The 54,952-nt window shown below is 67.3% G+C and carries 56 protein-coding genes, 1 tRNA gene and 1 pseudogene (2 of these 58 running past the window's edge); 27 read left to right on the forward strand and 31 right to left on the reverse strand.

The features are described 5' to 3' along the window. The 7 genes from RNZ50_02655 to RNZ50_02685 all read right to left on the reverse strand — a co-directional run. Positions 1 to 736, reverse strand: partial view of a DUF3772 domain-containing protein gene (locus tag RNZ50_02655; GenBank protein MDT8853947.1) — the beginning only. 1,733 nt of this gene lie to the left of the window's left edge; 736 of the gene's 2,469 nt are visible here — the first part of the coding sequence; the start codon lies at positions 734 to 736; the stop codon falls past the left edge of the window. A gap of 14 nt (positions 737 to 750) precedes the next feature. Continuing rightward, entirely contained in the window at positions 751 to 1,785 is a 1,035-nt protein-coding gene (locus RNZ50_02660) for a cysteine synthase A (GenBank protein ID MDT8853948.1), read from the reverse strand. Between the two features lie 163 nt (positions 1,786 to 1,948). After that, entirely contained in the window at positions 1,949 to 3,067 is a 1,119-nt protein-coding gene (locus tag RNZ50_02665) for a gamma-glutamylcyclotransferase (protein MDT8853949.1), read from the reverse strand. Between the two features lie 4 nt (positions 3,068 to 3,071). Then, positions 3,072 to 3,512, reverse strand: a complete 441-nt coding sequence (locus tag RNZ50_02670) for a TrgA family protein (GenBank protein ID MDT8853950.1) — start codon at positions 3,510 to 3,512, stop codon at positions 3,072 to 3,074. A 32-nt stretch (positions 3,513 to 3,544) separates the two neighbouring features. Next, positions 3,545 to 4,762 carry a cyclopropane-fatty-acyl-phospholipid synthase family protein gene (locus RNZ50_02675; protein MDT8853951.1) on the reverse strand — a complete coding sequence of 406 codons (1,218 nt, stop codon included), beginning with the start codon at positions 4,760 to 4,762 and terminating at the stop codon, positions 3,545 to 3,547. 50 nt (positions 4,763 to 4,812) lie between these two features. Next, a complete protein-coding gene (locus RNZ50_02680) occupies positions 4,813 to 6,225 on the reverse strand; it encodes a deoxyribodipyrimidine photo-lyase (GenBank protein ID MDT8853952.1) in 1,413 nt (470 codons plus the stop codon). A 216-nt stretch (positions 6,226 to 6,441) separates the two neighbouring features. Next, positions 6,442 to 7,113 (reverse strand): GntR family transcriptional regulator, encoded by a 672-nt coding sequence (locus tag RNZ50_02685; GenBank protein MDT8853953.1) that lies wholly within the window; start codon positions 7,111 to 7,113, stop codon positions 6,442 to 6,444. A 226-nt stretch (positions 7,114 to 7,339) separates the two neighbouring features. Between RNZ50_02685 and RNZ50_02690 the strand changes: the two genes are divergently transcribed. From RNZ50_02690 to RNZ50_02710, 5 genes are read left to right on the forward strand one after another with little or no spacing between them, the layout of a single operon-like run. Continuing rightward, positions 7,340 to 8,143 carry an ABC transporter substrate-binding protein gene (locus RNZ50_02690; GenBank protein MDT8853954.1) on the forward strand — a complete coding sequence of 268 codons (804 nt, stop codon included), beginning with the start codon at positions 7,340 to 7,342 and terminating at the stop codon, positions 8,141 to 8,143. A gap of 49 nt (positions 8,144 to 8,192) precedes the next feature. Next, positions 8,193 to 8,624, forward strand: coding sequence for a hypothetical protein (locus RNZ50_02695; GenBank protein ID MDT8853955.1), 432 nt, complete (start codon positions 8,193 to 8,195; stop codon positions 8,622 to 8,624). Further along, the gene (locus RNZ50_02700) at positions 8,621 to 9,406 is read left to right on the forward strand and encodes a DUF1445 domain-containing protein (GenBank protein ID MDT8853956.1); all 786 of its coding nucleotides are present in this window, start codon (positions 8,621 to 8,623) and stop codon (positions 9,404 to 9,406) included. Before RNZ50_02695 ends, RNZ50_02700 begins: the two co-directional genes overlap by 4 nt. Further along, positions 9,393 to 10,067, forward strand: a complete 675-nt coding sequence (locus RNZ50_02705) for an amino acid ABC transporter permease (protein MDT8853957.1) — start codon at positions 9,393 to 9,395, stop codon at positions 10,065 to 10,067. The genes RNZ50_02700 and RNZ50_02705 overlap by 14 nt, the downstream gene beginning before the upstream one ends. A gap of 23 nt (positions 10,068 to 10,090) precedes the next feature. Continuing rightward, on the forward strand, positions 10,091 to 11,236 hold the full coding sequence (locus RNZ50_02710; GenBank protein MDT8853958.1) for an aminotransferase class V-fold PLP-dependent enzyme: 1,146 nt from the start codon (positions 10,091 to 10,093) through the stop codon (positions 11,234 to 11,236). A gap of 17 nt (positions 11,237 to 11,253) precedes the next feature. Here the strand turns inward: RNZ50_02710 and RNZ50_02715 are convergent, their stop codons facing one another. Together RNZ50_02715 and RNZ50_02720 are read right to left on the reverse strand one after the other, a co-directional pair. Beyond that, positions 11,254 to 12,105, reverse strand: a complete 852-nt coding sequence (locus RNZ50_02715) for a transglutaminase family protein (GenBank protein ID MDT8853959.1) — start codon at positions 12,103 to 12,105, stop codon at positions 11,254 to 11,256. Positions 12,106 to 12,261: 156 nt separating this feature from the next. Continuing rightward, positions 12,262 to 12,678 (reverse strand): transcriptional repressor, encoded by a 417-nt coding sequence (locus RNZ50_02720; GenBank protein ID MDT8853960.1) that lies wholly within the window; start codon positions 12,676 to 12,678, stop codon positions 12,262 to 12,264. 90 nt (positions 12,679 to 12,768) lie between these two features. Between RNZ50_02720 and RNZ50_02725 the strand changes: the two are divergent. The 5 genes and pseudogenes from RNZ50_02725 (at position 12,769) to RNZ50_02745 (ending at position 17,264) form a co-directional block, all read left to right on the forward strand. Next, positions 12,769 to 13,813: pseudogene (locus tag RNZ50_02725) on the forward strand (IS5 family transposase). Between the two features lie 394 nt (positions 13,814 to 14,207). After that, the gene (gene fabA, locus RNZ50_02730) at positions 14,208 to 14,723 is read left to right on the forward strand and encodes a bifunctional 3-hydroxydecanoyl-ACP dehydratase/trans-2-decenoyl-ACP isomerase (protein MDT8853961.1); all 516 of its coding nucleotides are present in this window, start codon (positions 14,208 to 14,210) and stop codon (positions 14,721 to 14,723) included. Between the two features lie 21 nt (positions 14,724 to 14,744). Further along, a complete protein-coding gene (gene fabB, locus RNZ50_02735) occupies positions 14,745 to 15,974 on the forward strand; it encodes a beta-ketoacyl-ACP synthase I (GenBank protein MDT8853962.1) in 1,230 nt (409 codons plus the stop codon). A 10-nt stretch (positions 15,975 to 15,984) separates the two neighbouring features. Beyond that, on the forward strand, positions 15,985 to 16,773 hold the full coding sequence (locus RNZ50_02740) for an SDR family oxidoreductase (GenBank protein ID MDT8853963.1): 789 nt from the start codon (positions 15,985 to 15,987) through the stop codon (positions 16,771 to 16,773). A 65-nt stretch (positions 16,774 to 16,838) separates the two neighbouring features. Then, positions 16,839 to 17,264, forward strand: a complete 426-nt coding sequence (locus tag RNZ50_02745; GenBank protein MDT8853964.1) for a lactoylglutathione lyase — start codon at positions 16,839 to 16,841, stop codon at positions 17,262 to 17,264. A 5-nt stretch (positions 17,265 to 17,269) separates the two neighbouring features. Here RNZ50_02745 and RNZ50_02750 read toward each other — a convergent pair whose 3' ends face one another. Then, the gene (locus tag RNZ50_02750) at positions 17,270 to 17,656 is read right to left on the reverse strand and encodes a VOC family protein (GenBank protein MDT8853965.1); all 387 of its coding nucleotides are present in this window, start codon (positions 17,654 to 17,656) and stop codon (positions 17,270 to 17,272) included. Between the two features lie 240 nt (positions 17,657 to 17,896). Between RNZ50_02750 and RNZ50_02755 the strand changes: the two genes are divergently transcribed. Next, positions 17,897 to 19,756, forward strand: a complete 1,860-nt coding sequence (locus tag RNZ50_02755; protein ID MDT8853966.1) for an ABC transporter ATP-binding protein — start codon at positions 17,897 to 17,899, stop codon at positions 19,754 to 19,756. 5 nt (positions 19,757 to 19,761) lie between these two features. On the opposite strand, the gene RNZ50_02760 is transcribed toward RNZ50_02755, so the two are convergent. From RNZ50_02760 to RNZ50_02770, 3 genes are all read right to left on the reverse strand, one after another. Further along, positions 19,762 to 19,835: transfer RNA gene (locus RNZ50_02760), tRNA-Gly, on the reverse strand. A 41-nt stretch (positions 19,836 to 19,876) separates the two neighbouring features. Continuing rightward, positions 19,877 to 20,539 (reverse strand): SOS response-associated peptidase, encoded by a 663-nt coding sequence (locus RNZ50_02765; protein MDT8853967.1) that lies wholly within the window; start codon positions 20,537 to 20,539, stop codon positions 19,877 to 19,879. Positions 20,540 to 20,545: 6 nt separating this feature from the next. Next, on the reverse strand, positions 20,546 to 21,169 hold the full coding sequence (locus RNZ50_02770) for a class I SAM-dependent methyltransferase (GenBank protein MDT8853968.1): 624 nt from the start codon (positions 21,167 to 21,169) through the stop codon (positions 20,546 to 20,548). A gap of 98 nt (positions 21,170 to 21,267) precedes the next feature. On the opposite strand from RNZ50_02770, the gene RNZ50_02775 reads away from it, so the two are divergent. Beyond that, complete coding sequence (locus RNZ50_02775; protein ID MDT8853969.1) at positions 21,268 to 22,170, forward strand: phosphotransferase family protein; 903 nt, start codon at positions 21,268 to 21,270, stop codon at positions 22,168 to 22,170. Positions 22,171 to 22,205: 35 nt separating this feature from the next. On the opposite strand, the gene RNZ50_02780 is transcribed toward RNZ50_02775, so the two are convergent. Then, a complete protein-coding gene (locus tag RNZ50_02780; GenBank protein ID MDT8853970.1) occupies positions 22,206 to 23,726 on the reverse strand; it encodes a 5'-nucleotidase C-terminal domain-containing protein in 1,521 nt (506 codons plus the stop codon). Between the two features lie 167 nt (positions 23,727 to 23,893). Here RNZ50_02780 and RNZ50_02785 point away from each other — a divergent pair, with 167 nt between their 5' ends. Together RNZ50_02785 and RNZ50_02790 are read left to right on the forward strand one after the other, a co-directional pair. Continuing rightward, complete coding sequence (locus RNZ50_02785; protein MDT8853971.1) at positions 23,894 to 24,232, forward strand: DUF952 domain-containing protein; 339 nt, start codon at positions 23,894 to 23,896, stop codon at positions 24,230 to 24,232. Further along, on the forward strand, positions 24,229 to 25,290 hold the full coding sequence (locus RNZ50_02790) for a quinone-dependent dihydroorotate dehydrogenase (GenBank protein ID MDT8853972.1): 1,062 nt from the start codon (positions 24,229 to 24,231) through the stop codon (positions 25,288 to 25,290). Before RNZ50_02785 ends, RNZ50_02790 begins: the two co-directional genes overlap by 4 nt. A 76-nt stretch (positions 25,291 to 25,366) precedes the next feature. Here RNZ50_02790 and RNZ50_02795 read toward each other — a convergent pair whose 3' ends face one another. The 5 genes from RNZ50_02795 to RNZ50_02815 all read right to left on the reverse strand — a co-directional run bounded on the left by RNZ50_02795 (position 25,367) and on the right by RNZ50_02815 (position 30,418). Further along, positions 25,367 to 25,603 carry an Lrp/AsnC ligand binding domain-containing protein gene (locus RNZ50_02795; GenBank protein MDT8853973.1) on the reverse strand — a complete coding sequence of 79 codons (237 nt, stop codon included), beginning with the start codon at positions 25,601 to 25,603 and terminating at the stop codon, positions 25,367 to 25,369. 60 nt (positions 25,604 to 25,663) lie between these two features. After that, complete coding sequence (locus RNZ50_02800) at positions 25,664 to 27,196, reverse strand: AAA family ATPase (GenBank protein ID MDT8853974.1); 1,533 nt, start codon at positions 27,194 to 27,196, stop codon at positions 25,664 to 25,666. Positions 27,197 to 27,280: 84 nt separating this feature from the next. Next, complete coding sequence (locus RNZ50_02805) at positions 27,281 to 27,472, reverse strand: hypothetical protein (GenBank protein ID MDT8853975.1); 192 nt, start codon at positions 27,470 to 27,472, stop codon at positions 27,281 to 27,283. A 179-nt stretch (positions 27,473 to 27,651) separates the two neighbouring features. After that, positions 27,652 to 28,944: a crotonyl-CoA carboxylase/reductase gene (gene ccrA / locus RNZ50_02810; protein MDT8853976.1), complete on the reverse strand. Its 1,293-nt coding sequence runs from the start codon at positions 28,942 to 28,944 to the stop codon at positions 27,652 to 27,654. Positions 28,945 to 29,053: 109 nt separating this feature from the next. Beyond that, positions 29,054 to 30,418 (reverse strand): 1-acyl-sn-glycerol-3-phosphate acyltransferase, encoded by a 1,365-nt coding sequence (locus RNZ50_02815; protein ID MDT8853977.1) that lies wholly within the window; start codon positions 30,416 to 30,418, stop codon positions 29,054 to 29,056. 135 nt (positions 30,419 to 30,553) lie between these two features. Here RNZ50_02815 and RNZ50_02820 point away from each other — a divergent pair, with 135 nt between their 5' ends. Continuing rightward, entirely contained in the window at positions 30,554 to 32,545 is a 1,992-nt protein-coding gene (locus tag RNZ50_02820) for a protein meaA (protein MDT8853978.1), read from the forward strand. Between the two features lie 59 nt (positions 32,546 to 32,604). Here RNZ50_02820 and lpdA read toward each other — a convergent pair whose 3' ends face one another. The 10 genes from lpdA to mdh form a co-directional block, all read right to left on the reverse strand. Next, on the reverse strand, positions 32,605 to 33,993 hold the full coding sequence (gene lpdA, locus RNZ50_02825; GenBank protein ID MDT8853979.1) for a dihydrolipoyl dehydrogenase: 1,389 nt from the start codon (positions 33,991 to 33,993) through the stop codon (positions 32,605 to 32,607). Between the two features lie 87 nt (positions 33,994 to 34,080). Continuing rightward, positions 34,081 to 34,476: an MAPEG family protein gene (locus RNZ50_02830; protein ID MDT8853980.1), complete on the reverse strand. Its 396-nt coding sequence runs from the start codon at positions 34,474 to 34,476 to the stop codon at positions 34,081 to 34,083. Further along, on the reverse strand, positions 34,473 to 35,459 hold the full coding sequence (locus tag RNZ50_02835; GenBank protein MDT8853981.1) for a glycosyltransferase family 2 protein: 987 nt from the start codon (positions 35,457 to 35,459) through the stop codon (positions 34,473 to 34,475). The genes RNZ50_02830 and RNZ50_02835 overlap by 4 nt, the downstream gene beginning before the upstream one ends. A gap of 61 nt (positions 35,460 to 35,520) precedes the next feature. Beyond that, the gene (gene odhB / locus RNZ50_02840; protein ID MDT8853982.1) at positions 35,521 to 37,062 is read right to left on the reverse strand and encodes a 2-oxoglutarate dehydrogenase complex dihydrolipoyllysine-residue succinyltransferase; all 1,542 of its coding nucleotides are present in this window, start codon (positions 37,060 to 37,062) and stop codon (positions 35,521 to 35,523) included. 3 nt (positions 37,063 to 37,065) lie between these two features. Continuing rightward, positions 37,066 to 40,026, reverse strand: coding sequence for a 2-oxoglutarate dehydrogenase E1 component (locus tag RNZ50_02845; protein MDT8853983.1), 2,961 nt, complete (start codon positions 40,024 to 40,026; stop codon positions 37,066 to 37,068). Positions 40,027 to 40,086: 60 nt separating this feature from the next. Continuing rightward, positions 40,087 to 40,971: a succinate--CoA ligase subunit alpha gene (gene sucD / locus RNZ50_02850; protein ID MDT8853984.1), complete on the reverse strand. Its 885-nt coding sequence runs from the start codon at positions 40,969 to 40,971 to the stop codon at positions 40,087 to 40,089. A gap of 51 nt (positions 40,972 to 41,022) precedes the next feature. Next, positions 41,023 to 41,517 (reverse strand): hypothetical protein, encoded by a 495-nt coding sequence (locus tag RNZ50_02855; protein MDT8853985.1) that lies wholly within the window; start codon positions 41,515 to 41,517, stop codon positions 41,023 to 41,025. A gap of 2 nt (positions 41,518 to 41,519) precedes the next feature. Further along, complete coding sequence (gene sucC, locus RNZ50_02860) at positions 41,520 to 42,713, reverse strand: ADP-forming succinate--CoA ligase subunit beta (protein ID MDT8853986.1); 1,194 nt, start codon at positions 42,711 to 42,713, stop codon at positions 41,520 to 41,522. Between the two features lie 204 nt (positions 42,714 to 42,917). Then, the gene (locus RNZ50_02865) at positions 42,918 to 44,144 is read right to left on the reverse strand and encodes a hypothetical protein (GenBank protein MDT8853987.1); all 1,227 of its coding nucleotides are present in this window, start codon (positions 44,142 to 44,144) and stop codon (positions 42,918 to 42,920) included. Positions 44,145 to 44,237: 93 nt separating this feature from the next. Then, the gene (gene mdh / locus RNZ50_02870) at positions 44,238 to 45,200 is read right to left on the reverse strand and encodes a malate dehydrogenase (GenBank protein MDT8853988.1); all 963 of its coding nucleotides are present in this window, start codon (positions 45,198 to 45,200) and stop codon (positions 44,238 to 44,240) included. Positions 45,201 to 45,436: 236 nt separating this feature from the next. Here mdh and RNZ50_02875 point away from each other — a divergent pair, with 236 nt between their 5' ends. Then, positions 45,437 to 46,177, forward strand: a complete 741-nt coding sequence (locus RNZ50_02875) for a sulfite exporter TauE/SafE family protein (GenBank protein ID MDT8853989.1) — start codon at positions 45,437 to 45,439, stop codon at positions 46,175 to 46,177. A 33-nt stretch (positions 46,178 to 46,210) separates the two neighbouring features. Here the strand turns inward: RNZ50_02875 and RNZ50_02880 are convergent, their stop codons facing one another. Next, positions 46,211 to 46,522, reverse strand: coding sequence for a hypothetical protein (locus RNZ50_02880; protein MDT8853990.1), 312 nt, complete (start codon positions 46,520 to 46,522; stop codon positions 46,211 to 46,213). 250 nt (positions 46,523 to 46,772) lie between these two features. On the opposite strand from RNZ50_02880, the gene RNZ50_02885 reads away from it, so the two are divergent. From RNZ50_02885 to RNZ50_02930, 10 genes are all read left to right on the forward strand, one after another. After that, positions 46,773 to 47,645: a CoA ester lyase gene (locus tag RNZ50_02885; protein ID MDT8853991.1), complete on the forward strand. Its 873-nt coding sequence runs from the start codon at positions 46,773 to 46,775 to the stop codon at positions 47,643 to 47,645. A gap of 11 nt (positions 47,646 to 47,656) precedes the next feature. Next, positions 47,657 to 48,211 carry an NnrU family protein gene (locus tag RNZ50_02890; GenBank protein MDT8853992.1) on the forward strand — a complete coding sequence of 185 codons (555 nt, stop codon included), beginning with the start codon at positions 47,657 to 47,659 and terminating at the stop codon, positions 48,209 to 48,211. A gap of 1 nt (position 48,212) precedes the next feature. Continuing rightward, the gene (locus RNZ50_02895; protein ID MDT8853993.1) at positions 48,213 to 48,416 is read left to right on the forward strand and encodes a DUF1737 domain-containing protein; all 204 of its coding nucleotides are present in this window, start codon (positions 48,213 to 48,215) and stop codon (positions 48,414 to 48,416) included. Continuing rightward, a complete protein-coding gene (locus RNZ50_02900) occupies positions 48,416 to 49,447 on the forward strand; it encodes a MaoC family dehydratase (protein ID MDT8853994.1) in 1,032 nt (343 codons plus the stop codon). The genes RNZ50_02895 and RNZ50_02900 overlap by 1 nt, the downstream gene beginning before the upstream one ends. A 249-nt stretch (positions 49,448 to 49,696) precedes the next feature. After that, positions 49,697 to 50,080, forward strand: a complete 384-nt coding sequence (sdhC, locus tag RNZ50_02905) for a succinate dehydrogenase, cytochrome b556 subunit (GenBank protein ID MDT8853995.1) — start codon at positions 49,697 to 49,699, stop codon at positions 50,078 to 50,080. 10 nt (positions 50,081 to 50,090) lie between these two features. Continuing rightward, positions 50,091 to 50,462: a succinate dehydrogenase, hydrophobic membrane anchor protein gene (locus RNZ50_02910; protein MDT8853996.1), complete on the forward strand. Its 372-nt coding sequence runs from the start codon at positions 50,091 to 50,093 to the stop codon at positions 50,460 to 50,462. Positions 50,463 to 50,471: 9 nt separating this feature from the next. After that, complete coding sequence (gene sdhA / locus RNZ50_02915; protein MDT8853997.1) at positions 50,472 to 52,274, forward strand: succinate dehydrogenase flavoprotein subunit; 1,803 nt, start codon at positions 50,472 to 50,474, stop codon at positions 52,272 to 52,274. Then, the gene (locus RNZ50_02920) at positions 52,274 to 52,585 is read left to right on the forward strand and encodes a hypothetical protein (protein ID MDT8853998.1); all 312 of its coding nucleotides are present in this window, start codon (positions 52,274 to 52,276) and stop codon (positions 52,583 to 52,585) included. Before sdhA ends, RNZ50_02920 begins: the two co-directional genes overlap by 1 nt. Positions 52,586 to 52,589: 4 nt before the next feature. Then, positions 52,590 to 52,877 (forward strand): hypothetical protein, encoded by a 288-nt coding sequence (locus tag RNZ50_02925; GenBank protein ID MDT8853999.1) that lies wholly within the window; start codon positions 52,590 to 52,592, stop codon positions 52,875 to 52,877. Between the two features lie 3 nt (positions 52,878 to 52,880). Next, entirely contained in the window at positions 52,881 to 53,657 is a 777-nt protein-coding gene (locus RNZ50_02930; protein ID MDT8854000.1) for a succinate dehydrogenase iron-sulfur subunit, read from the forward strand. A 136-nt stretch (positions 53,658 to 53,793) separates the two neighbouring features. On the opposite strand, the gene RNZ50_02935 is transcribed toward RNZ50_02930, so the two are convergent. Further along, the gene (locus RNZ50_02935) at positions 53,794 to 54,522 is read right to left on the reverse strand and encodes a Crp/Fnr family transcriptional regulator (protein ID MDT8854001.1); all 729 of its coding nucleotides are present in this window, start codon (positions 54,520 to 54,522) and stop codon (positions 53,794 to 53,796) included. Between the two features lie 192 nt (positions 54,523 to 54,714). On the opposite strand from RNZ50_02935, the gene RNZ50_02940 reads away from it, so the two are divergent. Next, positions 54,715 to 54,952 carry the 5' portion of a hypothetical protein gene (locus RNZ50_02940; GenBank protein MDT8854002.1) on the forward strand. The gene runs 5 nt beyond the window's last position, so only the first 238 of its 243 coding nucleotides appear in the window; the start codon lies at positions 54,715 to 54,717; its stop codon lies beyond the right edge, outside the window.

Here is a 54,952-nt window from a genome sequence, read left to right on the forward strand (position 1 = left end):
GCACCGAGGCGCGCGACTGCAGCCGTTCGGTCAGCATTTCCATCCAGTGCCGCCCGCGCCAGATCAGCACCAGCGCGAACACCAGCAGCAGCAGGGTCAGCGGCAGGTTGTCGTAAAGTTCCTGCCGGGCATCCGCGCGATTCCATTGCGTCGCCGTTTCCGTCCACAGCCCCATCGCGCCATCCGACAGCGCCGAAAGCGCAGTCGGCCAGTTGGCCGGATTGATCGGCGCGGGCCATAGCCGCAGGAACTCGTCTGCCTGCCGTTCGCGCAGCACGCGGTCCACCTCGCGGATCAGCCCGTCGGCACGGCTGTAGGCCTCTTCGGCCGCGATGCCGGGGGCCTGGAGCTTGACCAGCTGATCGTTCAGCTCCTTGCGGCGGTCAGCGATCTCGCGCGCCTCGGTCACGCCTTCGGTGGGCGGCGGGCCAAGGGCCGCGATCTGGGTGCGCAGCGTGGCGATGCGGGTGGAATTCGCGCTCTGCGCCCCCAGCAGGGCCTCGCGCCACTCAACCAGCTGGGCACGCTGCTGTTCCAGCGCGACATTGGTGCTGTCCCTGTCGGTCAGCGCCTTTTCGGCGCGCGTCGCCTGCTTTTCCCAGGCGGCATAGTCCAGCGCCTGCGGTTCCGCAGTCTGCGCCAACCCGGCTCCGGTCAGCCACAGCGCCAGCAGCAGCAGCAGCAGCCCGCGCAGCACCAACCGCAACGGATCTGGCAACCGCCCGGATTGCGACATGCGGCCCGCCGCTCTCATGCTTCGCTGTAGACTTCAGGAATCGACAACGGCCCGCGGTCCAGCCAGGCGGGCACCGGCAGCCCCTTCTCCTTCAGGAAGACGGGATTGTAGAGCTTGGACTGGTAGCGGCTGCCGTAGTCGCACAGGATGGTGACGATGGTATGCCCCGGCCCCATCTCGCGCGCCATGCGGATCGCCCCGGCGATGTTGATCCCGGTCGATCCGCCCATGCACAGCCCCTCCTCGGCCAGAAGGTCGAACACGATCGGCAAAGCCTCGGCATCGGGGATGCGATAGCTGAAATCGGGCGTGAAGCCCTCAAGGTTGGCGGTGATGCGGCCCTGCCCGATGCCTTCGGTGATCGACGAGCCGGGCGCGTCGAGCCTGCCCGTGGTGTAGAAGGCATGGAGCGCCGCGCCCTCGGGGTCGGCCAGTCCGATCTTGACACCCCGGGGCTGCAACGCCATCGAGACGCCCGCCAGCGTGCCGCCGGACCCGACCGCGCAGATGAACCCGTCCACCCCGCCCTGCGTCTGGTCCCAGATTTCCGGACCGGTGGTCTCGACATGCGCCTGCCGGTTGGCGACGTTGTCGAACTGGTTGGCCCAGATCGCGCCATTGGGCTCGGTGCGCGCCAAAGCCTCGGCCAGCCGCCCGGAATAGCGCACATAGTTGTTGGGGTTCTTGTAGGGCGCGGCCGGGACCTGCACCAGTTCGGCGCCCGCCAGCCGCAGCATGTCCTTCTTTTCCTGGCTCTGGGTCTCGGGGATCACGATCACCGTGCGGAACCCCATCGACGCGCCCACCAGCGCCAGCCCGATGCCGGTGTTGCCCGCCGTGCCCTCGACGATCGTGCCGCCGGGTTTCAACTCACCGCGCGCCACCGCATCGCGGATGATGTAAAGGGCTGCGCGGTCCTTGACCGACTGGCCGGGGTTGAGGAACTCGGCCTTGCCCAGAATCTCGCATCCGGTCGCCTCGCTGGCCTTGTTCAGGCGGATGAGGGGAGTCTTGCCGACCGCTTCGGCCAGATCGCTGTAGATACGCATGGGCGGTTCCTTCCTGTCTGACCTCAAGTTTTACGGGCGCGGAACCCGGAACTCAAGCACCCGCCCCCCCGCCGCCCTGCGCGCGGGCAGAAATATCCGGCCACCGTCGGCGAAACCGCGCCGGGCAAGAACGGAATTTTCGTAGAAAATTCGTTGTCCGCCCTCAGCGGCGGCGCAGCCGGGGCCGCTCGCGCTGCAACCACAGCGCAGACAGGATCAGCGGCGCCACCGCCGCCTCCCCCGAGGCGACCAGCGCCATCAGCGCCTCGAAGCCGACCAGATGCCCGCGGATGTCCTCGGCCTCGCCCTCCACTCCGAAGATGCCCGCCGCCCCGTCCGGCAGATCGGTGAGCGCGACGTAGGAATACAGGAACTCGCTCTTCGCCCCCGGTGAAGGGTAGTAGCTTGCCACCAGTTCCAGTGCATCCAGCACCAGCCCGGCTTCTTCGCGGGCCTCGCGCCGCACCGCTTCCTCGGGCGTCTCGCCCGGGTCGATCCGCCCGGCGATCGCCTCCAGCATCCAGGGCTGCCGATCCCCGCGCGCCAGCGGTGCGGCACGGAACTGCTCGACCAGCAGCACGCGATCGCGCACCGGGTCATAGGGCAGCACCGTCACCGCATCGCCGGAAATGAACACCGCCCGGTTGACCTCCGGGCTCAGGCTGCCGTCGAAGCGGCGAAACCGCAGGTCGTATTCCTCGACCGCGAAGAACCTGGCATAGGGCTGGTGCTGCGCCGCGATCACCACATCGCCCGGCCGTGCCGAATGGCGCAGCAGCGTCGGCGCAGGCCGGGTCTCGGCCCGGACCCTGCTTGCCCCGCGCACCAGCATCTGGCCATAGCGCGCCAGCACCTCTTGCGGCGGGCGCCGCCCGTAAAGCGCCATGAAGGCGTCGGCGGTGGCCACCACCGTCTCGCCCCAGACCGCCTGCCAGTCCGCAAGAGACCATGGCGCGGCGGCGACCCAATGCCCCGGATCGGGAAAATACACCCGCGCCGACGTGGCCGCACCGCCCGCCTCCACCGCAAGATCGCGCGTGTGGTAGGCAAAGCCGCCCTCGTAGAAATCCAGCCGTGCCACATCCTCGGCCGTCATGCCGGTGACGAGCACGCCCTCGGCCCGCCCGCCCGCATCTTCCACGATCAGCGGAAAGGCCCCGCCGTCGGCCCAGTGCACCGCATGTCCGTCAAGCCGCGCAGGCCGGGCCGCGACATTCCGCCCCAGCACGACGCGCAGCAACGGCGCATGGCACAGCGTGCCGTAAAAGAAGAAATCCGCCATGATGTCAGCGCCAGCGCTTTCCGGCCCATTCGGCCATGGCGCCGCCCAGCGCGCCCCCCAGCAGCAGGCAGCCCACCACGGGCGGCGTCAGCATCAGCTGGCCATATTCCAGCATCAGCCCGAGACCGCCGGTCAGCGCCTCCATCGGCCCGTCATAGCGCATCCTGGTCGAGCGGTTCACCATCTCCAGCAGCGAAAAGCCCAGCAGCGCCCAGAACGCGATGGTGACCGAAGTCCGCACCCCGAAGCCCAGCGCCTGCCCGTAGCCCCGGCCCGTCAGCTTGCCCATCACCACCCAGCCGCAGATCGCCCCCAGCCCGGCGCAGATCAGGCTGAACGGGCCGAACCGGGTGCCTTCCGGCATGGCAGGCTTGAACAGTTCGGCCGCGAGAAAGGCCACCGCCGCAAAGGCGATGGCGGCGAAAAGCTTGGCGGCTGTCGGCATGGCGAACCTTCGTGGCGGGCCTTCGCGGCGGGTCAGACTTGCGGTCGGGTGACGGTGATCTGCGTCACGTCGCAGTTACCGCCCCGAAACGCGCCTGCGCAAGAGGTCAGGTAGAAATTCCACATGCGGCGGAACCTGTCGTCAAAGCCCATGCCCGCCACTTCATCCCAGCGGGCGTTGAAGGTGTCGTGCCAGCGCCGCAGGGTCTGGCTGTAGCTGTCGCCGAACTCGATCGAGCCGCGCAGCAGCAGGCCCGAGCGTTCGACCTCGGCGCGCAGCGCGGTCGGCGAGGGCAACATGCCGCCGGGGAAGATGTGCTTCTGGATGAAATCGACCCCGCGCCGGTAGATCTCGAACCGCTTGTCCTGCACGGTGATGATCTGCAGCGTTGCGTGCCGCCCCGGCTTCAGCCGTTCGCGCAGCGTGTCGAAATACACCGGCCAGTATTTTTCGCCCACCGCCTCGAACATCTCGATCGAGGCCACGCCATCATATTGCCCGCGCTCGTCGCGGTAGTCCTGCAGCTTTATCTCGACCAGATCGGACAGGCCGGCCTTCGCGATGCGCTCCACCGCGAAGTCGTGCTGCGCGTTGCTGATCGTCAGCCCGGTGATCCTCAGCCCGCGCTCCTTGGCGGCATATTCGGCAAACCCGCCCCAGCCGCAACCGATCTCCAGCACATGATCGCCGGGTTTGGCGCCCATCTGATCGACCATGCTGGCATATTTCAGGATCTGCGCATGTTCCAGGCTTTCCTGCCCGGTCTCGAACTTGGCCGAGGAATAGGTCATCGTCTCGTCCAGCCACAGCTGGTAGAAATCGTTGCCCAGATCGTAGTGGTGCGCGATGTTCCTGCGGGCCTGACGGCGCGAGTTGCCGCGCAGCCAATGGCGCGCATTCTCGAAGGCGCGCAGCAGCTTCATGCCGGGGAAGCCGTCGTAGATGCCGTCATTGTCGGCATGGACCAGATCCATGAAGGCCTGCAGGTCGGGGGTGGACCACCAGCCTTCCAGATAGGCGTCGCAAAAGCCCAGGTCGCCCTCGCGGATCAGCCGGGCAAAGATGTCGGGGTTGTGAATCTCCAGCACCGCGACCGGGCCGGGGGCACGGCCTTCGGCGCGGAAGGTGCGGCCGTCGTCAAGCACGAAGTCCAGCTGCCCGTGCTGCATGTCGCGCGCCACGTCGAACACGTTCGCGAAATAGCGCGGCAAACCGTGCTGGCCCTTTGTCGTTGTAAGCACTGTCTTCATCTTTCCCCCGGGATGTGGTCCCTGTTGTGTTGTCGTGGTGGCCCGCAGGCTCATTTGTGTCGTGCGGCATAGGCCGCAAGTGCCCGGTCCCGTCCTTCGGCAAGGCCGATGCGCGGGGCGGGATAGGGTGCAGCCGGGTCGAGGCCCCAGGCCAGCGGCACGGCGTCAAAATAGGAAAGCGCCTCCGGTCCGGGGTTGCGCGACGCTTCGGCGATGTAGCGGCGGCGATAGAGCGACTGCGGGTCGAACTTTTCCGCCTGCGTCGCCGGGTTGAAGATGCGGAAATAGGGCGAGGCATCGGGGCCGGACCCGGCCGCCCATTGCCAGCCCATCGCATTCGACGCCGGATCCCAGTCGGTCAGGCAATCGGCAAACCAGTCGAGACCCACCCGCCAGTCGGTCAGCAGGTGCTTGGTCAGGTAGCTGGCCACGATCATCCGGCCGCGGTTGTGCATCGTGCCGGTGACATACATCTCGCGCATCGCGGCATCGACGAAAGGCTCGCCGGTCATGCCGCGCCGCCAGGCCTCGGCATCGGCATTGTCGCCGCGCCAGGGAAAGGCGTCCCAGTCCTCGCGCCAGTTGCGCCGCGTGATGTGCGGCGTGTGGTGCAGCAGATGGTAGGCAAACTCACGCCAGACCAGTTCCTTGAGGAAGACCTCGGCCCCGGCCCGGCCCTCGTGCAGGGCGCGCAGTCCGCCATGCCAGACCCTCCGCGGCCCGATCTCGCCATAGGTCAGGTTCTCGGACAGGCGCGAGGTGCCCGCCACGCCCGGCAGATCGCGCGCCGCCGCGTAGTCCTGCACCGGCCCGTCGAGGAAGGCCGCAAGCCGCGCCTGCGCCGCAGCCTCGCCCACTGCGACATGGGCCGCCACAACCCCGGCGCCGCGCCGCATGGCCCTGCCCAGATGCCAGTCCTCCAGCCGGTCGGACGCGGGCCAGGCGTCGGGTGTCCGCAGCGTGGCGGGAACGCCGACCGGCACGGGCACGTCGCGCTGCTTCACCGCGTTCCAGAACGGCGTGTAGACCCGGTAGAAACCGCCCTGCCCCGTCGCCACGTCCCAGGGCTCGTGCAGCAGGTGGCCCGCATGGCTGACCGCCTCGCCGCCGTCCGCCCGAAGTGCTGCCTTCATCACCCGGTCGCGCGCGGTCGCCTGCGGGTCGTACAGCCGGTTCCAGTGCACCCCCGCGCCGCCCAGATCGGCACACAGCGCCTGAACCACCTCCAGCGCCGGGCCGCGCCGCAGGATCAGCCGCAGGCCCCGCGCCTCCAGCGACCTGGAAAAGACGGCAAGACCGAGCCCCAGCCGCCACAGCGCCGCAGCTCCCAGCGCCTCGGTTTCGGGATCGAGGATGAACAGCGGCAGCAAGGGACGCCCCGTCGCCGCGGCCTCAGCCAGCATCGGGTTGTCATCCAGCCGCAGGTCGCGCCGGAACCACAGGATCAGGGGAGTGTTCGTCATGCTTGCCGGGAAATCCACCATTGATCGTTCTACGCACGGCCCTTGCCGCCGGATCACTTTGCGGCGCAGCGATCCTCGAAAGCCGCATTGCCACGGATCGGGGCACGAATCCCGAATTTTCTACGAAAATTCGCCTGCCCTCAAACACTTTCCGGCATTGGCGGGCCAGCCGGTTCGCGAATTTTCGTAGAAAATTCGGGCGCGCGGGCGGCGGGGTCATGCGCCAGCCTCGGGCGCCAGCAACGCGAGGAACCGCGTCTCGCCCTCGACCACAAAACGCAGCATCCGGTCGGCCGCCGCGAGGGCGTCGCCCTGCCGGAAGCAGGCCAGCAGGTCCTGCTGCCCGCGCAGGATCACCGCCTGCGAGGCGCTGTCGCGCATCGTGGCCAGGCGCACCGCCTGCACCTGCGCCAGATAGCGGCGGATGGTTTCCTGCAGGCTGCGGTTCGGCACCGCCGAGAGCCAGCCATCGCGAAACGCCACGCTGGCGCGAAAGAACAGGCCGATGTCGCCGTCGTCCACCGCCCGTCGTGCATCGGCCACCGCCGTCTCCAGCCGCGCCAGGCCCGCCGCATCCAGCGCCTGCGCCGCACCTGCCGCGGCGCGGGGTTCCAGCAGGCGGCGGATCTCGAACACTTCCAGCACTTCGGCCGGGCTCGGCGTCGGGATCATGAAGCCCCGCGTGGTCGGCACCAGATAGCCTTCATGCGCCAGCCGCATCAGCGCATCGCGCACCGGCATCCGCGACACGCCGAGTTCGGCCGCAAGGGTAGTATCCACCAGCCGGTCGCCGCGTCCGATCTCGCCGCGCTGGATGCGCCCGATCGTCAGGTCATAGATCCGGTCCCGGTGGCTGCGGCGGGCGGATTCGGCAGAGTGTGACGGCATGAGGGGCACTTTCGGTCGATTTTCGCATACGATACTGGCACGACCCCGCCCGAGGAAAGGCAGCAATTCCGGCAGTATCGCGTAAAATCGCGGAATCCTCGCGGTTTCGACTTCCTTCAAGATCAAAATAGTTCTTGAAAAGTATACGGTATCTGACAGCCTTTCCCCAGCCCCGACCGCGACGATTCCCGCGGGAACGGGGACCACCCAGCAGGAGGACTGACGCATGACACTGACCAGACGCGCCGTATTCGGGCTCGTGGCGGGATTGATGACGCTGAGCCTGACACCTGTCGCCCAGGCGGCGGACGCGCTGCGCGTCGGGGCCTACCCCGCCAACCCGCCGTGGCAGAACAAGACCGAAACAGGCAGCTTCGAGGGCTTCGAGGTCGACATCGTCAACGAGATCGCCAGGCGCATGGGCACCACCGCCGAGATCGAGGGGCTGGATTTCAAGGCGCTGTTCGTGGCTTCGGCCTCGGGGCGGGTGGACATGGTGATCTCGTCGCTGACCATCACCGACGAACGGCTGGAAAGCCAGTCCTTCACCCAGCCCTATTTCCTCGGCGCGCTGGGGGTCGGGGTCAAGGACGGGTCGGGCATCACCGATCTGGCCGGGCTGAAGGGCAGGACCATCGGCTCCATCGCCACCTCCTTCCCGGAAACCTGGCTGAAGGAACGCGCGGCCGAGCTCGGCTATGCCGGATACAAGAGCTACGACACCACCACCAACATGCTGACAGACCTGCAGAACGGCCGGATCGACGCCGCGGTGAACGACATCGTCGGCCTGCGCTACGCCTTCACCATGATACCCGGCCTGACGGTCGCGACCGAAATCGTGACCGGCGAGAAGTTCGCGATGATGATGCCGAAGGGGTCCGACAAGCTGGAAGCGGTGAATGCCATCATCTCCGAGATGAAATCCGATGGCACCATGGCGGCCATTCATGAGAAATGGCTGGGCGTGGCCCCTGCGGCCGACAGCCTGACCGTGACGCCCCTGCCGGTTCCGACCTCGGCCGACTGACCCTGAACCGGGGGGCAGCCCCCTGCCCCCCCACCTGCCGGAGCAGAGCATGACCGTTGCCTACCTTGCCAGCACGCGGATCGACGCGCCGCTGTCCTTTGTCTGGACGCATCTGACCGATGCGCGCCGCGTCGGGCGCTGGGCGCTGGGCAGCATGGATTTTCAGCCCGCCGGGCCGGGCCTCTGGCGGGGGCAGTCGCTGTTCGACGGGTCGGAAGCGATCGTCGAGGTGCGGCCGCACCGGGCGCTGGGGCTGATCGACTATCATGTCGGCACGCTGGAGGCGCGGGTGCCGCGCGTCTCGATCCGGGCGGTGGCGGGCGGGGACTGGGGGCAGGACGCGGGCTGCACCCTGGCCGCGATGAGCACCTGGCGCGCGGGCTGGATGGACGATGCCCGCTGGGCACGCACCTGCACCACGCACGATCTGGAAGTGCTGCTGTTCAAGGCGCAGATCGAAACCGACCTGGCGGCGCAATGACACCGCAGGCGCTGCGGGCCGGGTTCCGGGCGGGGGCGGTGGCGCAGACCGCCGCCCTTGCCCCCGGGTTTCAGCAGGCCAACATCGCCATCCTGCCGCAAGGCCATGCCGATGCCTTCGCGGCGTTCCTGCACGCCAACCCCGCCGCCTGCCCGCTGCTGGCGCGCGGCCTGCCGGGCGATCCGGGGCTGCCCGCGCTGGGGGCGGGGATCGACATCCGCCGCGACCTGCCGCGCTACCGGGTGTTCCGGAGCGGCGTGGCGGCCGAGATGCCGACCGACGTTGCCGACCTCTGGCGCGACGATCTGGTGGTGTTTGCCGTCGGCTGCTCGCTGGGGTTCGAGGCCGATCTGGTGCGCGCCGGCGTCACCCTGCGCTGCCATGCGCCGGGGATCAGTTGCTCGGCCTTCGACACCACGCGGCCGAACCGGCCTGCGGGGTTGTTCGGCGGCAATCTGGTCGTTTCGATGCGGGCGATCCGCAGCGATCAGGTGGCGCTGGCGACCGCGGTCACCCGCGCCCATCCCGATGCCCACGGCGCGCCGGTCCATGCGGGCGACCCGGCGGCGCTGGGGGTGGATCTTGCCCGCCCGATCGACGGTCTCGGGCTGACCGACATTCTTTCCGGCGAAACCCCGGTGTTCTGGGCCTGCGGCGTCACGATGGAACGGGCCATCGCCTCGGCCCGGCTGCCCTTCGCCATCACCCATGCGCCGGGCCACATGCTGATCACCGACCGCCCGGCGCGGCGTTTCGAAGGGGCAAGCGATGGAAGTCTTTGACATCTTCTTCAACTGGTCGGTGATGCAGCGCGCCTTTCCGATCCTGCTGCTGGGGCTGGCCAACACGCTGATGCTGGGCACGACGGCGATCATCTTCGGCGGTCTGCTGGGCGTGGTGATCTGCCTGATCCGGCTTTACGCCTGGCGGCCGTTCCGCCTGCTGGCGGTGATCTACACCGACCTGATGCGCGCGCTGCCGGTGCTGGTGGTGCTGATCCTGATCTATTATGCCCTGCCCTTTGTCGGCATCGTGTTTTCCAGCTTTGTCGCCGCCGCCATCGCGCTGTCGGCGGTGCTGGGGGCCTATACCGCCGAGGTGGTGCGGGCAGGCATCCAGGCGGTCCCGAAGGGCCAGTTCGAGGCGGCCTCTGCGCTGGGCCTTGGGTTCTGGACCACGATGCGCAAGGTGGTGCTGCCGCAGGCGATCCGCATCGTGATTCCGCCCCATGCGTCGAACTGCGTCTCGATCATCAAGGACACGTCGCTGGCCTCGGTGGTGGCGATGACCGACCTGCTGAAACAGGCGACCGACGCGCAGGCGCTGTTCGCCAACCCGACGCCGCTGATCGGGGCGGCGCTGATCTATGTCGCGATCCTGTGGCCCGCCGTGCGCTTCACCGGCTGGCTGGAAACCCGGCTGCAGCGGGCCTATGTCCGCTGATCGGCCCCAAACCGGAATGAATGATGACCAACGACAGTTCTGCGGGCGATGGCTACCTGCTGTATCACTCGATCGGCCAATACCCCGGCAAGGCGGCCGAGATGGCCGCCGCCATGGCCGGATTTGCCGCCGTCTGGGGCGCCAATGACGATGCGCAATGGGGCTATGCGCTGGGCAGGCGGCAGGGCTTCATCGACCGCTGGCGCGCGATCCTGAATGCGCCCGAAGGATCGCTGACCACGACCGAAAATGTCACCGCCGCGCTGCACGCGCTGGTTTCGGCCCTGCCCGAGGGGGTGCTGAAGGGCCGTCGGGTGCTGGTGGCGGGCGACTGCTTTCCGTCGAACCATTTCCTGCTGACGGCGATGGCCGGCAGGCTGGGCTTCACGCTCGACACCGTGCCGATGCGGCAGGGCGCGGCCTGGGTCGAGGACGAGGACATGATCGCCCGCTGGGGCCCCGATGTCGGCCTTGCGCTGATCACTTGGGTCAGTTCGACCTCGTCGCACCGGGTGGACCTGGATGCGCTGGTGGCGCATGGCCGCGCCATGGGCAGCGTCATAGGGGTCGACATCACGCAGGCTGCGGGGCTTCTGCCGTTCGACGTGACCGATCCGGCGGTGGATTTCGCCATTTCCACCAGCCTGAAATGGATGTGCGGCACGCCCGGCGCGGGCATCCTGCAGGTGGCACCCGCGCTGATCGCCGCCTGCCGGCCCGAGTTGTGCGGCTGGTTCAGCCAGGAAAACCCGTTCTCCTGGGCGCTGGACCGCTTTGCCTATGCCCCCGACATCCGCCGCTTCGACCACGGCACGCCCGGCGTGATGGCGGCGGCGGCGTCACTTCCGGCGCTTGAATGGCACGCGCGCCAGGACAAGGCGGCGCTTCTGGCGCACAATCGCGCACTGACCGCGCGGGTGATCGAGGCCGCCGACGATCTGGGCCTGACCCTGCTGACCCCGCGCGCCCCCGAACGGCGCGGCGGCAGCCTGATGCTCCGGCTGGGCACCGGGGCCGACCCGCAGGCCGTGCTGGCGGGATTGCGCGCGCAGGGGCTGTTTGCCGATGCGCGCGGCCAGATCCTGCGCGTCTCGCCGGGGGCGGTGACCACCGACGCGGGCATCACCCGGCTGATCACGGCGCTGGAAAGCCTTGGCCGCGCGCCGTGATCGGGGCCCGCGGCGGATCAGAGCGCAGGCGGGCGTTCGTTCTCTGCGATCAGGGCGGCGCCCGAGGCATCGACCTCGTGGCACCAGACCTGGAAGTTCGCCAGATAATGCGGCCCGAAGCTGTGGATCAGCGGCACGTCGGCGGCATCGCGGCCATGCGAGACCTTGGTGCGGCCGATCCGCGGGATGTTGTTGCGCGGATCGAAGGTCATCCAGCGCCCGCCGATGTAAACCTCGATCCAGGCCGAGAAATCCATCGGATTGACGATCGGCACGCCGATGTCGCCCAGATAGCCGTTCACATAGCGCGCGGGCAGGTTCATGCAGCGGCAAAGCGCAATTCCCAGATGCGCAAAGTCCCGGCACACGCCGATGCGCTCGTTGTAGGCGTCCAGCGCCGTGCGCGTCACCCGTGCGTCCATGTAGCCGAAGCGGATGTGATTGTGGACGAAATCGCAGATCGCCTGCACCCGGCCCCAGCCCGGCGGGATATGGCCGAACAGATCCCAGGCGGTCTGGCTCAACTGGTCGGTTTCGCAATAGCGGCTGCCCAGCAGATAGATCAGCACATCGTCGGGAAGATCTGCGATCGGGGTTTCCACCGCCGCCAGATCGGCCGGGTCGCGCATCCCGTCATCGGCGACGATGCCGTCGCCGGTGATGCGGAACGCTCCCGCCGGGGCCACGAAGCGGCGGCAGGTGTTGCCGAACAGGTCGTGGTAAAGCCGCGTCGGCACCTGCGGATACGTCGCCACGGTTTCCGGCGCGACCAGTGCGCCGCGGCGTTCGTCGCGCAGCGCCAGCAGGCAGACCATTGGCGTATCCTGGCCGCAGGTCACCGTGATGTCATATCCGAACCTGATGAGCATGGGGTCTGCTTTCACTGAAAATTGGGCCTCCCTCAGGATTGGGGGAGACGGGGGGCGGCCGCAACCCGGCGAAGGTTGCGCGCCTGTCCATTCCGGCGCACCTGCACGGAAATAGGACGAAACGCCCGATTTCGGGCGGTCGGCGAAAACAGCGTCTCAGGTGCGGCGCAGGCGGATCACCACATCGACCCGCGAGATCAGGGTGCCTTCAGGCGCTTGCGGCAGGCGGCAGATCTCCAGCTGATCGTTGGGCGCGTCGGTCAGTTCGGCGCTGTCTTCCCAGTAGAAATGCGGGTGATCGTCCATCCTGGTGTCAAAGTAGCTTCTGGACCCGTCGACCACCACTTCCTGCATCAGCCCCGCCTCGCAGAAGGCGCGCAGGGTGTTGTAGACGGTGGCAAGGCTGACCGGCTCGCCGCTCTGGCCGCTGGCGGCGTGCAGGCTTTCGGCGGTGACGTGGCGGTCCTTGCCGTCGCCGACCAGCAGCGCCGCCAACGAAAGCCGCTGCCGCGTCGGACGCAGGTCGCCGCGCATCAGCCAGTCTGTCGCCCGCACTGTCGCCGTCTGATCCATGCCCAAGTCCATAATGGGCACCTCTATAAATTGCCCCATCCCCCGCACTTCGGTATGGTGAGACAGTGAACTGGCATTGGGGATGCAACGATGGCGCAGATGGGTTTTTTCGATCTTTCGGACCGTTACGCGAGCCTCGATGCCAAAAGGGATCCGCTGGTCGAAATTGATGCCGTCGTGCCGTGGGAGGAGTTTCGTCCGGCTCTTGAGCGGGTCTGGCGCAAGCCTGTTGCGGATCGCAAGTCCCGCGCGGGGCGCAAGCCGATAGATGCGGTGCTGATGTTCAAGACGCTGGTTCTGAGCGCGCTTTACAACCTGTCGGATGATCAGATCGAATATCAGGTCCGCGACCGGCTTTCCTTTATGCGCTTCCTGGGGTTGGGCCTTGGTGACCGGGTGCCCGACGCCAAGACGGTGTGGCTGTATCGCGATGCGCTGGCGCAGGCCGGCAAGGTGGAGGAGTTGTTCGGGTTGTTTGACGGTCATTTGGCGCGGCGGGGCTACATTGCGCGCGGCGGTCAGATCCTGGACGCCTCCATCGTGCCGGTGCCGCGCAATCACAACACGCGCGATGAAAACGCAACGATCAAGAAGGGCGAGGTCCCCGAGGATTGGGCTGATAAGCCAGCGAAACGGGTGCAAAAGGATGTGGACGCACGTTGGACGAAAAAGCACGGCAAGAGCCACTACGGCTACAAGAACCATGTGAATGTGGACCGCACGCATAAGCTGGTCCGGCGCTACCACGTCACCGACGCCGCTGTGCATGACAGCCAGGCAGTGGATCATCTGCTGATGCAGGGCAACACCGGGTCTGGCGTGTGGGCGGATGCTGCTTATCGGTCCGAGGAGATGGAGGCCAAACTCCGCGCCTTAAAACTGAAAAGCCACATCCACCGCAAGGGCAATCGGGGCAAGCCGCTGACCGACCAGGCCAAGGGCAGCAACCGCACCAAATCCACCGTGCGGGTCCGGGTTGAGCACATCTTCGGCGCGCAGGCCAACGACATGGGCGGCACCCTGGTGCGCACCATCGGCTTGGTGCGGGCGAAGGCCAAAGTCGGCATGAAGAATCTCCGCCTACAACATGCGCCGCCTCGGCCAACTGGGTCGCATCAACCCGCACCCAGCCTGAAAACGGTCGGCCAAGGACGCAGATCGCCCCGCGCATCGCTAAAAACGGCCCTGAACCGAAGGTCCGCGAGGCGAAATGGGCGGCAGATCATAAAAACCAAGGCAACAATCGGTCAGCTGAAGGTCGCTGCCGCGCTTCGGGCAGAACCTGCTATGCCGTTGCCGCGAAAACAGTCAAAAATCGAGGTGCCCTAATGTTCATCATCGTGCAATATATGGCGCTGTGGCGGGCGTTTTCAAACGAAAACGCGCGACGGGTCGCCCGAGGCAGGTCGATTTCGCCCGCCCGCCTGTGCAGAGGTGCCGCAGGAGCGCGGACCGGGGCCGCCCTTGCCACCACTCCGATGCCGGTGTTACAGGGAAGAAAGATTGCGTGAACGGGGGGACGCGAAGTCATGACGGCATATCCGACCAGCTTCGACAAGGAAGGGCTGCTGAAATGCGCCCGGGGCGAATTGTTCGGCCCCGGCAACGCCCAGCTTCCCGAACCGCCGATGCTGATGATGGACCGCATCACCGATATTTCCGCCGATGGCGGCGCGCATGGCAAGGGCCATGTGGTTGCCGAATTCGACATCACGCCCGACCTGTGGTTCTTCAAGTGCCATTTCCCCGGCAACCCGGTGATGCCCGGCTGCCTCGGGCTCGATGGCCTGTGGCAGCTGACCGGCTTCAACCTCGGCTGGCGCGGCTGGCAGGGCCAGGGATTCGCGCTGGGCGTGGGCGAGGTGCAGCTCAAGGGCATGGTCACCCCCGCCCGCACCATGATCCGCTATTTCGTCGATTTCACCCGCGTCATCGACCGCCGCCTGAAGATGGGCGTCGCCGATGGCCGCGTTGAGGCCGACGGCGAAGTGATCTATCTTGTCAAGGACATGAAAGTCGGGTTGGCCGCTGCCGCGACCACCTGACCCTGCACGAAGGAGAGCGCCATGCGCCGCGTCGTCATCACCGGAATCGGCATCATCTCGTCCATCGGCAATACGGCCGCCGAAGTCGAGGCCAGCCTGCGGGCGGGCCGTTCGGGCATCGTCGCCGCGCCGACCTATACCGAACACGGCTTTCGCAGCCAGGTCCACGGCATGCCGCAGATCGTGCTGGAAGACCACATCGACAAGCGCGACCTGCGCTTCATGGGTCCGGGGGCGGCCTACAACTTTCTGGCCATGCAGCAGGCCGTCGCGGATTCGGGGCTGGAACCGGGCGACGTGTCGAACGACCGTTCGGGTCTGATCATGGGGTCGGGCGGGCCGTCCACGTCGAACTTCTTCAAGGCGTTCGAGACGGTGATCGAAAAGGGCGCGCCGAAGAAGATGGGGCCGTTCATGGTGACGCGCTGCATGTCCTCGACCAACTCTGCCTGCCTTGCCACGCCGTTCAAGATCAAGGGCGTGAACTATTCCATCACCTCGGCCTGCTCCACCTCGGCCCATTGCATCGGCAACGGGGTCGAACTGATCCAGATGGGCAAGCAGGACATCGTCTTTGCCGGCGGCGGCGAGGAACTGGACTGGACGCTGTCATGCCTGTTCGACGCGATGGGCGCCATGTCATCGAAATACAACGACACGCCGCAGACCGCGAGCCGCGCCTTCGACGCGACGCGCGACGGTTTCGTGATCGCGGGCGGCGGCGGCGTGGTGGTGCTGGAAGAACTGTCGCACGCCCTGGCGCGCGGCGCGAAGATCTACGCCGAAGTCACCGGCTACGGTGCCACCTCTGACGGTCACGACATGGTGGCCCCTTCCGGCGAGGGTGGCGAGCGTTCGATGCGTCTGGCCATTGGCACCCTGCCCGAAGGCCGCCGGATCAGCTATATCAACGCCCACGGCACCTCGACCGTCGCGGGCGACGTGACCGAGGTCAAGGCGGTGCGCCGGGTTTTCGGCGAAGGCTCCACCCCGCCGATTTCCTCGACCAAGTCGCTGACCGGGCATAGCCTGGGTGCGACCGGCGTGCACGAGGCCATCTACAGCCTGCTGATGCTGCAGGGCAGCTTCATCGCAGCCTCGGCCAACATCACGCAACTGGACCCCGAAATTCACCCCGACGAAATTGCGACCACCCTGCGTGAAGGGGTGGAGCTTGATTCGGTGCTGTCCAACAGCTTCGGGTTCGGCGGCACCAATGCCACGCTCGTCATGAGCAAATTCCAGAACTGAGGTTGATTGCATGGCCGATCTGATGAAGGGCAAGCGCGGGCTTGTGATGGGCGTCGCGAATGAGCGGTCGATTGCCTGGGGCATTGCGAAGGCCATGGCCGGGGAAGGCGCCGAACTGGCCTTTTCGTATCAGGGCGAGGCGTTCGGGCGGCGGGTCGAACCGCTGGCCGCCAGCCTCGGCGCATCGCTGCTGATCGATGTCGACGTGACCAAGGACGAATCTCTCGACGCCTGCTTCGCCCGGCTGAAGGATGAATGGGGCACGCTGGATTTCGTGGTCCATGCCATCGCCTTTTCCGACAAGGCGGAACTGGCGGGGCGGTTCATCAACACCAGCAAGGTGAACTTCAAGAACTCGCTGACGATTTCCTGCTTTTCCTTCATCGACATCGCGCGGCGCGCGTCCGAAATGATGCCCGATGGCGGCACGCTGCTGACGCTGACATTCCAGGGCTCGAACCGGGTCACGCCCTTCTACAACGTGATGGGGGTGGCCAAGGCGGCGCTGGAATCCTCGGTGCGCTATCTGGCCAATGACCTCGGGCCGCAGAACATCCGGGTCAACGCCATTTCCCCCGGCCCGATGAAGACGCTGGCCGGTGCCGCGATTGCCGGCGCGCGCCAGACCTTCCGCCAGACCGAGGCGAACGCGCCGCTGCGCCGCAACGGCACGCTGGAAACCGTGGGCGGCACGGCGGTCTATCTCGCCTCGGATTACGGTGCCTGCACCACGGGCGAGATTGTCCGGGTCGATGGCGGGTATCATGTGCTGGGGATGCCGCAGCACGAGAACCTCTAGCCGCAATTCCTGTTGCCAAGCCGCTGATGTCTGGCAGGCTGGTCGCACCAACAGGAGGTGCGGCCATGTCACAGATGATTTTAGTCAACCTTCCGGTGTCGAACCTGGAACGCGGGAAGGCGTTCTATCAGGCACTCGGCTTCGCGCTCGACCTGCGGTTCAGCGATGACACCGCCTGCTGCGTGGTGATTTCCGACACGATCTTCCTGATGATCCTGATGCACGAGCGGTTTCAGGGATTCTCGCCCCTGCCACGCGCCGACACCACGAAGACCACCGCAGCCCTGATCTGCCTGTCACGCGACGACCGGGCCGCCGTCGATGCGATCACCGAAGCAGCCCTTGGGGCGGGCGGGTCAGAGCCCAAACCCGCGACGGATCTGGGCTTCATGTATTCGCGCACTTTCATGGACCCGGACGGCAACGTGTTCGAACCGCTGTGGATGGACCTGTCAGCCGCCGAACAGGCCGCCGAACCACCGCCGGGCTGACACCTTCAGGCCGGGCGCACCGGCGTCATGATGCCCAGCGCCGCGCCGGTCGGGTCGGAGATAATGGCAATGCGCCCCACCTCGGGCACGCTGAACACGTCCTTGATCACCGCGCCCCCGGCCGCCAGGGTCGCCGCCACCGCCGCCTCCACGTCATCCACCGCGATGTAGGTGAACCAGTGCGGCGGCAGTTCATCCATGCCGGGCAGGTCGGTCATGTCCATGATCCCGGCAACAGGGCGCCCCTCGCGGCTGGCCACCATATAGGCGCCCCCCTCCATCGGCATGTCGGCAAAGGTCCATCCCGCCACGCTGCCGTAATAGGCGGTGGCCGCCTCGGGCTCGCGGGTCATCAGTTCCGACCACCAGATCATTCCGTGCGTGTCGCTCATCACAGCCTCCGTTGCAGGATGGCCTGCGGCTAGCCGCCACAGGCCGTTTGATTTCGGCCCATCCTGCCACGATTCGCGACCCCGGTGCAGGGTGCGCGCTGTCTCATCCGGCAGGCTGGCTCCGCCGGGGGCGCCGTTGTCCGGGGGCGCGGCGCGGCCTGCCACCCGCGCGCCTGCAAGCCGTCGCCATTCCCGCCGGCGCGCGCTAGAACCCATGGCACCCCTCCCGAAAGCGCGCCGATGACCGACTCCCCTTCCCCGACGCCGACCCGCAGTTTCCGCGCCCGCTGGGCGGCGCTGCGCAACATCGGCCCGTTTCTGGTGATGGTCTGGCGTGCCAGCCCCGGCCTGACGCTGGCGACGGTCGTATTGCGGCTGGTGCGCGCCGTGCTGCCGGTGGCGGCGCTGTGGATCGCCAAGCTGATCATCGACGAGGTGATCCGTCTGTCGGCCCTGCCCGCCCACCCCGCCACGATGGAGGGGTGGTGGACCAGCGGTCTGGCCGAGGGGCTGATGGTGCTGGTGGCGGCCGAACTGGGGCTGGCGGTGCTGTCGGACCTGCTGCTGCGGGCGGTGGGGCTGGTGGATACGCTGCTGGCCGAACGGCTGACCATGACCTCGTCGATCCGCCTGATGGACCATGCGGCGACGCTCGATCTGGAAGATTTCGAGGATGCCGCCTTTCAGGACCGGCTGGAACGCGCCCGCCGTCAGGCCAGCGGGCGGATGACGCTGATGGGGCTGCTGCTCAAACAGATGCAGGATCTGGTCACCGTCGCGACGCTGGGGGCGGGGCTGGTGATCTACAACCCGTGGCTGATCGTTCTCTTGCTGCTGTCGCTGATCCCGGCCTTTCTGGGCGAGGCGCATTTCAACGCGCAGACCTACACGCTCGATTTCCGCCGCACCCCGGAACGGCGCGAGCTTGACTATGTGCGCCAGACGGCAGCCAGCGTCGAAACTGCGAAAGAGATCAAGATCTTCGGCCTCAGCCGCTTCCTGACCGACCGTTACCGCACCCTGTCGCTCAGCTTCTACGCCGCCAACCGCAAGATCGCACGGGCCCGCGCGTTGTGGGGGGCGCTGTTCACCGGGGTCGGCACGCTGGGCTATTATCTCGCCTATGTCTGGATCATCGGGCGCACCCTGACCGGGGTGCTGACCATCGGTGACCTGACGTTTCTCGCGGGTTCGTTCCTGCGGCTGCGCGGGCTGCTGGAAGGGCTGCTGACCAGCTTTTCCTCGACCGCCGCGCAGGCGCTCTATCTCGATGACCTGTTCGATTTCTTCCGCGTCGCGCCGGAAATCCAGTCGCCGCCCGACCCGCTGCCGATGCCCCGCCCGATCCGGCAGGGCTTCGTGTTCGAGGATGTCGGCTTCCGCTATCCCGGCGCCGAACGCTGGGCGGTGCGGCACCTGAGCTTTACCCTGAACGCGGGCGAAACGCTGGCGCTGGTGGGCGAGAATGGCGCGGGCAAGACCACGCTGGTCAAGCTTCTGGCCCGGCTTTACGACCCCGACGAGGGGCGCATCCTTCTCGATGGCCACGACCTGCGGTCCTATGATGTCGATGCGCTGCGCGGGGCGATGGGGGTGATCTTTCAGGATTTCGTGCGCTACAACATGTCGGCGGGCGACAACATCGCGGTCGGCCGGATCGAGGCGCGGGGCGATGCCGACCGCATCCGCACCGCCGCCGAACGCAGTCTGGCCGACCGGGTGATTGCCGGTCTGCCGCGCGGATATGACCAGATGATCGGCAAACGGTTCCAGAACGGGGTCGAGCTTTCGGGCGGCGAGTGGCAGAAGATCGCCATCGCCCGCGCCTACATGCGCGACGCCGAGGTGCTTATTCTGGATGAACCCACCGCCGCCCTCGATGCCCGCTCGGAGTTCGAGGTGTTCCAGAGGTTCAAGGATCTGACCCATGGCAAGACCGCCGTGCTGATCTCGCACCGGTTCTCATCCGTGCGGATGGCGGACCGGATTCTGGTACTGGCGGGCGGCCGGGTCGAGGCCGAAGGCACCCACGAGGCGCTCTTGGCGCAAAACGGGCGCTATGCCGACCTGTTCGAATTGCAGGCGGCGGGCTATCGCTGAACGGGTGGAGCGGGTGAAGGGAATCGAACCCTCGTCATAAGATTGGAAATCTTCTGCTCTGCCATTGAGCTACACCCGCGACGCCCCCGGTATAATCAGCAGCCGGGGGGCTTGCAAGGGTCAGGCGGGCAAGGGCGCGATCAGGTCGGCGCCTTCGGCCCGGTTGGAGTTGACCTTCGGGTCCACCCGGTGCGCCTGCAATACCCCTGCCGCCGTGGCGTGCATCAGCGGTGCCGCACCATGCCCGGCCTCGCCCAGCCACAGCGGCCAGTCGGCGGGCTCGACCAGCACCGGCTCGCGGTGGTGGATCGTCATGCCCGGCCCGGCGTCGGTGGTGATCATGGCGCAGGTGTCGAGCGCCTGCCCGTCGCGTTCCCAATGCTGCCAAAGGCCCGCGAAGGCGATCGGCGCACCATCGCTGCGGGCGAAATACCACGGCAGGCGCGCGCCGTCCGGCCCCGCGTTCCACTCATAAAACCCGCTGGCCGGGATCAGACAACGCCGCGAGCGGATCGCCTCGCGGAAGGCGGGCTTGACCGCGACGGTATCGGCGCGGGCGTTGATGATCAGCGGGCCGTCGGTCGGCGTCTTGTACCAGACCGGCAGCAGGCCCCAGCGCATCGCCCGCAACCGCCGCCCGCCCTCGTCATGCGTGACGACCGCCACGGGTTGCGTCGGGCAGATATTGTAACGCGGCACCGGCGGCAGGTCGTTGCCCGGAACCGCATCGAACAGCCGCGCCATCGCCTCGTCGGGATGGGTGATGGTGAAGCGCCCGCACATAGCGCGTTACAGCACCCGCAGCACGATGCCCCGGCCTGGCACCGTGCCAACCTCGCCGGGCATCGAGACGTAGGGCACGGTTTCCTCGATCAGCGCCACGCGCTCCGCCATACCGGCAATCGCCGCCGCGAACCCGTCCCACAGCGTGTCCTTCACCGTCAGCACCAGCACCCCGCCGGGGCGGCAGATGCGCAAAAGTTCCGCCAGCGCCTCGGCCCCGACATGGCCGGTGGTGAAGACGCCGGTCGAGACCACCCCGGCAAACTGCCCGTCGGCAAAGGGTAGCGCCCCGCCCAGCGCCAGACGGTGCAGCGCGGTGTAACAGCCCTTGCGCGCCGCCACTGCCAGCATCCCTTCGGAAATATCCAGCCCCTCGACCTCCGGATAGCCCATGATTCCCAGCCAGTCGCCGATCAGCCCGGTGCCGACCCCGGCATCGAGCAGCGGCGCCGCCCCGCGCGGCAGATGGCGCGCCAGCAGTCCAAGGCAGATCGACGGATGCCGATACCCCGCAGCCGCCATCTCGGCGTCATAGGTTTCGGCCCAGAAGTCATAGATCTGCGCGATCTCCTCCGGGGACCGCGCGTCGTAGACCGCCCCCAGCGGGCCGTCATGTTTTTCCTGTTCCATTGCCGTCTTCCCTGCCACCTTGCGTCATGCAGCAGGATAGCCAGCGCGCGGAAATTATGGAACCATCTTCCCGGCAGGCCAGACAGAACGGAAATGCGATGCCCGACAGCCCAGAAATCCGCGCCCTGCGCGCCAGCCTTCCGGCGCTTGCGGGCTACAATGGGCCGGTGGAACGGCTGGGCGGGCTGACCAACCGGGTTTACCGGCTGGGCGATGTCTGCCTCCGCCTGCCCGGCCCCGGCACCGAAGCCTACATCGACCGCGTGGCGGAGGCCGCCACCGCCCGCGCCGCCGCCGCAGCGGGAGTGGCCCCCGAGGTGCTGCACGTCGACCCCGCCAGCGGCCTGATGGTCACCCGCTTCCTTGCCGGGGTCACCACCATGACGCCCGAAGGTTTCCGCACCCGCCCCGGTGCCCCCGCAAGGGCCGGCGCCGCCTTCCGCCACCTGCACCAATCGGGTGCCGCGTTCCCGGCGCGGTTCGACCTGTTCGCGATGATCGACGATTATCTGCGCCTGCTGGTGCCGCGCGACGTCGCCCTGCCGCCCGGCTATCACGACGTGGTGGCCGAGGCCGAAGCGGTGCGCCGCGCCCTTGCCGCCCGCCCGGTGCCGCTGGTGCCCAGCCACTGCGACCCGCTGTGCGAAAACCTGCTCGATACCGGCGACCGGATGTGGCTGGTCGACTGGGAATACTCCGGCATGAACGACCCGATGTGGGATCTGGGCGATCTGTCGGTGGAGGCCGGTTTCGATGCCGCGCAGGATGCCGAACTGCTGGCCGCCTATTTCGACGGCCCGGCCAGTGCCGCCGACCATGGCCGCATGGTGATCTACAAGGCGATGTGCGACCTGTTGTGGACGCTGTGGGGCCTGATCCAGCTGGCCGACGCCAACCCGGCCGAGGATTTCCGCGCCTACGCCGACGCCCGCTTTGCCCGCTGCAAAGCGCTGATGGCCAGCCCCGGTTTCGCGCCGCATCTGGCCGCGATCACCGCCTGAGAACAGGCGCGCCCAACCGGGACGCGCCCGCAGGCTTATTGGCCGACGGTCTTGATCCGCCCCTCGACCTTCGAGGTCACCGTGCCGGCCTTCTCGATGTAGTTCATCACGTCATTGGCCATCAGGTTGCCGTTGCCCGCGTTGATCTTCACGTTGCCGCCGCCCAGCGCCGAAAACCCGTCACCACCCGCGAGGATGAAGTCGTTGGTCGCCACCGTATAGACCTTGTCCGCCTCCAAGTCGGCATCCCCCACCATGACCGAGGCCACCCGCGACCCGGCCGGCGCCGTCGGGTCATAGACCACCGTCATCCCCGAGACATGCGGGAAGCGCCCCGCCCCCTTTTCCACCTGGCTGAAGCCGTTCTCCAGCGCCGCCAGAATCTGCGACCCCGGCAGTTCGGTCAATACCGTGACATTGCCGAACGGCAGTTCCGTCAGCACATCGCGCCGCGTCAGCTTCGTTCCGGCATCATAGGTCCGGTCGGCCCGGATGCCGCCGCCGTTGGTCAGACCGATATCCGCCCCTACCGCATCACGGATCGCATCTGCAATCAGGTTGCCCATCGCCGATTCCTCGGCCCGCACCACGTTGCGCCGCGAATCGAGCGCGCCTTCGGTGCTGCCGATCTCGACATTCAGGCTTTCGTCGAGCTTGGTCTGGAATGCCTCCACCATCGCCTGCGATTCGGGGTGCGGCGTGACCGCGGCGGTGTCGATGAAACGGAACATCGGCGTCCACGAAATCGTGCGCTTGCCGTCGCTTTCACCGATCTCCACCGTCAGGTCCAGCGGCGCGAGGTAGCGCCCGTCGATCGAGGTTTCGACATAGGCGGTGATGCCGTCATAGGCGGTGCCATAGGAATGGTCGTCGCCCGACAGGATCACGTCGAACGCCTTGCTGGCGATCAACGCACGGTCGTTCGCCATGTCGGTCTGCACCACCCCGATCACCAGGTCGGCGCCATCCTCGCGCGCCGCCTTCGCGGCCTCGACCGCGGTATCGACCGTCGGCAGGAATATCAGGTCGCCAGAGCTTGCCACCTCGGGCGTGGTGTCCTGCGCCACCGGAATCAGCGCGACCTTCAGGCCCCCGACCTCCTTCACCATCACCCCGCCCAGCCCCGCCACGGGTGACCCGTCGGCATTGGTGATGTTGATCGCGGCCCAGGGGTAGTTCGAGACCGCCATCTTCTCGAAGAAGTTCTCCGGCCCGAAATCGAATTCGTGGTTGCCCGGAACCGCGATGTCGAACGGCACCAGATTGGTCAGGTCGATGGTGTTCTGCCCCTTGTCGAACCCCGACAGGATCGAGGGCGACAGCATGTCGCCGTCAAAGGCATAGATCGTGTTCGGGTTGGCGGCCCGTTCCGCCAGCGCCACCGCGTTCAGCCGGGCAAACCCGCCCCGCTCGCCGTCGCCCTCGAAGTTGTAGATGTCGCCGACCCCCAGAATCGTCAGCTTGACCGTTTCGGCAGCCCCCGGCGCGGCGCCCAGCGCCATCAGGCTGCACGCGCCCAGCAATGGCGCAAGAAACCGGCGTGCAAGTGTCTTCATCTGAAATCTCCCACCAGGATTGATCCTGTCACACTGCGGTCAGGGCGCCCGCCTGTCAAAGACTTCCCTGCCACGCAGCACCCGCCCCTCCCCCGAATGAAACCCGCGTGACCCGACCCCGCAGCCGGCCATTGACCACCTGCCCGCATCGGTGCATGAGGGTGCCCATGCTGATCTTCAAGATTTTCCGCCGCCCCGAATGGGATGCCTTCCGCGCTGCGGGCTCGACATCGGGCGCAGCCGTCGACCGCGCCGACGGCTATATCCACATCTCCACCTCCGCCCAGGTGGCCGAAACGGCGGCAAGGCACTTCGCAACCGAAAGCGACCTCGTGCTGGTCGCGCTCCGCGCCGATGCGCTGGGCCCGGCGCTGAAATGGGAAGCCTCGCGCGGCGGGGCGCTGTTCCCGCACCTCTACCGCGACCTGACGCTGGCCGATGTGGTGTGGGACAAGTCGCTGCCGCTTGGCGCCACCGGCCACATCTTCCCCGAGGGCCTGTGGTGAGCCTTTACGAACGCACAGCCCTGAGCCTGCTGCACCGCCTCGATCCCGAACGTGCCCACGGCCTGTCGCTGGCCGCGCTGCGCGCCGGCCTCTTGCCGCTGCCCGGCCCGGTCACCTCGCCCCGCCTCGCCTGCGATCTGGCCGGAATGGCGCTGCCCAACCCGGTCGGCCTTGCGGCGGGCTACGACAAGAACGCCTGCGCGCTCGACCCGCTGATGCGGGCGGGCTTCGGCTTTCTCGAGGTCGGCGCCGCCACCCCGCGCGCCCAGCCCGGCAACCCGCGCCCGCGCCTGTTCCGCCTGACCGAAGACCGCGCCGCGATCAACCGCTTCGGCTTCAACAACGAAGGCGCGGCCCAGATTGCTGCCCGCCTGGCGCTGCGGCCCAGGGGGGGGGTGCCGGTCGGCCTCAACCTCGGCGCCAACAAGGACAGTGCCGACCGCGCCGCCGATTTCGCCGCCGTGCTGGCCGCCTGCGGCCCGCATGTCGATTTCGCCACGGTCAATGTCTCATCCCCCAACACCGAAAAGCTGCGCGACCTGCAGGGCCGCGCGGCGCTGGCGCAACTGCTGCACGGAGTGATGACGGTGCGCGCCACCCTGCCGCGCCCGATCCCGGTCTTCCTCAAGATCGCGCCAGACCTGACCGACGCCGATCTGGCCGACATCGCCGAGATTGCCATGACCACGGGCCTTGCGGGCATCATCGCCACCAACACCACGCTGAACCGCGACGGCCTGCACGGCCCCCACCGCGCCGAGTCGGGCGGCCTGTCCGGCGCGCCGCTGTTCGAACGGTCCACCCGCGTGCTTGCCCGCCTGTCGCAACTGACCGACGGCCGCCTGCCGCTGATCGGCGTCGGCGGCATCTCCACCGCCGAACAGGCCTGGCAGAAAATCCGCGCCGGCGCCTCGGCCGTGCAGATCTACACCGCGATGGTCTACGAGGGCGTCTCGCTCGCCGCCCGCATCGCCCGCGGGCTTGACGACATCCTCGCCCGCTACGGCTACGCCGCCATCAGCGACGCCACCGGCACCGGCCGCGGCGACTGGCTCTGATCACGTTCTTCTGTTCTCAAATATCCCACGGGGGCGCGGGGGTGTGAAACCCCCGCCCTTTCCACAATCGCGCCCTTCAGAACGCCTTGAACGTCATCGTCGTCAGCGTTCGCACGATGCCGGGAATGTCGAACAGCTTGCCCGACAGGTAATGCCCGACATCCTCGCCCTCGGGGATGTAGATCTTGGCGATCAGGTCGAAGTCGCCGCTGGTGGAATAAAGCTCGCTCACCACCTCGCGGTCATAGATCGCGTTGGCGACCTCGTAGGTCTTGCCGGGGGTGCAGCGGAACTGGACAAAAACGCAAACCATCGGGGTCTCCCATGTTGTGCCGCACTCTAGCGCCGCCCGGCCAGCCGGGTAAAGAGGGCGTCACTCGTCGGCCAGCGTCTCGCGCAGTTTCAGGGTCGGGGCGACGCGCGGCAGGTCATCGACCCCCAGCACCGCCTGCGGCCGCCCCAGCCGGTTGCGCACCACCCACATCAGCCGCCGCTCGGCCCTTGTGATGGCCACATAGGCCAGCCGCTTCCACAGCGCCACCCCCGCCTCCATCCGCCCCGCCTGCGAGGCGGCCCAGAGGTCGGGCGCAAAGACCTGCACGGTCTCCCACTGGCTGCCCTGCGCCTTGTGGATCGTCACCGCCGCGCCATGCAGGAAGGTCGCCCCCATCCGCGCGGCCGAGGGGATGAAGGGCTCGGCCTCGTCCGGCAGTTCGATCTTGATGATCGAGGCGGCCGACACCTGCGGGTCTTCCGCCCCCACCACATGCAGGCGCGCAAAGCCGTCGCGGTTGCCGGGGCCGAGGTAGATCACCTGCGCCCCCTTGATCAGCCCCCGCGCCTCGAGGTCGATCCGCTTCTTGCGGTGCTTCAGTGGCAGCTCGATCCCGTCGCAGATCAGCGGTTCCCCCGCCAGCAGCGCATCGACGGGCGCGCCGTGCGCCGCGCGGAACGCGGTGATCAGCCGGATGCGCGTCGCATTGCGCCAGACCAGCACCGGGCTGCGCGCCATCAGGTCGCTGTCCACCCGCTGCGCGATCTCGACCCGCGGGTCACGGCGTGCGGCATCCTCAACCATGCGCTCGAAGGTCTCGAAGCCCAGGTCGGGGTCGGCCAGCGCATGGGCCAGGTCCAGGATCGGGTTGCCCTCGGTCTGGCGGTGGATGCGGCTCAGCATCAGCTTGCGCTCGGTTCCCAGCCTGTCGAACACCATCTCGCCCGATTGTCCCACCGGGGCCAGCTGCGCCGGGTCGCCGAACAGCACCAGCATCGGAAAGATCGCGCGCAGGTCGTCGAACTGGCGTTCGTCCAGCATCGAGGATTCATCCACAAGCCCGATGTCCAGCGGTTCTTCGCGCCGCTTCCAGCCCTTGATGAAATCCGACCCGCGCAGACCCGCCGCCGCCAGCGCCCCCGGAATCGACGCCACCGTGTCGTAGAACGCCTTCGCCCGGTCCAGTGCCAGTTCGGTCAGCCCCTCGACCTCTGGCCGCGGCCCGTTGCCCGCCAGCCATTCCGCGATGCGCTCATACTGCGGGTCGTACAGCGGGGTATAGAGGATGCGGTGGATCGTGGTCGCGGGCACGCCGCGCAGCCGCAGCACCGATGCCGCCTTGTTGGTTGGCGCCAGCACCGCCAGCGTGCGGCGGTCCTTGCGCTTCCTGCCCTCGTAATCGCCCGAGACCACATCGACACCCGCCGCCGACAGCGCCTTGTAAAGCCGCGACAAGAGCATGGTCTTGCCCGACCCGGCCTTGCCCACCACCGCCAGCACCGAGGTCTTGCCCTCGGTCGGCGGGATCAGCGTGCCCTCGTGCAGATCGACGCCCATGCCGCGAAGCTGGTCGGACAGACGGTCCCAGGCCTCGGCCTGATCGTCGGAAAAGGAAAGCGCGGTGGACTGCATGGCGCGACCATAAAGGACCGCGCCGCCAGAGGCGAGAGCCCGCGTGCGGCTGCCGCGCGACGATCCCGCACGCGGCCAGCCGCGCTAGTGCGCCCGACCCGAAGGCGGCACCCCGCCATTGCCGTTGCCGCCGCCATCGGCGGGCCCCGCCCCGGCAATCTCGGCCCGCGCCACCTGCAATGCGACCTCGACCTGCGCCGCCAGCGCGGGCAGGCCGTTCTTGTGTGCATAGGCCCGCAGGTCGGTCAGCACGTCGAAAACCCAGTCATGGCGCATTGCGTCTCCGAACGGAAACCTGGTTACCGTGGCGTTCACCATATCACCCGACCCGCGGCAGGCATTACCCGCTATCTCGGCAACACACTGTCCCTGCAAACGCGACAAAGCCGCGAACAACAAAAAACCGCCGCAGCGATGCACGCTGCGGCGGTCCGGTCAGATCCGGCAAGAGTGGATCAACGGTTGCGGCTGGCTTCCAGCGTATCCTCGAAGGTGCGCAGGCCCGGGCAGGCCGCCTGCACCAGCACCGCCATGTTGCCCGGCTTGTGCTCGTTGCGCCGCATCTTCATGTGCGCCGCCGGAATCTCGGCCCAGGGCAGAACCTCGGACAGACAGGGGTCGAGCCGCCGCTCCAGCATCAGCTTGTTCGCCGCCGAAGCCTGTTTCAGGTTGGCAAAGTGGCTGCCCTGCACGCGCTTCTGATGCATCCACAGGTAACGCGCGTCGAACGTCAGGTTGAAGCCGGTCGTGCCGGCGCAGATCACCACCATCCCGCCGCGCTTCACCACGAAGACCGAAACCGGAAAGGTCGCCTCGCCCGGATGCTCGAACACCATGTCGACGTTGTTGCCCTTGCCGGTGATCGCCCAGATCGCCGCGCCGAACTTGCGCGCCTCCTTGAACCACGCCGCATACTCGGGCGTGTTGACCGTCGGCATCTGGCCCCAGCAGTTGAAATCCTTGCGGTTGATGACGCCCTTGGCGCCAAGGCCCATGACGAACTCGCGCTTGTCCTCCTCGCTGATCACCCCGATCGCATTGGCCCCCGCCGCGTTGATCAGCTGGATCGCGTAAGACCCCAGCCCGCCCGAGGCGCCCCAGACCAGCACGTTGTCGCCGGGTTTCAGCACATGCGGCCGGTGGCCGAACAGCATCCGGTAGGCGGTGGCCAGCGTCAGGGTGTAGCAGGCCGCTTCCTCCCACGTCAGGTGCTTCGGGCGGGCCATCAGCTGCTGCGCCTGCACCCGGGTGAACTGCGCGAAAGACCCGTCGGGAGTCTCGTAGCCCCAGATGCGCTGGCTGGGCGAGAACATCGGGTCGCCGCCGTTGCATTCCTCGTCATCGCCGTCGTCCTGGTTGCAATGCACCACGACCTCGTCACCGACCTTCCAGCGCTTCACCTTGTCGCCAACGGCCCAGACGATGCCCGCCGCATCGGAACCGGCAATGTGATAGGGCTGCTTGTGGCTGTCGAACGGCGAGATCGGGATGCCCAGCGCCGCCCAGACGCCGTTGTAGTTGACCCCCGCCGCCATCACCAGCACCAGCACCTCGTGGCTGTCGATGCTCGGGGTATCGACCACCTCGACCAGCATCGCCGTATCGGGTTCGCCATGCCGTTCCCTGCGGATCGACCAGGCATGCATCTGCTTGGGCACGAACCCGAGCGGCGGCATTTCACCGACCTCGTAAAGATCCTTTTGCGGCGCGTCGTAGGCGACAATGTCCTGATGGGTGTCAAGTGCCATGGGGCCCTCCTGTTGAATGGATGCCGCGACGCAGAATCGCCGCGGGTTCTGGCTGGAATTAAGCAGAGTTCAGCAACTTTGCAATAGATGGGCGGCCCATTTTGTAATTTTATGTCCGCTGCGGCGCAGAAATTTCCAGCCTTTGCTGCACCCCCGCAGCGTGGAACGCCAGGAGCGCCTGCTGCCCCGCCACCGCCGTCAGGCCGAAGGGGCCGTCGGCCACGATCCCCCGCGCCTCCAGCACCCGCAGCCCCTCGGCCAGCGCGCCGTCGCCCGGCGGCAGCTTCAGCACCGCGCCGCAGGCCACCAGCCGCGCAATCTGCGCCCGGAGCACGCCCGGAAGGTCGGCGCGCAGCACCGGCCCGTCCGCCAGCGCCGCCGCCACCAGCGGCACCGGCAGGATCGGCACGCTGGCGGCGACCCCCGCCATCAGCACGGCCCCCAGCGCCTCGGTATCCTCCCCGCCCGCCAGCCAGTCGCGCAGCGACAACGGCGCGCCGAACGCCACCGCAGCCGTGCCGAACCTCGGAAAGGTCCGGCGCAGCTTGCCCCACAGCACCCGCGCGACAAAGGCCGCGATCACCCCCGGCCGCGCGCGAAAGCGCCGCACGCCGCTTTGCCCGGCCTCGACCAGCAGCCGGTCCTCCAGCACGCGGTCATAGGCAATCGCCACCGGCACGAACACCACGTCGCGCGCCGCCGCGTCGAACCCCTGCACGATGTAGCTCAGCAGCCCCATCTTCGCAGGCCCCACCCGGCCATCAAGGCTCAGCCCGCCCTCGGGAAAGATCGCCTGGGTGGTGCCGTCCGCCGCCGTCATCTGCACATAGCGCGCCAGCACCCGGCGATAGAGCGCGTTGCGGCTGCCGCGCCGGATGAAATAGGCCCCCGTCGCCCGGATGACCCGGCTCAGCGGCCAGACCCGCGCCCATTCCCCCACCGCGTAAGACAGCGCCGAGCGGTCGGCCACCAGCCATGTCACCAGCAGGTAATCCATGTTGCTGCGGTGGTTCATCACGAAGACCACCGTCGCATGGCGGTCTATCGCCGCCAGCGCCGAATCGATCCGGCCGATCCGCACCCGGTAAAGCGCCCGGCTCAGCCGCCGCGCCGCCCGTGTGGCAAAGCCGAAATAGACCAGCGCCGAAAACCCCGGCACGATCTCGCGCGCATAGGTGCGGGCCTCCTGGAACGCCACGCTTTCCGGCACGCCGGTGGCATGGGCATGATCGACCACCGCCGCCATCACCTTCGGGTCATGCAGCAGCCGCACGATCATGTCCTGCCTGCGCAACAGGCGGAACGGCTGGATCGGGCGCTCCAGCCGGGTGTTCAGCCGCGTCACCAGCCGTTCCAGCCGCCGCCGCAGGAACCAGCGCAGCGACGGCCCGACGATCCGGTCCAGCGCCGCAATCGCGGCGAGAACCAGCACAAGCGCCAGAAGCCAGAAGGGGATTTCCACGGTGCCGGTCATGGTGCGACCCTAGGGCAGCGGTGCGCGCGCGTAAATCCTGCCATGCCGCAACGCAGCGAATTGACATCGGCATAAAGTGTCGCCTATCTGTTCTCCCAAGAAAGATTATTACCAAACCCGAGTCTGGAGCCCGCCATGCCCGAACCCCGCCCCGAGGCCGCGCCCGAGGTCAAGAAAGACGCGCCCTGGCTGTTCCGCACCTATGCCGGCCATTCCACGGCGGCGGCGTCGAATGCGCTTTACCGGGGCAACCTCGCCAAGGGACAGACCGGGCTTTCGGTGGCGTTCGACCTGCCGACCCAGACGGGGTATGACAGCGACCACGAACTGTCGCGGGGCGAGGTCGGCAAGGTCGGCGTGCCGGTGTCGCATCTGGGCGACATGCGTGCGCTGTTCGCGGACATCCCGCTCGACCGGATGAACACCTCGATGACGATCAACGCCACGGCGCCGTGGCTGCTGGCGCTTTACATCGCGGTGGCCGAGGAACAGGGCGCCGACGTGGCCGCCCTGCAGGGCACCGTGCAGAACGACATCATCAAGGAATACCTGTCGCGCGGCACCTACATCGCGCCGCCCAAGCCCAGCCTGCGGATGATCACCGACATCGCGGCCTACACGCAGAAGCACCTGCCGAAATGGAACCCGATGAACGTGTGTTCCTATCACCTGCAGGAAGCGGGGGCCACGCCCGAGCAGGAACTCGCCTTCGCGCTGGCCACCGCCTGCGCCGTGCTGGATGACCTGAAAGGCAAGGTCTCACCGGCAGAGTTTCCCAACATGGTCGGCAGGATCTCGTTCTTCGTGAACGCCGGCATCCGCTTCGTGACCGAGATGTGCAAGATGCGCGCCTTCGTCGACCTGTGGGACGAGATCTGCCGCGACCGCTACGGCATCACCGAGGCCAAATACCGCCGCTTCCGCTACGGCGTGCAGGTCAACAGCCTGGGCCTGACCGAGCAGCAGCCGGAAAACAACGTTTACCGCATTCTGATCGAGATGCTGGCGGTGACGCTGTCGAAGAACGCCCGCGCCCGCGCCGTGCAGCTTCCCGCCTGGAACGAGGCGCTGGGGCTGCCGCGCCCCTGGGATCAGCAATGGTCGCTGCGTATGCAGCAGATCCTGGCCTATGAATCCGACCTGCTGGAATACGACGACCTGTTCGACGGCAATCCGGCGGTGGACCGCAAGGTGGCGGCGCTGAAAGAGGGCGCGCGGGCGGAACTGGCGCAGATCGACGCGATGGGGGGTGCTGTGGCCGCCATCGAATACATGAAGGGCCGCCTGGTCGAGGCCAATGCCGAACGTATCGGGCGGATCGAGGCGGGCCAGACCACCGTGGTCGGCGTCAACCGCTGGACCGAGGCCGAACCCTCGCCGCTGACCGCGGGCGACGGGTCGATCATGCAGGCCGACCCCGAAGCCGAGGCCGACCAGATCGGGCGGCTGCAGGCCTGGCGCCAGACCCGCGACGCCGCGGCCGTCGAGGCCGCGCTCGCCGCGCTGCGCAGGGACGCGCAGAGCGGCGCCAACATCATGCCCGCCTCGATTGCCGCCGCGAAAGCCGGGGCGACCACCGGCGAATGGGGGGCGATGGTGCGCACCGCCTTCGGCGAATACCGCGCCCCCACCGGCGTGTCGCGCAACCCGTCGAACCGCACCGAAGGGCTGGAGCCGATCCGCGAGGCGGTGCAGGCGGTTTCGGCAAGACTCGGCCGCCCGCTGAAATTCCTCGTGGGCAAGCCGGGGCTCGACGGCCATTCCAACGGCGCCGAACAGATCGCCGCCCGCGCCCGCGACTGCGGCATGGACATCCACTATGAAGGCATCCGCCTGACCCCGGCCGAAATCGTCAACGCCGCGGTGGATCAGGAGGCGCATGTCATCGGCCTGTCGATCCTGTCCGGCTCGCACCTGCCGCTGGTGGCCGAGGTGGTGGACCTGATGCGCAAGGCGGGGCTGGACGGCGTGCCGCTGGTGGTGGGCGGCATCATCCCCGAGGAGGACGCCGCCACCCTGCGCGCCATGGGCGTCGCCGCGGTCTACACGCCGAAGGATTTCGAGCTGAACCGGATCATGATGGATGTCGTGGGTCTGGTGGACCGCAGCCCGGTCGCGGCGGAGTAAGGGGGGCAGACGCCCCCTGACCCCGGCCTGCCCGGCAAGACCTGCCGGGCAGCACGCCCTCAGGCGTGGATCGCCCCGTCGCCACAGGCCAGCGCCGCCTCGCGCACCGCTTCGGAACAGGTCGGGTGCGCGTGGCAGGTCAGAGCCAGATCCTGCGCCGAGGCGCCGAACTCCATCGCCACGCAGACCTCGTGGATCAGATCGCCCGCCATCGGGCCGATGATGTGGCAGCCCAGAATCCGGTCGGTGGCCTTGTCGGCCAGGATCTTCACGAAGCCGTCGCCCTGGAACACCGCCTTGGCGCGGGCGTTGCCCATGAAGCTGAACTTGCCGACCTTGTAGGCGCGCCCCTCTGCTTTCAGCTGCTCCTCGGTCTGGCCGACCGAGGCGACCTCGGGCGTGGTGTAGATCACGCCGGGGATCACGCCGTAGTTCACATGGCCCGCCTTGCCCGCCAGAATCTCGGCCATCGCCATGCCTTCGTCTTCGGCCTTGTGGGCCAGCATCGGGCCGGTGATGGCATCGCCGATGGCGTAGAGCCCCTTGACCGTGGTCTGGAAATGCGCGTCGGTCTTGACCTGCCCGCGCGGCAGCATCTCGACCCCCAGCGCCTCCAGCCCCAGGCCCGCGACGTAGGGCTTGCGCCCGGTGGCGACCAGCACGCAGTCGGCCTGAAGCGTGGCCTCGGCTTCGGTCTTGCGCAGCTGGTAGCTGACCGTCGCAACGCCCGCCTCAACCGTGACGCCCTTCACCGCAGCGCCGAGGACGAACTTCAGCCCCTGTTTCGTCAGGGTCTTCTGCAGCGCCTTGGCAGTCTCGACATCCATGCCGGGGGTGATGGCGTCGAGATATTCGACCACCGTCACCTGCGTGCCCAGCCGGGCATAGACCGAGCCCATCTCCAGCCCGATCACCCCGGCCCCGATCACCACCATCACCTTCGGGACCGCCGCCAGCGTCAGCGCGCCGGTCGAGGTGACCACCGTCGCCTCGTCCACCGTGACACCGGCCAGACTGGCCGCCTCGGACCCGGTGGCGATGACGATCGACTTCGCGGTGTGAACCTCGTCCCCGACCTTGACCTGCCCGGCGGCGGGAATGCTGCCCCAGCCCTTCAGCCAGGTGATCTTGTTCTTCTTGAACAGGAATTCGATGCCCTTGGTATTGCCCGCCACCACATCGTCCTTGTAGGCCAGCATCCGGCCCCAGTCGACCGCGGGCGCGCCGCCCATCAGGCCCATCTTCTCGAAGTTCTCGTGCACCTCGTGCAGCTGGTGGGTGGCGTGCAGCAGGGCCTTGGACGGGATGCAGCCGACGTTCAGGCAGGTGCCGCCCAGCGTGTCGCGGCCTTCGACACAGGCCACCTTCAGCCCCAGTTGGGCGCAGCGGATGGCGCATACATAGCCGCCGGGGCCGCCGCCGATCACGATCACATCGAAGTTTGCCATGTCAGTCTCCTTGGCTGCCGGAGCACCGGGGGGCTGCCTGCCCCCCGGACCCCCCGGGGATATTTTCAAACAGAAGAAGGATCATCGTCAGATCAGGGCGGCGAGGATCATGATCAGGGTGGCAAGGAAGCCCGCGCCCCAGATCACCGACCGCCAGGGCGTCAGGCCCATGGCATAGGCCGGGATGTAGGCGGCGCGGGCGGCAAGGTAGACCCAGGCGCAGACCTGCGTGACGCCCGAGGACTGGCCCGACAGCGTGACCACCACCACCGCGAGGGTGAACAGGATCAGCCCTTCGAAATGGTTGTTCATTGCGCGCTGCAGGCGCAACGACAGGGTAGACAGGCTGCGTTCGGGCGGTGCGTCGCGGGGGCCTGCGGTGTAGCGCGTGCCAAGCTCCATGTTGGCGGGCACGGCGAAAAGCAGGAATTGCACGGCTTGCAGCAGGCCCGACAGGGCGAGGGCGGTCAGTTCGGGGGTCATGCGGGGGCCCTTTGCGGTTTGGTCCAGGCGTGGAGCGTGGCGGGGGTGAGGATCTGGGCCTTGCGGGCGTGGAAGGCAGCCTGACAGGCGGCCTCGGCCGCGGCAAGGACCGGCAGGCCGCGCAGGGTGGCCATGAGGGCCTGCGTCGCGGGCCAGTGGCGCAGGATGCTGGTATCGCGGGCCTCGTTGCGGTTGGCGATTCGGTGCCAGCGGCCGTTCAGGTGATACTTGTCGGAGGTCTTGCCCTGGCCGTCGCCGCGGTCGTTCTTCATCAGGAAGGTGTCGGCCGAGCGGATCGCATAGTGGTTGACGCAGGCCCCGCCGCGCATGGCCCGGTCAAGCGGGCGGTATTTCGAGCGGGGCGGGCCGAACAGCACCGCGTTGTCCAGCGCCACGCCCGCCGCATTGACGACGCGCGGGTCGGGGATGCGCGGCGCGGTGGGCATGTGGTCGGAGGCGTGGGCGAAGGCGCGAAAGCGGAACATCGACTTGAACTTCACCGTGTCGGGGTCGGGGGCGGCCTCGCAGGCGGTGAAGGCGGGCAGCGTGTTGCCCGGCCAGTCGGTCAGCCCGTTGTCACCGAAGGCGCGCCACGGCAGGGCGATCACATCCGACTGCCCGGTGCGGGCCAGCAGGTCGGCCAGATGGCCCGCGCCAGGAGCGATGTTGAGAAACTCGTCGCTGTCGAGATGGCAAAGCCATTCGGCATCGCTGCCCGCCAGATGCGCCATGGCAAGCGCCATGCCCGCATCCTGCGGCGCGGTGCCGGGGGGGACGGGGTTGCGCAGATGCGTCACCACGCCCGCCGCCGCCAGCGCGTTGAGCAGAGCGTCGGACCCGTCGGTGCAATCGTTGGAACAGACCACGATGCGGTCGAAGCCGATCACGCGGTGATAGGCCACCCATTCCACCAGGAACGGGCCTTCGTTGCGCATACAGGCGACCAGCGCGGTTTGCGGGCAGGAAAGGGCGGCGGCTGTCATCGGACGGACCCGGCAGGAAGGGGGACATGCCCGGCAGCGGCGCCGCGCATGTCCGGAGGAATCACAGATCCATCAGCAGGCGGCGCGGGTCTTCCAGCGCCTCTTTCACCCGCACGAGGAAGGTCACGGCACCCTTGCCGTCAACCACGCGGTGATCGTAGCTCAGCGCGAGATACATCATCGGGCGGATCACGATCTGGCCGCCGACCACCATCGGGCGGTCCTGGATCTTGTGCATCCCCAGAATGCCCGATTGCGGCGGGTTCAGGATCGGCGAGGACATCAGCGAGCCGTAGACCCCGCCGTTCGAGATGGTGAAGCTGCCACCCTGCATCTCGGCCATCGAAAGCTTGCCGTCGCGGGCGCGCAGGCCCAGTTCGGCGATCTTCTTCTCGATGGCGGCAAAGCTCATCTGGTCGGCGTCGCGCACCACCGGAACCACAAGGCCCGACGGCGTGCCGACCGCGACCCCCATGTGGACGTAGTTCTTGTAGACCACGTCGGTGCCGTCGATCTCGGCGTTGACCTCGGGAACCTCTTTCAGGGCGTGGCAGCAGGCCTTCACGAAGAACGACATGAAGCCCAGCTTGGTGCCGTGCTTCTTCTCGAACAGATCCTTGAACTCGGTGCGCAGGCCCATGATGTCGGACATGTCGACCTCGTTGTAGGTCGTCAGCATCGCGGCGGTGTTCTGCGCGTCCTTCAGGCGGCGGGCGATGGTCTGGCGCAGGCGGGTCATCTTGACCCGCTCCTCGCGCGCCGCGTCGTCGGCGGGCACGGCGGGGCGCAGTAGCGCCGGGGCCGGGGCCGATGCCGGGACGGCGGCAGCCGCCGCCGCGACGGCGCGCGCCACGTCATCCTTCATGACCCGGCCATCGCGGCCGGACCCCTGCACCGCATCGCGGGCAAGACCGGCCTCGGCCATTGCCTTTTTCGCCGCGGGGGCATCCTCGACATCCTTCGCAGAGGGGGCGCCAGACGGGGCAGCAGTCGGGGAAGCAATCGGGGCGCCAGCAGCGGCGACGGGGGCCGGTGCCGGGGCGGCGGCGGCGGCAACCACGGCCGCACCGTCGGTCGAGATTCGCGCCAGACGGGCGGCGGCGGCAACCGTGGTGCCTTCCGGCGCGAGGATCTCGGCCAGAACGCCCGACGCGGGGCTGGGCACCTCGACCGAGACCTTGTCGGTTTCAAGCTCGCACAGCATCTCGTCCTGGGCCACCGCGTCACCGGGTTTCTTGAACCAGGTCGCAACCGTGGCCTCGGACACGCTTTCGCCCAAAGTCGGCACCATCACGTCAATCATCTTGCCCTCTCCTGCGCCAGCCTCGGCCGATACGCCTTTCAACTTCTGCTCCGGCACGGCATCCGCCGCACCAATCTGTGCCAGCAGGGCGGCGACGCCCACGGTCGCCCCCTCGGGGGCCACGATCTCTGCCAGCCGTCCGGCGACGGGGCTGTGAACCTCGACCGTCACCTTGTCGGTTTCCAGCTCGCACAGCATCTCGTCCACCGCGACCGCATCGCCCGGCTTCTTGAACCAGGTTGCGACCGTGGCTTCCGTGACGCTTTCGCCAAGCGTGGGAACCCTGACTTCCGTTGCCATGCCTCAGACCCCGACCGTCAGGGCATCGTTGACAAGGGCTTCCTGTTCCGCCTTGTGGCGGCTGGCCAGACCCGTGGCGGGCGATGCCGAGGCCGCGCGCCCGACGTAATGCGGGCGGGGATGGCTGGCGCCGATCCGGGTCAGCACCCATTCGAGGTTCGGCTCGACGAATGTCCAGGCCCCCATGTTCTTCGGCTCTTCCTGACACCAGACAACGTCCGCCGCCTTGAACCGTTCCAGTTCCTTCACCAGCGACAGCGCCGGGAAGGGATAGAACTGCTCCAGCCGCAGCAGATACACGTCATCCAGCCCGCGCTTGTCACGCTCGGCCAGAAGGTCGAAATAGACCTTGCCCGAACAGATCACCACCCGCCGGATCTCGGCATCGGGCTTCAGTTCGGTGTCGGACTGGCCCTTCTGCGCATCGTCCCACAGCACCCGGTGGAAGCTCGATCCGGTCACGAAGTCTTCCGCGGTCGAAACGCACATCGGATGGCGCAGCAGCGATTTCGGCGTCATCAGGATCAGCGGCTTGCGGAAGTTGCGGTGGATCTGGCGGCGCAGGATGTGGAAGTAGTTTGCCGGGGTGGAACAGTTGGCGACGATCCAGTTGTCATTGGCCGACATCTGCAGGAAACGCTCCAGCCGCGCCGACGAATGTTCCGGCCCCTGCCCCTCGTAGCCGTGCGGCAGCAGGCACACGAGGCCCGACATCCGCAACCACTTGGCTTCGCCCGAGTTGATGAACTGGTCGAACATGATCTGCGCGCCGTTGGCGAAATCGCCGAACTGCGCCTCCCACATCACCAGAGCGTTGGGCTCGGCAAGGCTGTAGCCGTATTCGAACCCCAGCACCGCATATTCCGACAGCATGGAGTCGATGACCTCATAGCGCGCCTGCCCGGCGCGGATGTGGTTCAGCGGGTAGTGCCGTTCCTCGGTGGCCTGGTTGATGAAGGCCGAATGGCGCTGGCTGAAGGTGCCGCGCGTGCAGTCCTGCCCCGACAGGCGCACCGGGTAGCCCTCGACCACCAGCGACCCGAAGGCCAGCGCCTCGGCCGTGGCCCAGTCGAAGCCCGTGCCGGTTTCAAGCATCTTCGCCTTGGCCTCAAGCTGGCGGCCGACCGTCTTGTGCAGGTCGAAGCCGTCGGGCACCCGCGACAGCGCGGCGCCCACCTCGGCCAGCGTCTCGGGCTTGATCGCCGTCCGGCCGGGGTGGTATTCGTCGCGGTCGCGCACCATTCCCGACCAGCGGCCATCCAGCCAGTCGGCCTTGTTGGGCTTGTAATCCTTGCCCGCCTCGAATTCCTCGTTCAGCCGAGCCTGGAAGGCGGCCTTCATGTCCTCGATCTCGCCTTCGGGGATCAGCCCGTCCTGCACCAGCCGCTCGGTGTAAAGCTGGAGCGTGGTCTTGTGCTTCTTGATGCGGTTGTACATCGCCGGGTTGGTGAACATCGGCTCGTCGCCTTCGTTGTGACCGAAGCGGCGGTAGCAGAAGATGTCGATCACCACATCCTTGTGGAAGGTCTGGCGGAACTCGGTCGCCACCTTGGCGGCATGGACCACGGCCTCGGGGTCGTCACCGTTGACGTGGAAGATCGGCGCTTCCACCATCAGCGCGATGTCGGTCGGATAGGGGCTCGACCGGCTGAACGACGGCGCGGTGGTGAAGCCGATCTGGTTGTTGACGACGATGTGGATCGTCCCGCCGGTGCGGTGGCCCACCAGCCCCGACAGGCCGAAGCATTCCGCCACGACGCCCTGCCCGGCAAAGGCCGCGTCGCCGTGCAGCAGCACCGGCAGCACGGTGTGGCGCGTCTTGTCGCCCGCCTGTTCCTGCTTGGCGCGCACCTTGCCCAGCACCACCGGGTTCACCGCTACAAGGTGGCTGGGGTTGGCGGTCAGCGACAGGTGGACGATGTTGCCGTCGAACACCCGGTCGCTCGACGCGCCGAGGTGATACTTCACGTCGCCCGACCCGTCCACGTCCTCGGGCTTGTAGCTGCCGCCCTGAAACTCGTTGAATATCGCGCGGTAGGGTTTCTGCATCACGTTGGCCAGCACCGACAGCCGGCCGCGGTGCGGCATCCCGAACACCACCTCGGTGACGCCCATGCCGCCGCCGCGCTTGATGATCTGTTCCATCGCCGGGATCAGGCTTTCGCCGCCATCCAGACCGAACCGCTTGGTGCCCATGTATTTCACATGCAGGAACTTCTCGAAGCCCTCGGCCTCGACCATCTTGTTCAGGATCGCCTTGCGCCCCTCGCGGGTGAAGTGGATCTCCTTGCCGTAGCCCTCGATGCGTTCCTTCAGCCAGGCCGCCTGCTCGGGGTTGGAAATGTGCATGTATTGCAGCGCGAAGGTGCCGCAATAGGTGCGCTTCACCATCTCGACGATCTGGCGCATGCTGGCGTGCAGCAGGCCCAGCACGTTGTCGATGAAGATCGGGCGGTCCATGTCGGCTTCGGTGAAGCCGTAGGATTTCGGGTCAAGCTCGGGGTGGTTCGAAACGTCGTGCATCCCCAGCGGGTCAAGGTCGGCGGCCAGATGGCCCCTGATCCGGTAGGCGCGGATCAGCATGATGGCGCGGATGCTGTCAAGCACGGCGCGCTTGATCTGGTCCTCGCTCAGCGACACGCCGACTTCGGCGGCCTTGGCCACGATCCTGGCGCCCGCCGCCTTGCTTTCCTTTGCCGCCGCCGGCCATTCGCCGGTCAGCGCCGAGGTCAGTTCATCGACCGGCAGCGGCGGCCAGTCCTTGCGCGCCCAGCTTGGCCCCTGCGCCTGCCGCTTGGCATCGACCTCGTTGTCGCCCAGCGCGCGGAAGAACGCGGCCCAGCCCGCATCGACCGACGCCGGATCGGCGGCATAGCGCGCCTGCAACTGGTCGATGTAGTCGGCATTGGCGCCATCCATGAAGCCGGAGGCGTGGAACTGGTCGTTGGGAGATTGCTCGGTCATCGCTGCACCTGATCGGTTGAAGACCCGCGCCACGGGGGCATGGCGCGGGACAGGTTGGTGTTACTTGCCGATGGCCTTCATCACGGCCTCGCCCAGCCCGGCCGGGCTGTCGGCCACGACGATCCCGGCCATCTTCATCGCCTCGATCTTGCTTTCGGCATCGCCCTTGCCACCCGAGACGATCGCCCCGGCATGGCCCATCCGCCGCCCCTTGGGGGCCGTGCGCCCGGCGATGAAGCCGGCGGTCGGCTTCCAGCGGCCGCGCTTCTTCTCGTCGGCCAGAAACTGCGCCGCGTCTTCTTCCGCCGCGCCGCCGATCTCGCCGATCATGATGATCGACTGGGTTTCGGGGTCTGCGAGGAACAGCTCCAGAATGTCGATGTGCTCGGAGCCCTTGATCGGGTCGCCGCCGATGCCCACCGCCGACGATTGCCCCAGCCCGAGGTCGGAGGTCTGCTTGACCGCCTCATAGGTCAGCGTGCCCGACCGCGACACCACGCCCACGCTGCCGCGGCGGTGGATGTGGCCCGGCATGATGCCGATCTTGCAGGCGTCCGGCGTGATGACGCCGGGGCAGTTCGGCCCGATCAGCCGCGACTTCGAGCCTTCCAGCGCCCGCTTGACCTTCATCATGTCCAGCACCGGAATGCCTTCGGTGATGCACACGATCAATTCCATCTCGGCGTCGATCGCCTCAAGGATGGAGTCGGCGGCAAACGGCGGCGGCACATAGATCACGGAGGCATTCGCCCCGGTCACCGCCCGCGCCTCGTGGACCGAGTTGAACACCGGCAGCCCGATATGGACCGAACCGCCCTTTCCGGGCGTGACGCCGCCGACCATCTTCGTGCCATAGGCAATGGCCTGTTCGGAGTGGAAGGTGCCCTGCGAGCCGGTCAGGCCCTGGCAGATCACCTTGGTATTTTCGTTGACGAGAACAGCCATGTGTCTCTCTTTCGTATCTGTCTGGTTGCAGGTTTCCGGGGAGGCGCGGGCCTATTTCGGCACGAACCGCACCCCCGGCCCGATGATGTAGGTTTCGTTCAGGTCAAGCCGGCCAACGCCGCAGCTGTCACCGAACGGGTCGCCGGTCACGATCACGGCCTCGATCCGGCCGTCCGGCGTCAGAAAGCTGTAGCGCTGTGCGCCGGTTTCTCTTGTCGTGCGCTCGGGCGTGCCGAAGGCGCCGGTGGCGCTGGCCGCAGGAACCGAGGCGGCAAAGTTGCCGTCGTGGGACAGGCAGACTTGCCGGAACAGCGCGGCAGCCTGGCTGCCCGCGGGGGCGGCGATGCGCAGATCGGAAACGGCCTTCGGCGCGGCGGTCCCGGGCGCTGCCGCCTGAACCGCGCCCGGCCGCGTGCCGGGTTGCGCCGAATACCAGTATTCGGCCCCGGCATATTCGGCCAGCGGATCAGGGGCAGGCGCGGGCGGCTGCGTGCAGGCCGCGGTCGTGGCCGCGATCAACAGTGCGAAACGGACCCGCATCATCATGATCAGCCCTTCACCGCCTTCACGATCTTCTGCGCGGCATCGCTCAGGTTGTCCCCGACGATCACGTTCAGGCCCGAGTTGCGGATGATCTCCTTGCCCAGATCGACGTTGGTGCCTTCCAGCCGCACCACCAGCGGCACCTGCAGGCCGACCTCGCGCACCGCGGCCAGCACGCCTTCCGCGATGATGTCGCAGCGCATGATGCCGCCGAAGATGTTCACCAGAATGCCCTTCACGTTGGGGTCGGAGGTGATGATCTTGAAGGCTTCGGTCACCTTTTCCTTGGTCGCCCCGCCGCCCACGTCGAGAAAGTTGGCCGGTTCGGCACCGTAAAGCTTGATGATGTCCATCGTGGCCATCGCCAGGCCCGCGCCGTTGACCATGCAGCCGATCTCGCCATCCAGCGCGATGTAGTTCAGGTCGAACTTGCTGGCGGCCAGTTCCTTGGGGTCTTCCTCGGTCTCGTCGCGCAGCGCCATGATGTCGGAATGGCGGTAAAGCGCGTTGCCGTCAAAGCTGACCTTGGCATCCAGCACCTTCAGCGTGCCGTCCGGCGTCACGATCAGCGGGTTGATCTCCAGCATCTCCATGTCCTTCTCGACGAAGGCCCTGTAGAGCGTTTTCACCAGCGTCACGCATTGCTTGACCAGCGCGCCCTCCAGCCCCAGCGCGAAGGCCACGCGGCGGCCGTGGAAATCCGAAAGCCCCGATGCCGGATCGACCGAGAAGCTGATGATCTTTTCCGGTGTTTCCGCGGCCACTTCCTCGATGTCCATCCCGCCTTCGGTCGAGACGACGAAGGAAATCCGGCTGGTGCCGCGGTCCACCAGCAGCGCAAGGTAGAATTCATGCGCGATGTCGCTGCCGTCCTCGATGTAGATGCGGTTGACCACCTTGCCCGCGGGCCCGGTCTGGTGCGTGACCAGCGTGCGGCCCAGCATCTGGCGTGCGAGTTCCGCGGCTTCGGTCACCGAACGGGCCAGACGCACGCCGCCCTTGTCGCCGGCCTCGGGTTCCTTGAACCTGCCCTTGCCCCGCCCGCCGGCGTGGATCTGCGCCTTGACGACCCAGAGCGGCCCGTCAAGCTCGCCCGCCGCCGTCTTGGCCTCTTCGGCGCGCAGCACGGCGCGGCCGTCGGATACCGGGGCGCCGTAGCTGCGCAGAAGCGCCTTGGCCTGGTATTCATGGATGTTCATGGATCTGTCCCAACGCTGATGATTTGGCGCGTGAATGACATAGAAACGGGCAGTTTCAAAACGGCTTTTTCACCTGCGGCGGGTTTTGGCCCCGAAAAGGCAGGTTTGTGATCACAGCCTGAAAAAGTGTGATCACAAGCGGCCCCGCCCCACCGCCGGAACGATTCGCCCGGTTGGCGGCGCGACCTTCCGGCGCAGCCGGATTCAGTTCAGAAACAGCGTGAAAAGCATCGCGTCGCCCGCCACCAGGCTTTCGAACGCCCGCCAGTTCGCGGCGCTGACGACGCGGCCCCGTTCCAGATAGGGCAAGGCATCCACGCCCTGAATCCAGCCCGCAATGTCGATCGGCGCCGGATCGGTGAACATCCGGCCCAGGTTCACCCCGGCACCGGCCGCGATCTGCGCTTCGGCGGGGATCAGCGACCCGGCTCCGTCGTTTGCCAGCCGCCAGTAGGGCACCAGCGCCTGCCCGGCCAGCAATGCCTCGGCATCGGCCAGCACGCCCTGCCACACCGCCCCGGTGCCCTGCGGCAGCACCACCCCCAGCGCCGACTGCTGGCGGTCGTTGGGCAGCCATTCGGCGGCGTTGTCGGTCTCGGCCTCGACGCGGCTCCAGAAGGTGCGGTTGTCGGCGATCATCGCCAGGAAATGCGCCCTTGCCGCCGCCGCGCGGCCCGCATCCGGCGTCTGGTCCAGCGCCCGCAGGATCAGCGCGATCATGTCCACCGCATGGAGCCCGTCCTGCCTGCCCAGAAACGGGTCGGCATCCACCGGCCCCAGCGCCGCCAGCGCCCGGCGCGACTGCAGGATCTCTGCCGTGGCGTCGGTCGGGTCATAGGCCAGCACGCTATCTGCCACCCCCGCCAGCAGGTGCGTGTAGGCCGAAAGCCAGGCCGCATCGGCGGCATCGAACCGCACCATGGGCGGCACCCCCGCCGGGTCGCTGCCCAGCATCGGCCCGGCCACCGCCACCAGATCCTCGCCCGCATCGCGCGCGCCATTGGCGTTGATGTCGAACCACAGGTCGCCCAGCGCGATCTCCAGCCCGAAAGCCGACCCGTCGCCCACCTCGGCCAGCGGGGCGCGGGCGGCATCCATCCGGCCCGACACGTCGCGGAACAGCCCGGCGATCATCCCCGGCTCGAAGGCCGCAGGCGCCGGGTTCTCGGCCATCGGCAGGCGCAGGAACGGCAGGAAGCCCACCGGATCGGTCAGCCCCGCTCGCCAGCGCAGTTGCAAGGCCGCTTCCACCGCCCCCAGAAAGCGCACGCCGCCCAGCGCAAAGCGGTCGGCATCGCCAGGCGCTGCCAACGCCTCCAGCCGCGCCCCGGTTGCCGCCAATCCGGTCCGGCCGATCTCGGCCGACAGCTCCGATTGCGCGAACCCGGCGGCAGGCAGGGCGGCGATCAGGCAGGCAAGGGCAAGGCGCATGAAAGTCCCTCCACAAATGGCCAAAAAAATATGCGCGCCCGAGGGCGCGCATACAAGCCGGTTGCAGGTCGGCTATTCCCGACCACGCGACGGTCAGGCCAGCGTCGGATCAATCGCGCGGCAGGCCTCGACCAGCCCCTTCACCGCATCGACCGACTTGTCGAACATCGCCTGTTCGTCGCGGTTCAGCTTGATGTCGACCACCCGCTCGATCCCACCCGCGCCGATCACCGTCGGCACGCCGACATACATGCCGTTCAGCCCCAGCGCCCCGTCCACCCAGGCCGCGCAGGGCAGCAGGCGCTTCTGGTCCTTGAGGTAGGCTTCCGCCATCTCGATCGCGCTGGTGGCGGGCGCATAGAAGGCCGACCCGGTCTTCAGCAGGCCCACGATTTCGGCGCCGCCGTCACGGGTGCGCTGCACGATGGTGTCGAGCTTTTCCTGCGTCGTCCAGCCCATCGCCACCAGATCGGGCAGCGGAATCCCCCCCACGGCGGAATAGCGCACCAGCGGCACCATGGTGTCGCCATGCCCGCCCAGCACGAAGGCCGTCACGTCGCGCATCGACACGCCGAATTCCACCGACAGGAAATGCCGGAACCGCGCCGAGTCGAGCACCCCCGCCATGCCGACCACCTTGTGATGCGGCAGGCCGGAAAACTCGCGCAGCGCCCAGACCATCGCATCCAGCGGGTTGGTGATGCAGATCACGAAGGCATTCGGCGCATGGGCCGCAATGCCCGCGCCGACCGATTTCATCACCTTCAGGTTGATCCCCAGCAGGTCGTCGCGGCTCATCCCCGGCTTGCGCGGCACGCCGGCGGTCACGATGCAGACATCGGCCCCCGCGATGTCGGCATAGTCGTTGGTGCCCTTCATCACGGCGTCAAAGCCTTCCGAAGGCCCCGACTGCGCGATGTCGAGCGATTTGCCCTGCGGCGTGCCTTCGGCGATGTCGAACAGCACGACATCGCCAAGTTCCTTGATCGCGGCAAGATGGGCAAGCGTGCCACCGATCTGCCCCGCGCCGATCAGCGCAATCTTAGCTCTGGCCATGATTTCCGTCTCCCGCTCAGGTTCATATGTCGCGGGGATGGGTAGCCCGTCGCAGCGTTCCGCGCAAGCCTGCTGCGGTGCAGCACGATTTCCGGGCTGCCAATGGCCGATGTTTGCGCTAAACCGGCGGCCGGGATGCGGCCTGCGGAGCAATTTGGCATACCAAGGCATACCAGACTTGGCGGCGATTGATTCGCGGCTGGCCGGCGGGCCGGGGTCCGCAGGAAGGAAGCGCGATGGAAGGGCCGGTGTTCTGGGCGGTGGCGACGCTGGCGGCGGTGCTGGTGGGCCTTGGCAAGGGCGGGCTGCCGGTGGTGGCGATGCTGTCGGTGCCGCTGCTGTCGCTGTTCATCTCGCCGGTCGCCGCCGCCGGGCTGCTGCTGCCGATCTATGTGGTGACCGACATGTTCGGGCTCTGGGCCTACCGGCGCGATTTCGATCGGCGGGTGCTCTGGATCCTGGTGCCCGGCACCACGCTGGGGGTGGGCCTCGGCTGGGCCACGGCCAGCGTGGTGCCCGAAGACCTGGTGACAGGCATCGTGGGCGCCATCGGCGCGGCCTTCGCCGCAAACCTGCTGCTGCGCAGTTCCGCCGCGCCCGCACCGCACCCCGCCCGGCTGGCGCCGGGCCTGTTCTGGGGCACGCTTACCGGCTTCACCAGCTTTGTCAGCCACGCCGGCGCGCCGCCGTTTCAGGTCTACGTGATGCCGCTTCGGCTGGGCAAGGCGGTGTTCGCGGGCACCTCGACCATCCTCTTTGCCTATGTCAACGCCATCAAGCTGGTGCCCTACTGGGCGCTGGGGCAGTTTTCGCCCGGAAACCTCAAGGTCGCGGCCCTGCTGATGGTTCCGGCCGCCCTTGCGGTGCTGGTCGGCGTCCGCATGGTGCGCGCCCTGCCCGAGGCGCTGTTCTTCAAGCTGGTCACCTGGGCGCTGCTCGCGCTGTCGCTGCGGCTTATGTGGCAGGCGTTTGCCTAGATCGGGCGGCAGGATCGGGTCGCCTCCGGGCGGTTAGGCCGGGTCGCCTTCGGGCGGCGGGGGCTCGACCACCGATTCAAAGCCCTGACCGCTGGCCACGATGCAGGTCGTGCCATCCGGCAGGGTGATCGAGATCGTCCAGCTGCCATGTTCGGCCGAGGCGAACATCTCCATCACGCCAGTGCCGCCCGCCAGCCCGACCGCCTGCCGGGTCTCGCCATAGCGGTCGGACAGTTGCGCCAGAACCGCCTTGCGCGGCGCGCATCCGGGGTTGGCGTGGCCGACCTGCGCCACCATCGCGAGCGCGGCAACACCAAAGGAAAGTGCGAAGAGTCTTCTGGTCATCGAACTGCCTTTCCGGGATGGCGCACCGGGCTGTCCGCCGCCATGCACCCTGCCCTGTTGAAGGAAACTTGCCCTGTCGAAGGTGAACCATGCCGTTCCGGCATTTGTTCCGATCATGCGCCGCATTCCCGCCGGCAGCGGCAACATCGCGCGGCCCGGGCGCAATTTTTCTGCATTGCAGCCAAAGTGGGCTTGCCGGAAGTGCCGCCGTTATGATCCACAGCGAAACATTCTTGCCTGGGAGAGAATCATGGACCCGCTTGCACGCCCCTTCCGTTCGGTGCTCTACATCCCCGGGTCGAAGGACCGCGCGCTGGAAAAGGCGCAAGGGTTGCCCGCCGACGCGATCATCTTCGATCTGGAAGACGCCGTGGCGCCTGACGAAAAGCCCGCCGCCCGCGCCCTGCTGGCGCAGACGCTGGCACAGGCCGACTACGGCCCCCGCGCCCGCATCGTGCGGATCAACGGCTTCGACAGCCCGTGGGGCCACGACGATGCGGCGGCCTTTGCCGCGGCGCTTGCATCGGGCACGCAGATCGACGCCATCCTGATCCCCAAGGTCAGCCACGCCGCCGACCTGCAGGCGGTGGCCGACGCCATCCCCGATGTGCCGCTCTGGGCGATGATGGAAACCGCGCTCGGGATGCTGAACGCAGCCGAGATCGCCGCCCACCCCCGCCTGACCGGCATGGTGATGGGAACCAACGATCTGGCCAAGGAACTGACCAGCCGCTTCCGCCCCGACCGGCTGGCGCTGCAGGCGGGCCTCGGCCTCTGCCTGCTGGCGGCGCGCGCGCATGGCCGCACCATCATCGACGGCGTCTACAACGCCTTCAAGGATGACGAGGGCCTGCGCGCCGAATGCGACCAGGGCCGCGACATGGGCTTTGACGGCAAGACCCTGATCCATCCGGCGCAACTGGCCATCGCCAACGCCGCCTTCGCCCCCTCGCCCGCCGAGACCGACCTCGCCCGCCGCCAGATAGACGCCTTCGATGCGGCACAAAGGCAGGGGCTCGGTGTCGCGGTTGTGGATGGAAAGATCGTCGAGAACCTGCATATCGTGACGGCACGGCAGATTCTGGCCAAGGCCGATGCGATCGCCGCAATGGAAACGATCTGAAAGGGGCGATCATGCTGTTGCTGATACTCGGGGTTGCGCTGTGGATCGCGGCGCATTCGTTCAAGCGCCTGGCCCCCGACCTGCGGGCCCGCATGGGCAACGCGGGCAAGGGGCTGGTGGCGGTGCTGCTGCTGCTGGCCCTGGTGCTGATGGTATATGGCTACCGCTCGGCCGCGGTGATCGAGGTCTATGCCGTGTTGCCCGGCATCGGGCATCTGAACAACCTGCTGATGCTGGTCGCGGTCTATCTTTACGGCGTGGGCGGCACCAAGGGCCTGCTTTACCCCCGGATGCGGCACCCGATGCTGTGGGGCACTGTGATCTGGGCGGTGTCGCACCTGCTGGTCAACGGCGATCTGGCCTCGATCATCCTGTTCGGCGGGCTGGGCCTCTGGGCGCTGGGCGCCATGCGGATGATCAACCGCGCGTCCGCCTGGGTTCCGCCGGCCAACGGCCGCGGCCTGAAGGGCGACGCGATGAACCTTGGGGGCACCCTCGTGCTGTTCGGCGTGATCGCGCTGATCCACGTCTGGCTCGGCCACAACCCTTTCCTCGGGACATACTAGGATGAAGCTCTACCGTTTCCTGACCGAAGACGACACCTCCGCCTTCTGCCACAAGATCACCGCCGCGCTGAACACCGGCTGGCACCTGCAGGGCGAGACGAGCTATGCCTTCGACGCCGCCCGCGGCGTGATGCGCTGCGGCCAGGCCGTGGTGAAGGACGTGCCCGGCATCTACAGCCCCGAGACCAGGCTGGGGGATCACTGATGAAAACCAACCCCGGGCGGTTCTTCGAGGATTACCGGCTTGGCGAGACCATCGTCCACGCCGTGCCGCGCACGGTGAAGATGGGCGAGCGGGCACTTTACCATGCGCTCTATCCCGCGCGCCACGCGCTCTATTCCTCGGATGCCTTCGCGCAGGCCTGCGGGCTGCCGTTCAGCCCGCTGGATGACCTGATCGCCTTTCACGTCGTGTTCGGCAAGACCGTGCCCGACATCAGCCTGAATGCGGTCGCCAATCTCGGCTATGCCGAGGGGCGCTGGCTGCAGCCGGTCTGGCCGGGCGACACGCTGCGGTCGGAAAGCATGGTGATCGGGCTGAAGGAAAACTCCAGCGGCACCTCGGGCGTGGTTTACGTCCGCACGCAGGGGCTGAACCAGCATGACGAGGTGGTGCTGGAATATGTGCGCTGGGTCATGGTGCGCAAGAACCGGCTGGACGCGGCCACCCCCGCCCCGGTGGTGCCGGATCTCGCGAAATCGGTCGGCGCCGAGGCGCTGGTGGTGCCGGAGGGTCTCGATTTCACCCGCTACGACTTCGCGCTGGCAGGCGAACGGCACCGCTGGGGCGACTATGCGGTGGGCGAGCAGATCGACCATGTCGACGGCGTCACCATCGAGGAGGCCGAGCACATGCTGGCCACCCGGCTGTGGCAGAACACCGCCAAGGTGCATTTCGACGCCACCAACCGCCCCGACGGCAAGCGCCTGATCTATGGCGGCCACGTCATCAGCCTGGCCCGCGCGCTGTCGTTCAACGGGCTTGCCAACGCGCAGATGGTCGTGGCGCTGAACGCGGGCGCCCACGCCAACCCCTGCTTTGCCGGCGATACCGTGCGCGCCTGGTCCGAGGTTCTCGACCACGCCGACACCGCCGCCCCCGGCGTCGGTGCCATCCGCCTGCGCCTTGTCGCCACCCGTCACGGCGCCGCCCCCTTCGCGCTGCGGGGTGCCGACGGCAAATACCTGCCCGAGGTACTGCTTGACCTCGACTATTGGGCGCTGATGCCGAAATGACCGCCGCTCCGGCCGTGCCCAGGGGCCCGCGCCGGGGCCGGGCCGGCCCGCGGCCAAAGCCGCCAGACCGTGATCACGCCCCGGAAATTTGTGATCACATGGTCGGATTTTAGCGCTAAACCCCGCCCACGCCCGCTGCAAAGCAGCAAAGACTCCGTGACTTGCCTGAAAAAGGCGCTATTCATCACAGCCAAGCAAAAGCCCCGGCGCGCCGTCGAAGCGCAGGCTTGCCAGACGAAAGGGATCTTCATGGCCGAAGCGAACCGGGCGACGCGCCCTCTGTCCCCCCACCTTCAGATCTACCGGATGCAACTGACCTCGGTCACGTCGATCCTGACGCGGATCAGCGGCAACGGCCTGATCATCGGCACGATGATGGTGGTGTGGTGGCTGTTCGCCGCCGCCCAGGGGCCGGAGATGTTCGCCACCGCCAACTGGGTCCTGACCTCGTGGTTCGGGGATCTGGTGTTCACCGCCTCGCTCTGGGCAGTGTGGTATCACTTCTTCGCCGGCCTGCGGCACCTCTACTTCGACACCGGGCGCGGGCTCGAGATCCACGTCGCAGAGCGGCTGGGCTGGGCCTGCATCATCGGGTCGGTCATCATGACCGTGCTCACGATCATCGTCATCTGAGGAAACCGCCATGCGCTACATCACCGACCGCAAACGCGCGAACGGCATGGGGGCCGCCAACCACGGCACCGGCCGCCACTGGTACATGATGGTCAGCGCCGTGGGCCTCGCCGCCCTGGTGCCGATTTTCATCTATTACTTCGGCACGGCACTGGGTCAGGGGCACGAGGCGGTGATCGCGATCTTCTCGCGCCCGCTCCCGGCGATCCTGACCGCGCTCGTGCTGTTCTTCGGGATGCGCCATTTTGCCGAAGGCGCCACCGTGATGATCGAGGATTATGCCCAGGGCATCACCCGCCGCCTGCTGGTGATCTGCGCGCAATCCTTCTCCTACGGCCTGATGGCCATCGGGCTTTTCGCGCTGGCCAAGATCGCGCTGTGAGGAACTGACATGACTGCTTACACATACGAGACGCATGAATATGACGTCGTGGTGGTTGGTGCCGGCGGGGCCGGCCTGCGCGCGACGCTGGGCATGGCCGAACAGGGGCTGCGCACCGCCTGCGTCACCAAGGTGTTCCCGACCCGCAGCCATACGGTCGCAGCCCAGGGCGGAATCGCGGCCAGCCTGTCGAACATGGGCCCCGACAGCTGGCAGTGGCACATGTATGACACCGTGAAGGGCTCCGACTGGCTGGGCGACACCGACGCGATGGAATACCTCGCACGCGAGGCGCCCAAGGCGGTCTACGAGCTTGAACATTACGGCGTGCCCTTCTCGCGCACCGAAGACGGCCGCATCTACCAGCGCCCGTTCGGCGGCCACACCACCGAATACGGCGAAGGCCCGCCGGTGCAGCGCACCTGCGCCGCCGCCGACCGCACCGGCCACGCCATCCTGCACACGCTCTACGGCCAGAGCCTGAAGCAGAAGGCCGAATTCTTCATCGAATACTTCGCGCTCGACCTGATCATCACCGAGGGCCGCTGCACCGGCATCGTCGCGTGGAAACTCGATGACGGCACGATCCACGTCTTCAACGCCAAGATGGTGGTGCTGGCCACCGGTGGCTACGGCCGCGCCTATTTCAGCGCGACCTCGGCCCACACCTGCACCGGCGACGGCGGCGGCATGGTCGCCCGCGCGGGCCTGCCCTTGCAGGACATGGAGTTCGTGCAGTTCCACCCCACCGGCATCTACGGCTCGGGCTGCCTGATCACCGAAGGCGCGCGCGGCGAGGGCGGCTACCTGACCAACTCCAACGGCGAACGGTTCATGGAACGCTACGCGCCGACCTACAAGGATCTGGCGTCGCGTGACGTGGTTTCCCGCTGCATGACGATCGAGATCCGCGAAGGCCGCGGCGTGGGCCCCGACAAGGACCACATCCACCTGAACCTCAACCACCTGCCCGCCGAAACCCTGGCCCTGCGCCTGCCCGGCATCTCCGAAAGCGCCCGCATCTTCGCCGGCGTCGATCTGCTGAAAGAGCCGATCCCGGTGCTGCCGACCGTGCATTACAACATGGGCGGCATCCCGACCAATTATCTGGGCGAGGTGCTGAACCCGCAGCCCGGCAACCCCGACGCCATCTTCCCCGGCCTGATGGCGGTGGGCGAGGCCGGCTGCGCCTCGGTCCACGGCGCCAACCGGCTCGGCTCCAACAGCCTGATCGACCTCGTGGTGTTCGGCCGCGCCGCCGCGATCCGCGCGGGCCAGATCGTCGACCCCAAGGCGCTTTCCCATGCCGTGAACAAGGTCGAGGTAGACCGCGCCCTGTCGCGCTTCGACGACCTGCGCCACGCGAAAGGCCACACCCCGACCGCCGAGCTGCGGCTGGAAATGCAGAAGACCATGCAGGCCAACGCCGCCGTGTTCCGCACCGACAAGGTGCTGGCCGAAGGCGTGGAGAAGATGACCGTGATCGCGGGCAAGCTGGCCGACCTCCAGGTTACCGACCGCAGCATGATCTGGAACTCCGACCTGATGGAGACGCTGGAACTGACCAACCTGATGCCGAACGCGCTGGCCACCATCGTCGCGGCCGAGGCCCGCAAGGAATCGCGCGGCGCCCACGCCCACGAGGATTACCCCGACCGAGACGACGTGAACTGGCGCGTCCATTCCATCGCCCATGTCGAGGATACCCGCGTCACGCTTTCCACCCGCCCGGTCCACCTCGACCCGCTGACCAAGTTCGAGAACGGCGGCATCGACCTCAAGAAGATCGCCCCGAAAAAGCGGGTTTACTGATGCGCCGCGCCCTGATCCTCGTCACCCTGCTGGCGGCCTGCGACCCGCAGGCGATGGCCGATGACGTGGCCCGCCGCGCCGCGCGCACCGTGGTGCTGCCGGTGGTGCAGCAATACATGCCGGGGCCGCAGGCCGAGGGCGTCACCACCTGCGTGATCGACAACGCCTCGGCCGCCGAAATCGCGGCACTGGCGCGCGATGTCGGCACCCGGGCCGGCACCAGCACGGTGCAGACCGTGCTGACCGTCGCCCGCCGACCCGCCACGCTGCAGTGCATCCTCGGGGCGGGCCTGCCGCCGCTGGGGGCCTGAGGCCATGCGCGCCGCCGTCCTGCTGCTTGCCGCCCTCGCCGCCTGCGGCCCGGTCACGCGCGAGCAGGCCGAACGCGCCTGCTACGAGCGCGCGCGCCTCGCCGAGGCGCCGCGCGGCATGGCGGGCCTTGGCGTCGGCAACAGGGGCGTGGCGGGCAAGCTCAGCGTCACCGTGACCTCCGACTACCTGATGGGCCGCGACCCCTCGGCGATCTACGACCAATGCGTCTACCAGAAATCCGGCCTGCCGCCGTCGCAGCCGCTCTATTCCCGCACTGACTGGAAGGGTTAACCCATGGTTCAGCTCACGCTGCCCAAGAACTCGAAGATCCGCACCGGCAAGACCTGGCCGAAGCCCGAAGGCACCAACGTCCGCAAGGTGAATGTCTATCGCTGGAACCCCGACGACGGCGAAAACCCGCGGGTCGACACCTATTTCATCGACACCGACAAATGCGGCCCGATGGTGCTCGACGCGCTGATCAAGATCAAATCCGAAATCGACCCGACGCTGACCTTCCGCCGCTCCTGCCGCGAAGGCATCTGCGGATCCTGCGCGATGAACATCGACGGCATCAACACGCTGGCCTGCACCTACGGGCTTGACGAGATCAAGGGCGACATCAGCATCTACCCGCTGCCGCACATGCCGGTGATCAAGGACCTGATCCCCGACCTGACCCTGTTCTACGCCCAGCACGCCTCGATCATGCCCTGGCTCGAAACCAAGACCAGCAGCCCCAGCAAGGAATGGCGCCAGTCGATCGAAGACCGCGCCGAACTCGACGGGCTTTACGAATGCATCATGTGCGCCTGCTGCTCGACCTCCTGCCCCAGCTACTGGTGGAACTCCGACCGCTACCTCGGCCCGGCCACCCTGCTGCACGCCTACCGCTGGATCATCGACAGCCGCGACGAGGCGACCGGCGAGCGGCTGAACGCGCTGGAAGACCCGTTCAAGCTTTACCGCTGCCACACCATCATGAACTGCACCAAGACCTGCCCCAAGGGGCTGAACCCGGCCAAGGCGATTGCCGAGATCAAGAAGATCATGGTCGAACGGGTGGTCTGACAGGTCCACCGCCTGCCCCGGGCGCGCCCGCCCAAGAGTTTTGCAAAAACTCTTGCAAAATCCTTGCAAGGATTTTGGTCCCGGCCCGCGCGCCCGCGCCCCAAGGCCCCCGGCCCCGCCCGGCCCTGCCTGCGGGTCAGATCATCGGCGGTCCGCCGAGATGCAGGTAGGCCGTGTCGAAATCGGCAAAGGCCACCAGCCGGTCGAAATCGTCAAACCGCACATAGCCGTTCTGGAAGGTCATCATGCCGCCCTCGCGCAGCAGCCGCAGGCTGCGGTTGACGTGAATGGCGCTCAGGCCCAGCGCATCGGCCAGCAGGTATTGCGTCAGCGGGCAGGCAAAGCCATCAGCCCCGTGCAGCCCCACCAGCCGAAGCCGCGCCCCCAGTTCCAGGAACAGATGCGCCGTGCGCTGCGCCGCACTGCGCTTTCCGAGACGGACCAGGTGTTCCACAAGCAACGCCTCGTCGCGCGCCCCGGCCCAGAGGATCGCCACCGCCAGCCGAGGCGTCCCGACAAAGGCCGCCAGCAACTCCTCGCGCAGCACCTCGGATGCCCGCACCCGCGTGACGGGGGACATGCCGTGGTTGGCCTTGCGGTACAGCACGCCGCGCAGGCCGGGAAAGTCGCCGGGAATCTGGAAATCGACAATATGGCGGGCGCCGTTGCGCAGCAGCTTGTAGGTGCAGCTCCAGCCCTCCGCCAGGATGAAGGCCGATTGCCCCGACTGCCCCTGCCGCACCAGATCGCGCCCCGCCTCGAAACAGCGGCTGCGCTGGTGCAGCCCCGCAAGCACGGCGCTCTCATCCTCGGAAAGGGCGACGAAGGCTTCGATCTTGCGGGCCAGCGGGCTTGATGGAAACATCACGGTCATGCGCCTTTCCTTACTCTGACGCACGGGCGACGGCAGCCCCGAGACGATACCGCCGCACAAGAAAATAAATATTCAAAACAAACATGGATCAGTGCGGCACGTTGCCGGCATTCGTGCTAGTCTGCCCGGGCCACTCGGGCAGATCCCTCTGTCCCTGGCCCATTTTCTGAAAGACATGACCCTATGGCCTTAGTTTCAGACGTTGCCGGCATGGCAGCGCTCTCGATCTGCGAATCTCTCCTGCTGGCGCTGAATGATCGCAGCGTGCTCGCTGAAAGCGAGATTATCGGCATCCTGACGGATGCGGCAGCAGCACATCAATCCGCATCGGAAAAGGCCGGTGGCGAAGGCCCGCACGGCGCCGCAGCAGCACTGATCAATGGAATCATCGACGGCGGCAATTCGGTGCGTCACCCCAGAT

The organism is Paracoccaceae bacterium Fryx2 (assembly GCA_032334235.1).
Classification (GTDB): Bacteria; Pseudomonadota; Alphaproteobacteria; order Rhodobacterales; family Rhodobacteraceae; genus JAVSGI01.

Bases quoted from the DNA above. Each gene is read 5' to 3' on its own strand.
- RNZ50_02660 (MDT8853948.1), bottom strand. From the start codon at position 1,785: ATGCGTATCTACAGCGATCTGGCCGAAGCGGTCGGCAAGACTCCCCTC.
- RNZ50_02665 (MDT8853949.1), bottom strand. From the start codon at position 3,067: ATGGCGGATTTCTTCTTTTACGGCACGCTGTGCCATGCGCCGTTGCTG.
- RNZ50_02670 (MDT8853950.1), bottom strand. From the start codon at position 3,512: ATGCCGACAGCCGCCAAGCTTTTCGCCGCCATCGCCTTTGCGGCGGTG.
- RNZ50_02675 (MDT8853951.1), bottom strand. From the start codon at position 4,762: ATGAAGACAGTGCTTACAACGACAAAGGGCCAGCACGGTTTGCCGCGC.
- RNZ50_02680 (MDT8853952.1), bottom strand. From the start codon at position 6,225: ATGACGAACACTCCCCTGATCCTGTGGTTCCGGCGCGACCTGCGGCTG.
- RNZ50_02685 (MDT8853953.1), bottom strand. From the start codon at position 7,113: ATGCCGTCACACTCTGCCGAATCCGCCCGCCGCAGCCACCGGGACCGG.
- RNZ50_02690 (MDT8853954.1), top strand. From the start codon at position 7,340: ATGACACTGACCAGACGCGCCGTATTCGGGCTCGTGGCGGGATTGATG.
- RNZ50_02695 (MDT8853955.1), top strand. From the start codon at position 8,193: ATGACCGTTGCCTACCTTGCCAGCACGCGGATCGACGCGCCGCTGTCC.
- RNZ50_02700 (MDT8853956.1), top strand. From the start codon at position 8,621: ATGACACCGCAGGCGCTGCGGGCCGGGTTCCGGGCGGGGGCGGTGGCG.
- RNZ50_02705 (MDT8853957.1), top strand. From the start codon at position 9,393: ATGGAAGTCTTTGACATCTTCTTCAACTGGTCGGTGATGCAGCGCGCC.
- RNZ50_02710 (MDT8853958.1), top strand. From the start codon at position 10,091: ATGACCAACGACAGTTCTGCGGGCGATGGCTACCTGCTGTATCACTCG.
- RNZ50_02715 (MDT8853959.1), bottom strand. From the start codon at position 12,105: ATGCTCATCAGGTTCGGATATGACATCACGGTGACCTGCGGCCAGGAT.
- RNZ50_02720 (MDT8853960.1), bottom strand. From the start codon at position 12,678: ATGGATCAGACGGCGACAGTGCGGGCGACAGACTGGCTGATGCGCGGC.
- fabA (MDT8853961.1), top strand. From the start codon at position 14,208: ATGACGGCATATCCGACCAGCTTCGACAAGGAAGGGCTGCTGAAATGC.
- fabB (MDT8853962.1), top strand. From the start codon at position 14,745: ATGCGCCGCGTCGTCATCACCGGAATCGGCATCATCTCGTCCATCGGC.
- RNZ50_02740 (MDT8853963.1), top strand. From the start codon at position 15,985: ATGGCCGATCTGATGAAGGGCAAGCGCGGGCTTGTGATGGGCGTCGCG.
- RNZ50_02745 (MDT8853964.1), top strand. From the start codon at position 16,839: ATGTCACAGATGATTTTAGTCAACCTTCCGGTGTCGAACCTGGAACGC.
- RNZ50_02750 (MDT8853965.1), bottom strand. From the start codon at position 17,656: ATGAGCGACACGCACGGAATGATCTGGTGGTCGGAACTGATGACCCGC.
- RNZ50_02755 (MDT8853966.1), top strand. From the start codon at position 17,897: ATGACCGACTCCCCTTCCCCGACGCCGACCCGCAGTTTCCGCGCCCGC.
- RNZ50_02765 (MDT8853967.1), bottom strand. From the start codon at position 20,539: ATGTGCGGGCGCTTCACCATCACCCATCCCGACGAGGCGATGGCGCGG.
- RNZ50_02770 (MDT8853968.1), bottom strand. From the start codon at position 21,169: ATGGAACAGGAAAAACATGACGGCCCGCTGGGGGCGGTCTACGACGCG.
- RNZ50_02775 (MDT8853969.1), top strand. From the start codon at position 21,268: ATGCCCGACAGCCCAGAAATCCGCGCCCTGCGCGCCAGCCTTCCGGCG.
- RNZ50_02780 (MDT8853970.1), bottom strand. From the start codon at position 23,726: ATGAAGACACTTGCACGCCGGTTTCTTGCGCCATTGCTGGGCGCGTGC.
- RNZ50_02785 (MDT8853971.1), top strand. From the start codon at position 23,894: ATGCTGATCTTCAAGATTTTCCGCCGCCCCGAATGGGATGCCTTCCGC.
- RNZ50_02795 (MDT8853973.1), bottom strand. From the start codon at position 25,603: ATGGTTTGCGTTTTTGTCCAGTTCCGCTGCACCCCCGGCAAGACCTAC.
- RNZ50_02800 (MDT8853974.1), bottom strand. From the start codon at position 27,196: ATGCAGTCCACCGCGCTTTCCTTTTCCGACGATCAGGCCGAGGCCTGG.
- RNZ50_02805 (MDT8853975.1), bottom strand. From the start codon at position 27,472: ATGCGCCATGACTGGGTTTTCGACGTGCTGACCGACCTGCGGGCCTAT.
- ccrA (MDT8853976.1), bottom strand. From the start codon at position 28,944: ATGGCACTTGACACCCATCAGGACATTGTCGCCTACGACGCGCCGCAA.
- RNZ50_02815 (MDT8853977.1), bottom strand. From the start codon at position 30,418: ATGACCGGCACCGTGGAAATCCCCTTCTGGCTTCTGGCGCTTGTGCTG.
- RNZ50_02820 (MDT8853978.1), top strand. From the start codon at position 30,554: ATGCCCGAACCCCGCCCCGAGGCCGCGCCCGAGGTCAAGAAAGACGCG.
- lpdA (MDT8853979.1), bottom strand. From the start codon at position 33,993: ATGGCAAACTTCGATGTGATCGTGATCGGCGGCGGCCCCGGCGGCTAT.
- RNZ50_02830 (MDT8853980.1), bottom strand. From the start codon at position 34,476: ATGACCCCCGAACTGACCGCCCTCGCCCTGTCGGGCCTGCTGCAAGCC.
- RNZ50_02835 (MDT8853981.1), bottom strand. From the start codon at position 35,459: ATGACAGCCGCCGCCCTTTCCTGCCCGCAAACCGCGCTGGTCGCCTGT.
- odhB (MDT8853982.1), bottom strand. From the start codon at position 37,062: ATGGCAACGGAAGTCAGGGTTCCCACGCTTGGCGAAAGCGTCACGGAA.
- RNZ50_02845 (MDT8853983.1), bottom strand. From the start codon at position 40,026: ATGACCGAGCAATCTCCCAACGACCAGTTCCACGCCTCCGGCTTCATG.
- sucD (MDT8853984.1), bottom strand. From the start codon at position 40,971: ATGGCTGTTCTCGTCAACGAAAATACCAAGGTGATCTGCCAGGGCCTG.
- RNZ50_02855 (MDT8853985.1), bottom strand. From the start codon at position 41,517: ATGATGATGCGGGTCCGTTTCGCACTGTTGATCGCGGCCACGACCGCG.
- sucC (MDT8853986.1), bottom strand. From the start codon at position 42,713: ATGAACATCCATGAATACCAGGCCAAGGCGCTTCTGCGCAGCTACGGC.
- RNZ50_02865 (MDT8853987.1), bottom strand. From the start codon at position 44,144: ATGCGCCTTGCCCTTGCCTGCCTGATCGCCGCCCTGCCTGCCGCCGGG.
- mdh (MDT8853988.1), bottom strand. From the start codon at position 45,200: ATGGCCAGAGCTAAGATTGCGCTGATCGGCGCGGGGCAGATCGGTGGC.
- RNZ50_02875 (MDT8853989.1), top strand. From the start codon at position 45,437: ATGGAAGGGCCGGTGTTCTGGGCGGTGGCGACGCTGGCGGCGGTGCTG.
- RNZ50_02880 (MDT8853990.1), bottom strand. From the start codon at position 46,522: ATGACCAGAAGACTCTTCGCACTTTCCTTTGGTGTTGCCGCGCTCGCG.
- RNZ50_02885 (MDT8853991.1), top strand. From the start codon at position 46,773: ATGGACCCGCTTGCACGCCCCTTCCGTTCGGTGCTCTACATCCCCGGG.
- RNZ50_02890 (MDT8853992.1), top strand. From the start codon at position 47,657: ATGCTGTTGCTGATACTCGGGGTTGCGCTGTGGATCGCGGCGCATTCG.
- RNZ50_02895 (MDT8853993.1), top strand. From the start codon at position 48,213: ATGAAGCTCTACCGTTTCCTGACCGAAGACGACACCTCCGCCTTCTGC.
- RNZ50_02900 (MDT8853994.1), top strand. From the start codon at position 48,416: ATGAAAACCAACCCCGGGCGGTTCTTCGAGGATTACCGGCTTGGCGAG.
- sdhC (MDT8853995.1), top strand. From the start codon at position 49,697: ATGGCCGAAGCGAACCGGGCGACGCGCCCTCTGTCCCCCCACCTTCAG.
- RNZ50_02910 (MDT8853996.1), top strand. From the start codon at position 50,091: ATGCGCTACATCACCGACCGCAAACGCGCGAACGGCATGGGGGCCGCC.
- sdhA (MDT8853997.1), top strand. From the start codon at position 50,472: ATGACTGCTTACACATACGAGACGCATGAATATGACGTCGTGGTGGTT.
- RNZ50_02920 (MDT8853998.1), top strand. From the start codon at position 52,274: ATGCGCCGCGCCCTGATCCTCGTCACCCTGCTGGCGGCCTGCGACCCG.
- RNZ50_02925 (MDT8853999.1), top strand. From the start codon at position 52,590: ATGCGCGCCGCCGTCCTGCTGCTTGCCGCCCTCGCCGCCTGCGGCCCG.
- RNZ50_02930 (MDT8854000.1), top strand. From the start codon at position 52,881: ATGGTTCAGCTCACGCTGCCCAAGAACTCGAAGATCCGCACCGGCAAG.
- RNZ50_02935 (MDT8854001.1), bottom strand. From the start codon at position 54,522: ATGTTTCCATCAAGCCCGCTGGCCCGCAAGATCGAAGCCTTCGTCGCC.